The sequence below is a fragment of the Halolamina rubra genome, assembly GCF_000739555.1.
GTDB lineage: Archaea > Halobacteriota > Halobacteria > Halobacteriales > Haloferacaceae > Halolamina > Halolamina rubra.
In genome coordinates this window covers 55014-112105 of sequence record NZ_BBJN01000035.1, presented here as the reverse complement: position 1 = coordinate 112105, position 57092 = coordinate 55014, and the positions used below count along the sequence as shown (strand labels likewise).

The window sequence follows — 57092 nt, the reverse complement described above, 5'->3', positions numbered from 1 at the left end:
CCCGTACAGCGGCCCGGGCGGCATCTTGTCGCTGCCGAACGCCAGCGGCACGCCGGCGTCGAGCACGTCGCGGTAGCGGTTGTTCTCGGGGCGCACGTCGGCGCCGAGGCGGTTCTCGTACAGCCCGTCCTCGCCGTTCCACTGGAGGAAGTTCGGCTGCATCGACGCGACGATGCCCGCGTCGGCCATGCGCTCGATCGCCTCGTCGGTCGCGAGTTCGGCGTGCTCGACGCGCAGGCGCGGGTCGAACTCGTCGTCGTACTCCGAGAGTGCTCGCTCGTACTCGTCGATCACGATGTCGATCGCCTCGCCGCCGATGGCGTGGGTCGCGATCTGCTGGTTCGTGCGCGCGGCGTGGGCGAACCACTCCCGGAGCTGCTCGCGGTCGTTGACCATCTCGCCGAAGCCGCCGCCGGCGAACTCGCGGTGGGTTTTGGCGGTCTCGGAGCCGATCGAGCCGTCGGAGAACGTTTTGAGCCCGCCCAGCCGCAGCCAGTCGTCGCCGAACCCCGAGGCGAACTCAAGATCCGAGAGCGATTCTGCCTGCCACTGGGGGACGTAGAACGTCGTCCGGAGGTCGAGGTCGTCGTCGCGCCAGTGGGCGAACAGCGCCTCCTGCTGCACGTAGCCGTGGTCGCGGACGCGCGTCAGCCCCGCTACGGTCTGGATCGACGTGACGCCCAGCTCGTGGTAGCGGTCGATCGCGGCGTCCAGTGCCTCGCTTGCCTTCGGCACGTCGGGGTAGGAGGCCGCACGCACGCGGCCCGTCGCGTCCTCGACGACCCGGCCCGTCGGCTCCCCGTGCTCCTCCCGTACGTCGTGCTCGACGCCCGAGAAGTCGACGGCGTCGAGCCCTCGGCTGTTGAGCGTCGCCGAGTGGCCGTCGACGCGCACGGCGACGACGGGGTGGTCCTCGGAGACGGAGTCGAGTTCGGCCTTCGTGAGGTAGTCGCGCTCGCCCGCGGGCCAGCTGCTCTCGTCGTAGCTGAACCCGAGCACCCACTCGCCGGCGGGCGTCGACGCCGCGTTGTCGGCGAGCAGGGCGAGCGCTTCCTCGCGGTCGTCGGCCGCCGAGAGGTCGGTCTCGAGAAGGCCGATGCCGACGGAGAACACGTGGGTGTGGGCGTCGTTGAACCCCGGCAGGACCGTGCGGCCGTCGAGGTCGATCACCTCGGCGTCGGTCGATTCGGCTTCGACCGTCCCGGCGTCGCCGACGGCGGCGACGCGGCCCTCGCGGAACAGCACCGCCTCGGCGGTCGTTCGGTCGTCGTCGAGCGCGTGGACCGTCCCCCCGCGGAGCAGCAGTTCGGACATACGGGTTCGGCAGGCTGGCGCGGGGTTAAGCGTTCCCACGGCGGCGTTCGCTCAGGCGCCGGCGCTCGGATCGTCCTGCTCGGGCCGGATCTCGCGGCTGATCTCCTTCCACTTGCCGCTGTTGAACCGCCAGTAGTTCACCGCGGCCGGCACGGTCGTCTCCGCGAGGAAGGCGAGGTACACCCCCCAGATCCCCAGCGGCGTCACCGAGCCGAGGTAGATCAGCGGGATCGAGGCGCCGAACATCCCCAGGAGCTGACTCAGGAACGGGACGCGGGTGTCGCCGCTGGCGTCGAGCGGGCCGATCGAGGAGCCGGAGATCCCGCGGAACAGCATCGCCACACAGGCCGCGTAGATCAGGCTGACCGCGATCGGCTCGGTCGCCGGCGGGGAGTCGGGGTTGATGAACAGGCTCACCATCGGCCGCGCGAACACGGCCGCGATCAGCGCCGAGACGGCGTACGTCGCGACCGAGAACCGGATGATGTCGCGGCCGTACACCTCCGCGAGCGCCTCCTTCCCCTGGCCGAGCGCCTGCCCGGTGAGGCTGGAGGAGGCGAGGCCGAACCCCCAGCCGGGCGTGTTCATGATCCCCCAGATGCGCCGGGCGACGACGAACGCCGCGAGCGTGCCGTCGCGGTACGTCCCCAGGATGCCGAGCATCGGGAACTCCGCGGCCGTCCAGACGAGGTTCCGGGCGCCGACGGGTGTGCCGATCCGGACGAGATCCTTCAGCGTGTCGCCGTCGACGTACGTACCGACGGGGTCGATCTCGACCGGGAACTGGCCGAAGCCGGGCGCGCTGCCCCGCGAGAGCCCGACTGCGAACGCGCCGACCGCGAACACGTTCGAGAGCACCGTCCCCAGCGCCGCGCCGGCGACGCCCCAGCCGAGGAGGATGATGAACACCGCGTTCAGCGCGATGTTGACGACGGCCCCCCCGGCCCGGACCTGCATCGCGGTGTAGGCGTCGTCGCGCCGACGAGCACGCGGCTGCCGACCAGGTTCAGTCCGGCGAAGGGGATCCCCAGCCCCACGATCCGGAGGTAGCGCGCGCCGTAGTCGATCTGGGTCGGGTCGCTGTTGATCAGGCTTACCAACTGGTGGGGGAACAGCCAGAACACGACGACGACGGGCAGCGAGACCACGACGACGAGCACGGTGCTGGAGCGCACCGCGAGCCCGAGTGATTCGTACGCCTCGGCGCCGTAGCGCTGGGAGACCAGCGCGATCGTCCCGCCGGCGACGCCGCCGCCGATCGCGAACGCCAGCCCCCAGAACGGCCCGGCGACGCCGACGCCCGCGATCGCGTCGGCGCCGAGTACGGCCCCCACCATCGCCACGTCGGCGGCGTTTTTCGACATGCGGGCGACGCCGGTGACGATGCGGGGCCAGGCGAGATCCGCGGTCTCGACCGCGCGCTCGCGGTCGATCAGGCCGGCGCGGGCGAGCGCCAGCCCGATGTAGAGGATCGGGAGCCGGAGAACGGCGGCAGTACGGGACACCGTCCCGGCGTTCTAGCCCGACCGCGAAAGGGTTTACCCATCCTGCCGGCCTCGCCGGATCCCCCGTCGTCGCGGGCGTCGGCCCTCACTCGTCGACGGGCGTCGACACGAGCTGGAGGACGACGGTCCCGACCACCAGCAGCCCGCCGGTCGCCGCCAGCGCGATCCCGGGCGAGAGCGCGTCCGAGAGCAGGCCGCTGCCGAGCTGGAACGGGATCACGCTCAGCCCGCTGACCATCGACATCGCGCTGAGCGTCGTCGCCCGGCCGACGGCGTCGATGCGGTCGTTGACGTACTGGCTCGCGAACACCCGGGTCGCCTCCGACAGCCCGCGGATCAGCACGAACGCGAGGAACGCCGACACCGGCAGCACCCACTGGCCGACGAGCAGCAGGCCCACGGCGAGTGGGACGGCGACGAACCACCAGCGCAGCCCCACCGTCCGCCGGATCCACTCCGCGCGGTAGGTGAAGCCGGCGGCCGCAAGGGAGATGGCGGCGTAGTACCACCCTAGCAGCGTCTCCACGTCGCCCAGCGGGTAGCCCGCCGCGACGGTCTCGATCCGCGGCTGGAGGAAGATGAAGGCGAGGTACGTCGCCGCCGAGAACAGCACGTAGTACAGCACGAGGAACGCCCGGAGCCGCGGGTCCGAAAACGCCGCACGCACCGCCTCGAGGCTGGCCGACAGCGTCGTCCGGTCGCTCGGGTCGCCGGCGTCGGCGCGGTCGTCGTCCGCGGTGAGGAGGATCGCCGCGCCGACGCCCGTCACCGCGGCGGCGGCGAAGAACGGGTAGGCGAGTTCGACCGACGCGAGGTAGCCGCCGGCGACGGCGGCGACGACGCCCGCGGTGAGCGCGAACGACTCGCCGCGGCCGCGCAGGTCCGAGAACGACCGACCGTCGCCGACCAGCGAGTCGTACAGCCACGCGTCCTCGGTGCCCGAGCGGAACGTGTAGCCGAGCGACCAGCAGACGTACAGCGCGAGGAAGGCGGGGAACGGCCGGGCCAGCCGCCCGGCCAGCCCGAGCCCCAGCAGCGTGAACGTGATCACGAGCGTGCCGAGCACGAGCCCGTTGCGCCGGCCGAGTCGGTCGCCGAGGTAGCCCGTGGGGATCTCGCCGACGACCGTCGTCACGTTGTAGGCGGCTTCGAGCACCGTGATCTGGAAGAAGGAGAGCCCGGCGCCCGCGAAGTAGAGGTACATGATCGGCCGGTAGAGCTCCACGGCTTTCGTCGCCTTGTAGGCGTAGTAGCGCGCGACGGCGGTCGAGGCCATCGTCCGATCCGCCCCCGCCAGCGAGGAAAGCGTTCCGGGTCCCGCGGGCCACAAGAGCTACCCTCTGTCGAGCCCGATACGACCGTATGAGCAACAGCGACGAGTCGACGCCCGACGAGCCGGCCGCGGAGGAGGCTGGCCCGGGCGCCGGCGCCGACTCGACGGCGAGCGACGACGCCCCGACGCCAGGTGCGGGCGAGGTGTACTGCCGGGACTGCGGCGCGGTGATCAGCGAGAAGGCGGAGATCTGCCCGGAGTGTGGCGTGCGCCAGCGGTCGCCCGAGAGCTCGCTGGACGGGCTGGTCGAGGTGCTCACGAACGGCGAGAACCCGTTCGTCGCCGCGGTGTACTCCGCGATCCTCCCCGGACTGGGCCAGTTCTACAACCGCGAGCCCACCAAGGGCGCCGTGATCATCGTCGCCAGCTTCGTCGCGGTGCTCTCGATGCTGGCGCTGGTCGGGTTCGTGCTCTACCCCGCGATCTGGCTGTACGCCGTGTACGACGCCTACGTCGTCGCCGACGGCCGCGAGCCGCCGCTGGGGAGCTAATCGAACAGCACTGCCACCACGAGGAAGAGGCTGTGGTGGATCACGACCGCCCAGAGGAGGGCCGTCGCGATCGGGCCCGGGGGGCGTTGCACGCCGCCGCCGCTCAGGATCACCGCCACCGCGGGGGCGACGAAGAACGCCACCACGAGGTAGGCGCGGGCGTACCGCTCCGGGAGCCGGTCGAACACGTCGTGGTCGGTCGCCGACACAGTTCCGGCGTCGCCGCCGCGGGACATAACCCCTCCGGAGCCCTGCCGCGTGCCGAAGGCTGAAGCCACCCCGTACCCTCGATCGACCGTGTACAACGTCGCGATCGTCGGCTGCGGGGTCATCGGCCACCGCCTCGCCGACGCGTTCAGCGCACACGAGGCGACGACGGTCTGGGGCGCCTGCGACCTCGTCGACTCGAAAGTCGAATCGTTCGCCGACGAGTACGGCTGTGCTGCCTACACCGACTACGAGCGAATGGTCGCGGAGGACGCCGTCGACGTCGTCTACGTCGGCGTGCCGCCGACGGTTCACCACGAGGTCGTCGCGACCGCCCTCGACGCCGAGAAGGCGGTCATCTGCGAGAAGCCGATCGCCGAGGACGCCGCCGTCGGCGCCGAACTCGTCGCGCTCGAGGAGCGCACCGAGCAGCCGACGGCGATCAACCTGCCGTTCCGCTACACGCCCGGCGTGCGGGAGCTGATCGACCGGATCGACGCCGGCGAGATCGGCGAGCCCCGGCGGATCGAGCTCACGTTCCGCTTCCCCCAGTGGCCCCGCGAGTGGCAGGACGTGGACTGGCTCGCCGGCCGCGAGCAGGGCGGGCCGCTGCGCGAAGTGGGGACGCACTACCTGTTCGGCGTGCAGGAGGCGTTCGACACGGTCGACTGGGTGAGCGCGGAGATCGACTACACCGCGCCCGACCGCTACGAGGAGTCGATCACGGGCTACTTCGGCGTCGACGGGATCCCGGGGACGATCGACCTGCTGACCGACTGCGGCATCGACGAGCAGAACTCGATGACCGTCGTCGGGACCGAGGGGTCGCTGACGCTGCTCGACTGGTACCGCCTGGCCGAGAGTGCCGAGGGCGAGGAGCAGCGGGTCGTCGTGGACGACCCCGGCGAGACCACGCTACAGTTGGTCGACGAGTTCGTCGCAGAACTACAGGGTGACGGCGGCGATCTGGTGAGCTTCGCGGAGGCGAACCGGGTGCAGGAGGTCGTCGACGCGATCTTCGCCTCCGACGGCGAGCGCGTCGATGTCGCCGGGAACTGACCGCCGTCGCAGGCAGTATCGGCGACGCCTCGCCCGACCCGAACCGTTATTGAGGGACCCACGCACACTGCGGCCATGGTTCAGGGAGGCCCGGCCGTCCAGGTCGGCGTGATCGCCGTCTCGGTGGCGGGGCTCTGGGTCGGCGCGCGGCTGCTCGTCGACGCCGTCGTTCGGCTCGCCCAGCGGTTCGGGCTCTCCGACCTGACGATCGGGCTGACGGTCGTGGCGATGGGGACGTCGACGCCGGAGCTGGCGGTGTCGGTCGACGCCGCGCTCAAGGGGCTGGGCGACATCGCGGTCGCGAACGTCCTCGGCTCGAACGTGTACAACCTCGCGTTCGTCCTCGGCGTGATCTCGCTGCTGAAGGTGATTCCGATCGCGGAGTCGCTCGTCAAGCGCGACGGGCTGGCCCTGCTCGCGAGCACGCTCGTGGTCGGGATCGTCGTCTACGACCTCCGGATCACGCGGCTCGAGGGCGCCATCCTGACCGGATCGTTCGTCGCCTATACGGTGTACCTGCTGCGGGCGAACCAGTCTGCACCGGCGGAGACAGACCAGGAGGGCGAACCGATCACGGCCGGCGGCGTCGTTGGCGCGGTGGCGGAGCGGGCGGCGTTCCGCGGCCGTCACCTCGCCCTCCTCGTGGGTGGGCTGGCGTTGGTGCTCGTGAGCGGCGACTTCATGGTGGTCGCGGCCTCCCAGCTCGCCCGCGACGGGGGGATCTCCGAGTGGGTGATCGGCGGGACGATCGTCGCCGCGGGCACCTCGACCCCGGAGTTCGCGGTGTCGCTGGTCGCACTCCGGCGGGGGAGCCTCGGCGTCTCGGTCGGCAACGTCGTCGGCAGCAGCGTCTACAACGTCACGGCGATCCTGGGGGTGGCGGCGGTGGTTCGGCCCCTCGCGGTCAGCGCCACGGCGTTCGGGACGCTGGCGTGGCTGGCGGCGGTCTCCGTGCTGATGGTCGCCGCGCTCTGGACGGGGCGGGAGCTCTCCCGGTGGGAGGGTGGGCTGTTCGCCGGCTCGGAGGTCGTCCGGTGGGTTCTGGGAATTCTCGGGTAGGCGCCTGCGATCGGCGCGGACGGCTACTCCCGCCGGATCAGCAGCACGCCGATCACGCTGGCGATCGCGGCGATCAGCGCGAAGGCGAGGAACAGTACCGTCTGGTTCGAGTACGTCAGGATCGCGCCGGCCAGCCCCGCGCCGAGGGCGCCGACGCCGAAGTTGCCGAGGTAGGTGTAGCCGTAGGAGAGCCCGCGGGCCTCCTCGGGCGTGTACTCGGCGACGGCGGCCTGGTAGATCGGCTGGACGACGAACATCGCGAAGCCGAGCACCGCGCTCACCGCGAGCAGCGGCGCCGCGCCCATCGACGCCAGCGGGAGGAACACAACCGCCAGCACCGCGAGGCTGCCGAACGCGTAGGCGATCCCCTTCCCGGGCGTGAGGTAGTCGGTCAGCCGGCCGCCGACGTACTGGCCGGCGATGCCGACCGCGAGCAGCCCCGAGTAGACGTAGTTCGCGGGCTCCTGGGGCTCGCCGGCGATGTCGATCGGCTGGAACGTCTCCAGCCCGGCGAGCAGCTCCGGCAGGAACGTTAGGACGCCGCGGTAGTAGAGCCCGTTCATCATCACGACGACGAACACGAACGCGAACGCGCTCTTGACGACCATCGCCGACACGTCGAGGAACTCGCCGATCGTGTCGGGGGTGTCGTCCTCGTCGGTCTCGGACTCGGTGTGGCTCGACTCGTCCACGTCGACGAACAGCACCGCGGCGGCGACGACGAACGCGGGCACCGCGAGCACCGCCGCGACCGTCTCCCAGCCCATGAACGCCAGCATCACCGTCGTCGCCAGCGGGCCGGCGGCGATGCCGATGTTGCCGGCCATCCCGTGGAGCGCGAAGCCCCGGCCCTGCTCGGAGACGCCCTTGCTGATGAGCGCGAGCCCGGCCGGGTGGTAGACGCTGGCCGCGGCGCCCCACAGCACCAGCGCGACCGCGATCGCGACGACCGCGGGGGAGGTCGAGAGCACGGGGAGCCCGTCGAGGCGCCCGCGGCCGCCGAGGGGGCGACCGAGAGCACGAGGAACGAGCCGCCCATCCCCGCCAGACAGAGCGCGATGAGCTTCTTCGAGCCGTAGCGGTCCGCCAGCACTCCGCCCGGCAGCGCGCCGATGCCGAACAGCGCCATCCCCACGGCGACGACGATCCCGAGCTCGGCCGCCGTCGTCGCGAACTCGGCGAGCCAGATGCCGACGAGGATGGGCACCGAGAGTTCGTACGTGTGGACCAGCGCGTGGGCCGTGCCCGCGAGCCCGACGATCCGCCGGTCGTTTCCGTCCATGTGCCCCCTGCCGACGCGGATTGGCTTCAAAGGACGGATTCGCGGCGCCGCCCGGCGCCGGGGAGAACCAACAGTTATATTTAGAAGCTAGAATATTACTGGACATGGCGACACCCGACGACAGGATCCAGACGACCCACATCGGGAGCCTCCCGCGGCCCCCGGAACTGCTCGACCTCCTCCGGACCCGAGAGTCCGGCGGCGAGGTCGACCCCGAGGAGTGGGACCGCGTGAGCGCCGAGGCGACCGACGAGATCGTCGAACGGCAGCTCGCGACGGGCATCGACGAGATCAACAACGGCGAGCAGTCCCGCGTCTCCTTCAACTACTACGTCGGCGACCGGCTCACCAACATCGGCGGCAAGCGCGAGCAGGAGCTGTGGGCCGACCTGCAGGAGTACCCCGCCGTCGCCGAGGACACGTTCGAGACGGACGTGATCGACCTGGCGAAACAGCCCGCGGTCACCGGCGAGATCCGCTACGACGGCCACGAGCAGGCCGAGGCGGAGGTCGAGACGTTCCGCGACGCGCTGGCGGGCACCGGCGTCGACATCGAGGACACGTTCTTCACCACCGCGTCGCCGAGCGTCGTCGCCGCGACCCACGTCGACGAACACTACGACGACCACGAGGCGTACGTGTTCGACGTGGCCGAGGCGATGGCCGAGGAGTACCAGATCTTCGCCGACACCGGGGCGACGATCCAGATCGACGCGCCGGACCTGCTGGCGACCGGCCACACCCACCTGTTCGCCGACCACTCCGTCGAGGAGTTCCGCGACGTGGTCGAGCTCCACGTCGAGGCGCTGAACGAGGCGCTCTCGGGGATCCCGGAGGAGCAGGTCCGCCTCCACACCTGCTGGGGAAGCTACGAGGGCCCCCACCACCTCGACACCGACCTCGTCGACATGCTGCCGACGCTGTACGAGGCCGACATCTCCGGGCTCAGCGTCGAGCAGGCGAACCCGCGCCACCAGCACGAGTACCGCGCGTTCGCCGAGCATCCGCTGCCCGACGGCTGGACGCTCATCCCGGGCGTCGTCGACGTGAAGACGAACATCATCGACCACCCCGAGACGATCGCCGACCGCATCGAGCGCGTCGCGAACGTCGTCCCGGACGACACCGAGATCGTCGCCGCGCCGGACTGCGGCTTCGGCACGCAGGCCGGCCTCGGCATGGTCCACCCCGACATCGCGTGGCCGAAGCTCGAGGCGCTGGTCGAGGGCGCCGAGATCGCCTCCGAGCGCTTGCGGTAGGACCACAACGCTCTTCTTTAGGCTTACCAAAACCCGTGTAGATGCGGCTCACTCGACGGGACGCGCTCGCGGCGCTGTCGGCGGTCGGCGCCGGCGGCGTCGCCGGCTGTTCCGCGCCGGGCGCGGAGCGGGACGGCGAGACGGCGACGCCGAGCGACGGCGACGGTCCGGAACTGGGCGACGACGAGCTGGAGACGCTGGTCGCGCTCGCGACGGTGCTCTACCCCAGCGACGTGGAGAACGTCGCCGAGTTCGTCGAGACGTACGTCCGGCCACGGGTGCGCGACCGCCCCGACCACGGGCGCGGGATGCTGGACGCCGTCGGGACGCTGAACGAGTACGCCGAGAACCTCGAAGGCGCGCGCTACGCCGCGCTCGACGCCGGGACCCGGGAGGAGCTGCTCGCCTACATGGCCGTCGACACGGCCGACCCCGTCCCGGACGGCGACGACGACGAGCGCGTGCGCTACTACCTGGTGAACGACCTGCTGTTCGGCCTGTACGCGTCGCCAACCGGCGCGTCGCTGGCCGGGCTGGAGAACCCGCCGGGGTATCCCGGCGGGACTGCGAGTTACCAGAAGGGTCCCGCGGTGACGGACAACCGCGGGAATCAGCGGGGACCAGAATGAGTCAGATGGACCGAACCCCCTCCGAGAACGCCGACGTCTGCATCGTCGCGCCGGCCCCGCGGGCGCCATCGTCGCCGACCGCCTCGCCGCCGCGGGCCACGAGGTCGTCGTCCTCGAGGCCGGGCCCCGCTTCGACCCCGAGGAGCGCGAGCAGCGCATGGAGACCCACCTCCGCCCCGGCGACGACACGCCGATCTGGGAAATGGGCGGGCCACGGGACGCCTACAGCTCCAGCGGCGGGCGGTTCTACCCGCTCAACGCCGCCCGCGTGAAGGGCGTCGGCGGCTCGACGCTCCACTGGCAGGGGATGGTGATGCGGATGCACGAGCAGGACTTCCGGCTCGACTCCGAGTTGGGCGTCGCCGAGGACTGGCCAATCGAGTACGCGGACCTCCGGCCGTACTACGCCGCCGCCGAGGAGGCGTTCGCGGTCGCCGGCGCCTCGGACAACCCGTTCGCGCCGCCGCGCGAGCAGCCCCACCCGCTGCCAGCGTTCCCGCCCTCCTACAGCGATTCGCTGTTCGCAGAAGCGTGCGAGGAGCTGGGGATCGCCACCCACTCGGTGCCGAACGCGCGCAACTCCGAACCCACCGACGGCGGGAGCGCCTGCGTGGGCTACGGCACCTGTCGACCGGTCTGTCCTTCGGGGGCGAAGTACGACGCGACGCGGCACGTCGACAGCGCGCAGGAAGCGGGCGCCCGCGTGATCGACGAGGTGCCGGTCCAGCGCCTCGAACACGACGCGGCCGGCGAGGCGGTGACCGCCGCGGTGTACGTCACGCCCGAGGGCGAGGAGTACCGCCAGGAAGCCGACGAGTTCGTGCTGGCTGCGGGGGGCGTCGAGACGCCGCGGCTCCTGCTCCTCTCCGAGAGCGAGCAGTACCCCGACGGGCTGGCGAACAGCTCCGGCGCCGTGGGGCGGTACTTCATGGACCACCTGTTCGCCGGCGTCGGCGGCCGGCTCGACGGGCGCACCCGGCAGAAGCACGTCGGGTTCAACACGACCGAGAGCCACCAGTTCTACGACCGCGAGGACGCGAGCCGCGGGGCGATCAAGCTCGAGTGTCTCAACTACGCCGGCCCCGCGCCGGCGGACATCGCGATGGGCTCGGAGCAGTTCGGCGACGACCTGCTGGCGGAGATCCGCGAGGGCTACGGCGACCACGTCGCGATGGGCGCGCTCGTCGAGCAGTTCCCGCGCGCGGAGAACCGCATCACGCTCGACCGCTCGCGCACCGACGACCACGGCAACCCGGTTCCCGATGTGCAGTGGTCGCTCGACGAGCGCACGCGCCGGACGATCGAGCGCGCCAACGAGATCCAGCGTGCGGTGCTCGAAGAGATGGGCGCCGACGTGGAGTGGGTCGTCGGCCCGGACGCGACGGGCCCCGCGTACCACCACATGGGCACGACCCGGATGGGCACGGACCCCGACGCGAGCGTCGTCGACCCCGACCTCCGGACCCACGACCTCCGCAACCTCTCCATCGCCGGGAGCTCCGTGTTCGTCACGGGCGGCGCGATGAACCCCACGCTCACCATCGCCGCGCTGGCGCTGAAAGCGGCCGACGCGGTCGACGCGCGGCTCTGAGAGCCGGTACCGGTCAGCTGGCCGACCGATTTTTGGCCGCCCGAAAAATCGGTAGGGTTTTAGGACTCCCTAAACAATCCGGGCGTAATGAGTGAGCAGGACATCTGCGTGATCGTCCCGACGATCAGGGAGTGGGAGTGTATGGAGGAGTACGTCGCGAACGCCCGCGAGCACGGGTTCGACACCGACCGGCTGTTCGTCGTGCTCGTCACGGAGGAGTTCTGTGACACCGACGGGATGGCGGCGATGCTCGACGACCTCGGCGTCGACGGCGCCGTGTTCGATGGGCCCGCGCGCGAGGCGTGGTTCGCCGAGCAGGGCGTCAGCGAGTACAGCCACCTGATCCCCGAGGCCAGCCACGCCCAGACCTCGTTCGGCCTGCTGTACATGTGGGCGAACGAGCGCTTCGACTACGGCGTGTTCATCGACGACGACACGCTGCCCCACGACGAGGACTTCTTCGGCACCCACATGGAGAACCTCGCCTACGAGGGCGAGATCGAGGCCCGGAGCTCCGACGAGTCGTGGGTGAACGTGCTCGACGACGCCGACGCCGACCTCTACCCGCGTGGTTACCCGTACGCGGCGATGGACGAGGAGGTGGAGCGGGAGACGACGACCGTCGACGACGTCGTCGCTTCGCAGGGTCTTTGGACCAACGTCCCCGACCTCGACGCAGTGCGGATCCTGATGGACGGCGACCTGCAGGGGCAGGCCCAGAGCCGGACCGCTCGCGAGGACTTCGGCGAGGAGTTCGTCGCGGCCGAGGGCCAGTACCTGACGGTCTGCTCGATGAACCTCGCGTTCCGCCGCGAGGTGATCCCGGCGTTCTACCAGCTGCCGATGGACGACAACCGCTGGGACGTGGGGCGCTTCGACGACATCTGGTCGGGGCTGTTCCTCAAGCGCGCCTGCGACGTGCTGGGCAAGCAGGTGTACAACGGCGGCCCGCTGTGTGAGCACAACAAGGCGCCGCGCTCGACGTTCGACGACCTCCAGAACGAGGTCGCCGGGCTCGAGCTCAACGAGCACGTCTGGGAAGTGATCGACGACGCCGCCGCCGGCGCGGGCTCCTACCGCGAGGCGTTCGCGTCGATGGCCGACGCGCTGGCGACCGGCGAGTTCGAGGAGTGGAACAACGGCGAGTTCCTGAACTACTGTGGTGAACACATGAACGACTGGATCGACTGTCTCGACGCGATCGAATCGCCCGCCGCGGAAACCGTGGAGGTGGCCGCCGATGACTGACGAACCGACCTCCAAGCGCCGACGTCGCCTGCTCGCGAGCATCGCGAGCGCCGGCCTCGTCGGCGTCGCCGGCTGTGGCGGTGGCGGCGGCACTGAAACCGAGGGCCCCGGGGGCGACGGCACCGACACGCCGACCGGCGGCAACCAGAGTATCGGCGACCCCGACTTCTCGGAGTTCCGTGGCTCGGGCGCGCTCGCCGAGGGCCGCGACGAGATCGGCGGCACCCGGATCGAGGAGCTGCCGAACCTCGAGGGCGAGCTCACGATCTACCTCGGCGGCGGGGAGGGCGGCCTCTACCGCGACCTCATCAACAAGTTCGAGGAGCTCTACCCCGACTTCTCGGCGACGCCGCGGGCCTCCGGCACCGCCGACGCCGCGAACACCCTCATCAGCGAGGGGTCGGCGACGCCGGCCGACGTGTTCTGGTCGGTCGACGCCGGCTCGCTCGCGGCCGTCGCCGCCGAAGACCTGACGACCGAGCTGCCGGGCGACGTGACCGACCCCGTGCCCGAGGAGTTCCACCCCAACGGCGAGTGGGTCGGCACCGCGGGCCGCGCCCGGGCGATCCCGTACAACACCGAGGCGCTCGACGAGAGCGACGTGCCGGACGACGTGATGGACCTCCCCGGCTCGGGCGTCGCCGCGAACATGGGCTGGGCGCCGACGTACGGCGCGTTCCAGGCGTTCATCACCGCGATGCGGATCACCGAGGGCGAGGACGCCACCCGCCAGTGGCTCCAGGACATGGTCGACGCCGGCGTCACCGAGTACGCCAACGAGTTCTTCGTCTCCAACGCCGTCGCCGACGGCGAACTGCAGGCCGGCTTCGCGAACCACTACTACGCGCTCCCGTGCAGGCCGCGCGGCCGAACGCGCCGATCGACCTCGCCTTCACCAGCGGCGACGCGGGCGCGCTGATCAACGTCGCCGGCGCCGCCGTGCTCTCGGCGAGCCCCCAGCAGGAGCTGGCGCAGAACTTCGTGCGCCACCTGCTCTCGGCCGAGGCACAGGAGTACTTCGCCACCCGCGCGTACGCCTACCCGATGATCCCGGGCGTGCCGCCCGTCGGTGGCCTCCCCCGTATCGACGAGCTCAACCCGCCGGCGTTCGACCTGGCGAAGCTCTCGAACATCGGCCCCACGGTGGACCTCATGCGGGAGGTGGGCGTGCTCTGATGGGCGCCGTCGGCGACGCCGCGGACGGGATCGCCGGGGTCCGCCAGCGACTCCGCCGCTTCCTGGGGCTGGGCGACGACGGCGTCTCGACGCCGCTCGTCCTGCTCTCGGGGGCGATCGCCGCCGCCGTCCTGTCGCCGCTGGTCTGGCTGCTGCTGCGGGCGAGCGAGGTGCCGACCGCCGAGGCGCTCTCGCTGATCGGCTCCTCGGGCGACGTGTTCGCCAACAGCCTCGCGCTCGTCGGCGTCGTCACGACGGCCTCCGTCACGCTGGGCGTGCCGCTGGCGGTGCTGACCGTCCAGACCGACCTGCCGTTCCGCCGGTTCTGGACGGTCGTCATCGCGCTCCCGCTGGTGATCCCCAGCTACGTCGGCGCGTTCGCGTACATCTCGGCGTTCGGCCCCGAGGGGGCACTCGCCGACGCGCTCGCGCCGTGGGGGATCCAGATCCCCGAGGTGTACGGGCTCGGCGGCACCGCGCTGGTGCTGACGCTGTTCGTCTACCCGTACGTGTTCCTCACGACCCGCGCGGCGCTGCTCTCCTTCGACGAGACGCAGCTTGAGGCGGCCCGCACGCTCAACGTCGGCTACCTCTCGGCGTTCCGCCGAGTGATCCTACCGCAGATCCTCCCCGCCGTGACCGCGGGCGGGCTGCTGGTCGCGCTGTACGCCCTTTCGGACTTCGGGACGCCATCGATCATGCAGTACGACGTGTTCACGCGGATGATCTACGTCGAGCTCAACAGCTTCGGCGACGGGCGGAACAACGCGACGCTGCTGTCGCTCCAGCTGCTGACGGTGACCGCCGTCGTCGTCGCGCTCGAGTCACGGATCGGAAGCGGCGAGGACTCCGGCTACGGCGCGGCATCGTCGTCGACGGCGATGATCTCGCTGGGCCGGCTACGCTGGCCGGCGATGCTGCTGCCGGCGCTGGTGTCGACGTTCACGCTGGCGCTCCCGGTCGGCATCCTGGCGATGTGGTTCGTCCGCGCGGAGGCGCTCGAGTACGACGTGGGGGGCCGCGCGTTCGAGTGGGGGTTCGCGCTCAACTCCGTCTACGTCGCCGCGCTCGCGGCGGCGGCGACGCTCGCGCTGGCGATCCCGGTCGCGTACTACTCGGGGCGCTCGCGGGCCCGGTTCGCGTGGCTGACCGAGCGCGCGACGTACCTCGGCTACGCGATGCCGGGGGTCGTGCTCGCGCTCGCGCTCGTGTTCTTCAGCAGCAACCAGCTGGCGGAGTGGTTCGGCCCCGCGGCCGCCCGGGCGGTGTACCAGTCGCTGCCGCTGCTGGTGTTCGCCTACGTCGTCCGCTTCCTCCCGCAGGCCGTCGGCGCGTCGCGCTCGTCGGTGCTGGGCGTCGACCCCTCGCTGCTCGGCGCGGCGCGCGTGCTGGGCGAGCCGCCGCGGCGGGTGTTCCGCCGGGTGACGCTGCCGCTGATCGCGCCGGGCGTGCTCGCGGGCGCCGCGCTCGTCTTCCTCACGACGATGAAGGAGCTCGACACGACGTTGATCCTGCACCCGACAGGGTTTACAACGCTGGTGACGTACATCTGGCGAGTTCAGGAGGGCGGCTACTACGGCCGGGCGGCGCTGCCGGCGCTGGTGCTGGTGGTGGTGTCCGGACTCTCGATGATCCCCCTCCTCGTTCAGGGACGCGACAAATGAGCAAGCAACCGACATCCACGACCGACGGGCCGAGGGCGGAGCGAGCAGCGGATCGCACCGACTCGACGGTCGCCGACGACGCCGACGCGGTGCTCGAGCTGTCGAACGTCGTGAAGGAGTTCGCCGGCGAGACCGCCGTCGACGGCGTCGACCTCACCGTCCGCGAGGGCGAACTGCTCACCCTGTTGGGCCCCTCCGGCTGCGGGAAGACGACGACGCTGCGCACCATCGCCGGCCTCGAGTCGCCGACGACGGGCACCGTGCGCGTCGCCGACGAGATCGTCGCCGGCGACGGCCGGGAGGTCCCCCCGGAGGAGCGCGACGTGGGGATGGTGTTCCAGGAGTTCGCGCTGTTCCCCCACCTCTCCGTCGCGGAGAACGTCGCCTTCGGCCTCGACGACCCCGACAGCGAGGCCGCCGACCGCCGCGTCGCCGACCTGCTCGAGCTGGTCGGCCTCGACGGCTACGGCGACCGGTCGCGACCGACCTCTCGGGCGGCCAGCGCCAGCGCGTCGCGCTCGCGCGCTCGCTCGCCCCGGAGCCGGACGTGCTGCTGCTCGACGAGCCGTTCTCGAACCTCGACGTGGCGCTCAGAGTCGAAATGCGCGAGGAGGTCGCCCGCATCCTCAACGAGGCCGGCGTCACCGCGGTGTCGGTCACCCACGACCAGGAGGAGGCGCTGTCGATCTCCGACCGCGTCGCGGTGATGTCCGAGGGCCGGATTGAGCAGGTCGGCAGCCCGGCGTCACTGTTCGAACACCCCGAGTCCCGCTTCGTCGCCTCCTTCCTCGGCCAGGCGAGCTTCGTCCCCGGGAAGATCACCGACAGCTCCGTGGACACGGTGATCGGCTCCTACGGTCGCGACCTGCTGGAGGGCGTCACCGACGAGTACGTCGGCGCCGAGGTCGACGTGCTGGTGCGCCCGGACGACCTCCGACTCAGCCCCGTCGACGGCGAGGCCGGCCCGATCTCCGCCGAGACCCAGCCCGTCACCACGGCCGACGGCGGCACGGCCGCGTCCTCGGCCGACGGGAAGGTGGTCCAGCGACAGTACACCGGCCCCTCCTTCGTCTACCACGTCCAGCTCGACGACGGTCCCGTCGTTCGCTGTCTGCACAACCACGCCGAGGAGGTCGAGATCGGCGAGCGCGTCAGCGTCCGACTGGTCGCCGACCACACGCTCGCCTGGTACCCCGCCGCGTAGATGTCCGGTCGGACCTCGTTCTCGGGTGCGCTCCCCTCGTCACTCTCGACGGCCGTCGACGCCGCCCGTGATCGACTGGATCGGGGGCGAGTCGCGATCCTCCTCCTGGGGCTGGTCGCCGCGGTCGTCTCCGTCCTCGTCGCGACCCGGGTGTTCCCGTACCACTCGCTCAACCACGACGAGGGCGTCTACCTCCAGCAGGCCGAGATGCTGCTCTCGGGGCGGCTGTTCCTGCGCCCGCCGGTCGACGGGCCGTTCCACCCGTGGTTCTTCGTCGTGAGCGAGCAGGGGCTGTACTCGAAGTACCAGCCCGTGCCGGCCGCCGTGTTCGCGCTCGGCCGGGTGCTCGGCGGCTACCCCCTCGCGCTCGCGGGCATCTCCGCGGGCGTCGTCGCCGGCACGGCCGCGCTCGCTCGCGAGCTGTTCGACTGGCGCGTCGGCGCCGTCGCCGGCGTGCTCGTGCTGGCGTCGCCGCTGTTCCTGATCCACGCCGGGGTGTACCTCCCCTACGCGGCCACGGCGGCGTTCGAGCTCTGCTTCGCCGTCGCCTACCTCCGCGGGGAGCGAACGGGGAGCCGCCGGATGGCCGCGGTCGCCGGCGGCGCGATCGCGACCGCCTTCTTCGCCCGGCCGTACACCGCGGTGCTGTTCGCGACGCCGTTCATCCTCCACGCGCTCGTGACGCTGCTGCGCTCGGGCGCGTGGCGGACGCCGTTCGCGGACGTGACCGCCGAGCAGCGCGCGCTGTTCGGGCGCCGGCTCGCGACGGCCGGGCTCGGGATCGTCGGCGTGCTGGCCGCGCTGGCGTACAACCTCGCCCTCACGGGCGAGCCGCTCGTGTTCCCGTACCAGGCGTTCGCGCCCGAGGACGGGATCGGCTTCGGCCACCGCGAGATCCTGGGCCACGAGGAGAACTACACGCTCGAACTCGGGATCGAGTCGAACCGCCGCGTGCTCACCCAGCTGTTCACCGACTGGGTGGCGATGGGCGTCGTCGGCGTCGCACTCGCCGCCGCGGGCGTCGTCGCGGCCGCCGCCTCTGCGATCCGTGGACGCCTCCGGGACGCGGGCGACCGCGCGTCGACGGCGCTCGTGGGCCGGCGCGCGGTCGTCGCCGGCACGTTCGTCTCGATCGCGGCGGGCAACGTCGCGTTCTGGGGGAACTTCAACATCCTCGGCGCGCTCGGCGTGGAGGACGACGGGCTGATCCACAGCCTCGGCCCGTACTACCACTACGACATGCTCGTGCCGACGGCGGTGTTCGGCGCCGTCGCCGCGGTCTGGGCGGCCGACTGGCTGGGGAGCACCGCGGCGCCCCGACTCCCCGAACGGGCCACGGCCGAGCGTGTCGCCGCGGCCGCGATCGTCGTCGCGGCGGGCGTCGCCGCCCCCGTCGCGGCCGGGGCCGCCGAGCGACCGCTCGAACACAACGCCGAGATCAGCGGGGAGCTCGCGGCCGCCTACGAGCCGTTCGAGGACGAGGGCGGGCTCTCGATGGGCAACGCCGCGATCGGCGGGAACCAGACCGAGGAGAAGACGCTCACTTTCCTCCCGCCGGTGTACGGGCCGTGGCTGAACCACCCGTTCCAGGCGGTCCGGAACGATCCCGACTTCGACGGGCCGTCGCTGTACGCCATCGGTGACTACGACGAGCTCGACGTCGCCGCCGCGAACCCCGACCACGAGCTCCGGCGCTACGTGATCCGCGGCGCGTGGAACCCCGTCGACGGCGAGGACGTGACCGCCGAACTCCGCCCCGTCGAGCGCGTGTCGGGCGAGTCGGTCCGGCTCGACGCCGCCGTCGGCGTCCCCGAGACCGCGGAGTCCGTGTCGATCCGGGCGGGCGGCGACGGCGGGGAGACGTACGCCGCCGGGAACGCTAGCGGGGGGTCGCTCGAACTGACGCTCACCGTCGACGAGGCGACGGCGACGCTCGCGGGCGAGGGGATCCGCGAGCCCGGGACGTTCGACGTGGAGGACCGCGACGAGCTCCACGTCACCGTGTTCGTCTCCACCGGGCCGAGCACCGGGTTCAGCTACCAGCTCGTGTTCCCGGTCGACACGGGTGGCGAGGAAGTGCGCGCGCTCTCGGCGACCCGGGAGCGCTGTCCCGTGCCGGACCGCTGCGTGCCCGCGGGGCTGGGACCGTCGCCGCCCGGCCAGTTCGCGAACACGACCGTCGAAGCGGTTCCGGGGGAGTGACCGCTACTGCTGGTCCGGGTCGGGCCTGACGCGGTCCCGGATCGGCTCCCACCACCAGCGCCACTTCCAGACGAACAGCGCGCCGCCGATCCACAGCGAGGCCCACAGAACTGCGACATCTCCAGTGTAGAGCCCGTAAGCCGGCAGTACGACGAGGAGGGTGACGAAGAGGAGGAGTCGGGTGGGGAGGATTTCGTCGCGGGACACGTCGGGAGTCGGGCCGGACGTGACAAAAAAGCCGAGTTCCCGCCGACGCGCCTCAGAACAGGTTCGTCAGCTGCCGCTTGCGCTCCTGGGCACACACCCGGAGGATCGAGCCGCCGATCTCGGCGCCGCCGGAGAACGGGTCGAGCTTCGTCTCGCCGAGGCGCTCGTCGTAGGCGATCGGCTCCTCGCGAACGTCGTAGCCGCGCATGACGGGGCGGATCAGCAGCTCGGCGGAGAGCCCGGTGTTCTCGGTCCAGGTGATCTCCTCGATAACCTCCTCGCGGTAGGCGCGCATCCCCGTCGTCACGTCGTGGAGATACTCCCCCGAGAGCACGCTCGACAGCCCGGCGAACGCGTAGTTGCCGAACCGGTTCATCGTCGGCATCGTGTCCGCGCCGTGGTACAGCCGGTCGCCGCTGACCACGTCGTACCCCTCGTTGATCAGCTCGAGGAACTCCGGGATGCGCTCCATCGGGTAGGTGCCGTCGCAGTCGGTCGTGATCCGCACGGGGTTGGTCGCCGACAGCAGCGCCTCGCACACCGCGTAGCCGTACCCCTGGGGCTCCTGCTCGATCACGGTCGCGCCGTGGTCGCGGGCGATCTCGGCGGTGCCGTCGGAGGAGCCGTCGACGACGACCACTTCGGCCTGGCCGTCGGTCGCTTCCTCGATGTCCTCGAGGACTGGACCGATCGCCTCTGCCTCGTTGTAACTGCCCATCACGACGCTCACGTCGTCGAGCCCGTAGTCGCTCATGGGTAGCGCGACGGGCCGGACTGGTTTAGGCTTGCCGAAACCATCTGTAGAACCCCCCGGTGCTTACCGGAGCGAACCGGCTTTAAGGCCTCACGGAGCAACGTTCGGGTATGGATCTCGAACTCGACGGCACGAGTGCACTAGTGACGGCATCGAGCAGCGGCCTCGGGAAGGCGTCGGCGACGGCGCTGGCCCGCGAGGGCGCGAACGTGGTCGTCAACGGCCGGGACGAGGAGCGACTCGCCGACGCGGTGGCGGAGATCGACGCCGTCGGCGACGGCGAGGTCGTCGGCGTCCAGGGCGACCTCACCGAGAAAGACGACATCGAGCACCTCGTCGACCGCACCGTCGAGGAGTTCGGCGGCATCGACACGCTGGTCACCAGCGCCGGTGGCCCGCCCAGCGGGGCGTTCATGGACACCGACGACGAGGACTGGTACCAGGCGTTCGACCTGCTGGTGATGAGCGCGGTCCGCACCGTCCGCGCGGCCGCGCCGCACCTGAAGGAGTCCGACCAGGGGACGATGACGTTCGTCACCTCCCGCTCGGTGAAGGAGGCGATCGACTCGCTGGTGCTGTCGAACTCCGTCCGGATGGCCGTGATCGGCCTCGAGAAGACGCTCTCGAAGGAGCTCGCGCCCGAGGTGCGCTCGAACGCGGTGCTGCCGGGCCCCCACGAGACCTCCCGGATCGAGGACCTCGTCGAGCAGGCCGTCGAGCGCGGCGACTACGACGACTACGAGGAGGGGCTCGCCGACTGGGGCGACGGGATCCCGATCGAGCGCATCGGCGACCCGATGGAGCTCGGCGACGCCGTCGCGTTCCTCTCCTCGCCGAAGTCCTCGTACATCAACGGCGTCGCGCTGCCCATCGAGGGCGGCGCCGGCGCGAGCAACCTCTGAACCGGGCGACCGTCGCTCGGTAGTTCCGTTTTCGCCTTTCGGTCGTCGACGACGCGTAGCCAGGGCTCACGAGCCGAGAGTTACTGGGATCCCACGAATAGCCGTCGCTCAGCGTGTCGAGCAGACGGGGTAGGCCAGTCAGTCGACCCCGACGTGCGAAGCACGCGGGGCGAAAGGAACTGCTGACCGTGCCGTCCACCTCCAGTTCCCGGCTATCGCTACAAAACCCCTCCGGTACGCCGACCTCGGGCCGGTACCCCCGGGCGCGGCTCACTCGGTGGGTAGGGACGCCCCACATTCGGGGCACTCCTCGTCGACGACGGTCACCTGGAGGTCACACTCGGGGCAGTAGTCGCGGTAGCACGCGTCGTCGCCCATAGTCAACGGTTCGGGTTCCCACCGGAAATAGCCCGACGCTGGGTGACCTGCCCGCGACCCCCTGTCGGGCAGTCGAGCCCTGCGCGGTCGATCACCACCGCCAACAGCGCACGTTCGTCGTTCCTCGCGAGCGGACGTTCTTTTCCAGAGACGTTTGCTGCAGTACATTTATCTGGCAATCGGTAACATGGACCGTTTGGTGGTGTTCAGGAATGTCCGACGAGACAGAAGAAAACAGTGCGTTCGGCAGTACCGTGACCCGGCGGGCGTTCGGGAAGGCCGTCGGTGCGACGCTGTTCGCTGCAGCCGCGGAGCCGGCCGTCGCCGACGACCTGCGTGGGAACGAGCGCGTGACTGACGTGGCGTCGACGACCGACGCTATCGACGAGTCGTTCACGCCCGGGGAGTGGCTCACCGTCGCCCCGTTCCAGTACCAGCGCCGGGACACCGAAGTGGGCTGGCTGTTCCCGGACGGCGGTGCGGGGGCGACCGCGACCGGGTCGACGCCCCCTAGCGGCGGCGACGAGCTGCCGTCCGCGTACGCCGCCGGCAGCACCGTCGAGTGGCGCGAGCAGTTCGTCGACGGCACGACGATCGGGTTCCCGCAGGCCGCGAGCGAGATCGACCCGACCGGCGGCGACGTAATGTCGCTGTACGGCGAGCCCGGCCTGTTCGACGACTTCCAGGACTGGTACGGGGTCGGCGGCATCCTCTACGGCGTCGGCTACGCGTTCACCAGCTTCGAGATGGACGCACCAGCGCGGGCGATGCTCGAGACCGACGCGACCGTCTGGCTCAACGGTCAGAAGTACGAGGCGCCGCCGACCGGCGTCGTGTTACAGGAGGGGCGGAACTACTTGCTGGCCAAGCAGACGCTCACCCTCGGCCAGCTGGGTTCGATCAGCCTGACGTTCCGCCCGCCGGAAGCGCCGGTCGAGGTTGACGAACTCGACGCCTTCCGCGGGACGCCCCAGAACGTCGTCGTGCCGGATCTCCGGGTCGGTGAGGACGACACCGACCTCCCGGCCTCCGTCCGGGTCACGAACACGACCGCCGAGCCGATCGAGGGAGCGACGCTGTCGTTCGCACCCGACAGCGACGTGCTGGTCGAACAGACGGTCGAGATCGACCCGCCGCTGGCGCCGTTCGAGACCCGTCGCGTGAACACGCGCGTGCAGTTGCCCGGAGCGACCGACGGCGCCGGCGGCGACACGGGCGGTGAGAAGTCGCTGCCGGCCTCCGAACGCGCGGCCGAGCGGGCGTCCCGGAGCGCCGGCGAGTCGACGCTCCCCTCGCAGGCGATGGCCAATACCGAGGCCGCGGAGGCGATGCGCGCGTCCGACAGCGAGGGGGCGTACGCCGAGTCCACGGACGCCGAGACGGTGACGCTGTCGTTCGACGACAGCACGATCACGGTCTCGGCGCGGGTCACCGTCGGCGAGGCGATTCACGCTCGCGACGTGCCGATCCGCGTCCGCGGCGCCGACGAGCCCCGGCGGCAGTCGACGTTCAGCTCCCGACACGACGATAGCGTGCAGACGTTCGCGTTCCGGAAGCCGAGCAACTACGGGAACGGCTCGGGCCCGTGGGACCTGATCGTCTCGCTCCACGGGGCGAACGTCCCCGCGATCAACCAGGCCGGCGCGAACAACACGCGGGAGGACGCGTTCGTCGTCGCCCCCTCGGCACGCGGCCCGGTGAACTACGACCACGAGGACCTTGGCCGCCTCGACGACCTGGAGGCGATGGACGTGATGCGGGAACGCTACGAAATCGACGACGCGGGCGTCTACCTCAGCGGTCACTCGATGGGGGGCCACGGGGCGTGGCACGTCGGACTCACTCACTCCGGCGAGTTCGCCGGGATCGGCCCCTCGGCCGGCTGGACCGACCACGAGACGTACATCAACACCGTCTGGGGGCGCGACAAACTCCACACCTACCCGCGGCTGAAGGCGGTGAAGGAGACCTCGCTCCAGAAGAACCTCGCGATGCCGAAGGCCCACAACGCCGCCGACGGCAACACCGGCGTCTTCGCGCTCCACGGGGGTGAGGACCCGACGGTGCCGCCGATGATGCCGCGGAGCTACATCCGGACGCTGGCGAACGAGGGGCTGACCGTCGACGGCGAGGTCGGTCAGCGCCACTCGAAGCCGGACCCCGACGAGGTCGACGCCGCCTACCTCGAGGTCCCCGGTGCCGGCCACTGGTGGGACCAGGGGATCGGCCCCGGGAACGACGGCGTCAACCACCCCGACATGTGGTCGTACCTCCGGGCGAATCGGAACGAACCCTACCCCGAGCGGGTCAGCTTCTTCACGACGAACCTGCGGATCGAACACGAGAAACACTGGGTCCGCGTGCTCGAGCAGGAGACGGTCCACGCCCCCACCCGGGTCGACGCCCGCGTCACCGGGGACGGGATCGAGATGACGACCGAGAACGTCGCGAAACTCGAACTCGACACGCGGGTGCTGGAGGAGACCGACGGCCGGAGCGCGCGGCAGGTTCGGGTCGACGGCGAGGCGGCGTCGCTCCCGAACGCCGAGCGCACGGTCGTCGACGCCAGCGACGGCGTCCAGGCCGGTCGTCCCTCGGGGAAGGGCCGGGGCAGCAGGCGCAAGGGCCCCGATCAGTACGGGCCGCTCGCCGAGGTCCACTACGACCCGTACCTGCTGGTGTACGGCACGGGGGGCGACGACGAGGAGACGGCGGCGAACCGGAACCTCGCGAACGTGCGGTCCCAGCGGCTGGTCGACCGCGCCCGTGCGCCGGCCCCGGTGGTTCCGGACACGGCCGTCGATCGCGCCGACTACGAAGCGTACAACCTGGTGCTGTTCGGCCGCCCGAGCTCGAACTCGGTGTACGACGACCTCCGGAACGCGTTCCCGATCGACGTGGGCGAGGGCGAGGTCAGCCTCGGCGGCGAGACGTACACGGGCGATCTGGGCGTCGAGTTCGTCTACCCCAACCCGCGGAGCGACCGGCTGGTGCAGGTATCCACGGGGAGCACGCTCCGCGGCGCACGCCTGACTCGCGCCCGGAACTGGATCCCCACACAGACCGCGACCGCGGACTACCACGTGTTCGACGACACGGTGCGCTACCAGAAGTGGAACGCCTCCGTGGCCGCCGGGTTCTTCGACGAGAACTGGGAGCTGTCGGAGGAGCTTGGCGTGCTCAGAAACATCGAGCACGAGCACTGACCGCCGACGGCCCCCTCGCCGGTTCTTTCGACGGGGCTCCCCGCCGGGCGACCGAACTACGCCTCGTCGACCATGCCGCCGAACGTCGACTCGGCGTCGGCGGGCACGTCGAAGTCGTGGTAGTGCTCGCCCTTCTCCTTGCTCAGGATGTTCAACGCCGCGGCGGCGCCGTCGCCCGCGGAGATCACCGCCTGCCACTCCTCGGCACGGACCATCGCGCCCGTCGCGTAGGCGTTCTCGACGCTGGTCTCCATCGTCACGTCGGCGTCGACGACGCCCTCGTCGGTGAGTTCACAGCCCAGCGACTCGGCGAGGTCGCGGTTCGCGCCGGTCGCGAGCACGACGTACGGCGCCTCGTACTCGCCGGCCTCCGTGGTGACGGCGAACCCGTCGCCGGCCTCGGTCACGTCGGTCACCTCCTCGCCCTGCTTGCGGTCGACGCCGAAGCTGTCGACCTGCGTGTGCAGGGTGTCGAGGAACGCCGTCCCGTCCTGCGAGCCGACGCCGGGGTAGTTGAACAGGTGGGCCTTGTGCATCCACGTCTTGTCGGTGTCGAACACCGTGGTCTCGAGGCCGTTCTTCTCTGCGAACAGTGCCGCGCTCAGACCGGCGGGGCCGCCGCCGACGACGATAACGTGTGTCACACCGTTCGTTTCGGTCGCTCGTCCCCTAACTCTTTGCACGGTGCCAGTTCCGCCCCGTCGCCGTCCGACCACGCTTCGGCGTCGTGCGCGACGCCAGCGTCGGTAGCGACACGCCGCCGGCTGTTTTCAGCAGTGATACTCCCCATAAAAGGTTTAACAGTAGTACCGTCGTCGAAACGAGCGAATGCTGGAGCGCAGCTACTCGCGAACCGGCGCGTTCGGCGAGCTGCTGCTCGTCGCGTCGGTTCTCACCCTGGTGCCGTCGTGGGTCGGCGGCGCCGAGATGCTCGCGGCGGTCGGGATGGGCGACCTCCCCGCGATCGCCGTGGGCGGCGCGTTCGCGTGGGGTCGCGGCGCCCTCTCGGCGGCGATCCTGCTGCGACGCTGGCGCCGCGGCTCGCTGATCCTGAGCGAGCGCTGGTTCCGCGACGCCCTGGAGACGGCGGCCGGGCAGAGCCGGCTGGCGGCGTACCCGACGCCGGCGCCCGGCCGTTTCTCGCTCTCCGCCGGCGGCGCGGCCTCCGTCTGATTCTCCCCGCCGAGAACGAACGCTTTACCCGGCGGCGCGGCCCATCCCGACCATGGACGCGGCAGTCGTCGCCCGGAACGTGACGAAGCGGTACGGCGACACCGTCGCCGTCGACGACGTCTCGCTGTCGGTGCCCGCGGGGACGGTGTTCGGGCTCATCGGCCCCAACGGCGCCGGGAAAACCTCTCTCGTGCGCTGTCTCACCGGCACGACCGCCTACGACGGCGACGTGTCGCTGCTCGGGTCGGCGCCCGAACGGGTCGAGCGCGCCCGGATCGGCCTGCTCCCGCAGTCGTTCTCGCCGCCCGAGCGCCTGACCGTTCGGGAGCTGCTGGGCTACTACGCGAACCTCTACGACGAGTCCCGCGACGTCGATTCGGTGATCACGGAGGTCGGGCTGGCGGACGCGGCCGACACCTGGTACGAGGAGCTCTCCGGCGGCCAGCAACGGCGCGCCTGCGTCGGGATCACGCTGGTCAACGACCCGGACGTACTCTTTCTCGACGAGCCGACGACGGGGATCGACCCCACGGGGCGGCGCGACCTCTGGACGCTGATCGAGGAGCTCGCCGCGGCGGGGACGACGGTGTTTCTCACCAGCCACTCGATGGACGAGGTCGAGCGCCTCGCGGATCAGGTGGCGATGCTGGCCGACGGCCGGGTGATCGCCGAGGGGTCGCCGAGCGCGCTCGTCGCCGAGCACGGCGGCGACTCCCGACTGGTCGTCCGGACCGAGGCCGGCGCCGACCGCCTCGCCGACGCGCCGTTCCGGGTCGAGGCGTCGGCGGGCCGGCTCACCCTCCACGGCGTCGACGCGACGCGGATCGACGACGCCGTCGACGCGCTGGCGGCCGCGGGGATCGAGTACGAGTCGTTCACCTGGACCGAGCCGACGCTCGAGGACGTGTACCTCGAACTCACGGGGCGGGCGTTCGCCGGCGGCGCGTCGGTCGACGAGCCGGGGGGCTCGGCTGTCGAGCCTGCGGAGGTGGAGCGATGAGCCGAGCCGGGCGGATCGCCAGCGAGGCCCGGGCGGGCGCGAAGGCGTTCCTGCGCCGGCGGACGGCGGTGTTCTTCACCTTTTTCTTCCCTGTGATCATCGTCCTGATCTTCGGCGTGCTCGTCGGCACCCAGCCCACCGGCGGCGGCCTGTTCGCCGAGCCGCCGGGCTACTACCTGCCGGGCTACCTCGCCGTCGTCGTGCTGTTCACGCCGCTGTCGCGGGTGGGCAGCGAGTTCGCCCGCCACCGCGAGGGGAGCCGCTTCGAGAAGCTGGCGACGACGCCGCTGCGGCGCTGGGAGTGGCTGTTCGCCCACACGCTGGTGAACGTGCTCGTCATCGGCGCCGCCTCGCTGCTGATCTTCGGGCTCGTGGTCGCGCTGGTCGACGCCCAGATCGCCGTCGGCGCGCACCTGCTGCTGCTGATCCCGTTCGTCGCGCTCGGCGTGGCGCTGTTCTGCGGGCTCGGGGCGATCCTCGGCCGGCTCGCGGACTCCCAGGACGGCGTGATCGCCGCGAGCAACTCGGTGGCGCTCCCGCTGCTGTTCCTCTCGGAGACGTTCGTCACCCCCGAGCTGCTGCCGGCGTGGTTCCGCCCGATCACGAACCTCTCGCCGCTGACGTACTTCGCCCGCGGCGTGCGCTACCTGACGTACGAGCGCGTCTCGATCCCCGTCGTCGGCGCCACGGACCCGACGACGCTCGCGCTGTTCCAGCTCGCCGTGCTGGCGGTGCTCTCGCTCGCGTTCTTCGTCGCCGGGGCGTACGCGGTCCCGCGGACGGACTGACCTCCCGGACCGACTGACCCTGCGACCCCCTCTCGCCGCCGCGGTGGGCGGCTCGGAGCGACGAGATTTATGGACGTTCCGCGAGCAGCGGGCGTATGGCCGAACCTGAACGCCCGCACGAGGCGGCTGGCGGTATCGTCTTCTTCCGAACCGAGAACCGCGAGGGGGTCGTCGACTGGTACCGCGACGTGGTCGGCGCCGAGACGTGGCTCGAACAGCCGGGCTGTACGATCCTCGAGTTCGAGGGGTTCCGGTTCGGGCTCTGTGACGGCGAGGCGACGGAGACCGAGGGGATCCTGACGTTCGTCTACGACGACGCCGCGGCCGTCGACGCGATGCACGAGCGCGTCGGCGACGCCGCCGACGAGGCGCCACACGAGAACGAGACGTACGACATCTACCAGTTCTTCGCGACCGACCCCGACGGCCGGACCGCGGAGTTCCAGACGTTCCGCTAGTCGAGCGCCGCGAGCAGCTCGTCGACCTCCGCCTCGGTGTTGAACGCGTGCAGCGACGCCCGGACCGCCTCGGGGTCGGGCAGCGTCCGCACGTACACGTCCGACTCGGCGAGTCGCTCGACCGTCGCCTCGGGGTCGTCGACCGCGAACGTCACCAGTCCGGACTCGTACGCCTCGGGGGAGATGAGGCGATCGCCCAGCCCCGCCTTCAGTCGGTCGGTCAGGCGCTCGATCTCGGACTGGATCGTCTCGAAGCCGAGCTCCGCCACGATCTCGATCGCGGCCTCGGCGCCGACGTACGGCGCGGGGCTGGTCGTCCCCACCTCGAACCGCATCGCGCCGGCTTTGAACGCCGGGTCGTCGTCGCCGGGCGCCTCGACGGAGCGGTAGCCGACCTGCGCCGGGCGGAGGCGCTCGGCGACCTCGCGGTCGACGTACAGCACGCCCGCGCCCCACGGGCCGAGCAGCCACTTGTGGCAGGCGCCGACGACGAAGTCGGCGCCCCACTCGCGCACGTCGAGCGGCTTCTGTCCGAACGTCTGGACGGCGTCGACGAGCACGAGACAGTCGTGCTCGTGGGCGATCTCGACGATCTCCGCGATCGGGAGCTGGGTGCCGTAGTTCCAGGTGATCGAGCTCAGACAGAGCAGCCGCGCGTCGTCGACGGCCGCGGCCAGCGCGTCCAGGTCGACGCGCCCGTTCTCGGTCTCGAGCACCTCCACGTCCACGCCGCGGTCCCGCAGGTTCCACCACGGGAGGACGCCGGCGCTGTGTTCGAGATCCGTCCGGACGACCGTGTCGCCGCGCTCCCAGTCGATCGCCGCCGCGACCCGGGCGATCCCGTCGGAGGTGCTCTCGGTGAGCGCGACCTCCTCGGGGTCGGCGTTCAGGAAGCCGGCGAACGTCTCCCGGGCGCCGTCCAGCGCGTCGAACGCGGCGGGGTAGGCGCCCTCGTTCACCGGCGCCTCGGTCTCGTGGTAGGCGACGAACTCGGCGACGGCGTCGACTACTGACTGGCTCGCGGGGCCGGACGCGCCCGTGTTGAGGTACGTTCCTGACTCACACACCGGGATATCCGCTCGGAGCTCCTCGGGGGTCATGGGCTCGATCCGGACCGGAGCCACCTGAATCTGCCGTCACGGTCGGTCGACCCGCCGGACGCGGTCGGCGTCGACGGCGACGCCGGGGGAGTAGTGCGCCAGCGGCTCGGCGTCCGGGCGCTCGAACCCGTTGACCTCGAACAAATCCGTCGAGCGGAGGTCGAGCTCGGCCTCGTACACGCCCCACGGGAGGTGTTCCACGTCGCCGTAGAGCAGGTCCAGATCGGCGTCCGTCCCGTTTTTCGCGTCACCGCCGGCGAGGTAGAACCGGTAGTTCTCCACGAGGAACTGTTCGAGCGTCCCGGACTCGGGGACGAACCGCTCGCCCGCCGGGGCGTAGCTGGCGTCGAAGTGCGCGTCGGGGACGCCCGTGTGGGCCCGGTGGCTGACGAACTCCACGCGGCGCTCGTAGGGGGGTTTCTCGCCCGGGTAGGCGCCCTCGCGGTCGATCGCCATGTGGGCACGGTAGTACGGCAGCTGGTAGAACTGGCGGGCGATCCGGACGCTCAGTCGGTCGGCCGCGTCGAGGTTGAAGAAGTAGATCCCCTCGCCGCCGTCGGGGCCGTCGACGTACGTCCGGAGGTTCACCTCGCCGAAGCTGCGCCCCAGCGGTCGCGGCACCCCTCGCGGCCGGATGTCCTCCATCACGAACGCGACGATCCCGAGCCACGCGCTGCCGTCGTGGGTGCGGGCGGTCAGCCCCGGCGGCAGCCGGTCGTCGACGACCCCGGCGTCGACGGGCCAGTGGGCGAACAGCGCGTCCCGCCAGCCCATCGAGACGTAGTGGCGCTCCATGGCGGTGGTACGGCCGTCGCCCCTTTGCCGGTGTCGGTGGGATGAGTCAAACGGTTCTTTGTGGCTAGCCAACGTTTTACCGGGTCCCCGACGCAGGGGTCGGTATGCGACGAAACCGCACGCTGGCCGCGGTCGCGCTGGCCTGCCTGCTCGTGCTCGCGGGCTGTACGGGGGCGGGTAACGGCGACGGCGCCACCCAGGCGGCGCTCGACGGCGGCGAACCCACGTACGACCAGGCGACCGGGACGCCGGTCGAGGAGGACTCGGCGTCGTCGGCGAGCGACCGGATGCGGATCTACACCGCCAACCTCGCCGTCCGCGTCGACGCGTTCGAGCCGAGCCGGTCGAACCTCTCGGCGGCCGTCGAGGCCCACGGCGGCTACGTCGGGAACTCCCAGATCACGACGAACGAGCGGGACGAGGAGACCTACCGCGACGGGCGGTTCACCTACCGCGTCCCCGCCGAGAACTACTCCGCGTTCCTCGAGGCGGTCCGCGCGGAGGGGACGGTCGTCCGCGAGGAGGAGAACGTCCAGGACGTGACCGGCCAGCACGCCGACCTCGAGGCGCGGCTGGAGAACCTCCGCGCCGAGCGTGACCGACTGCGCGAACTGTACGAACAGGCGAACGACACCGAGGACGTGCTGGCGGTCCAGCGCGAGCTCTCCGACGTGCAGGGCGAGATCGAGCGCACCGAAGCCCGGCTCGAGACGCTGGAGAACCGCGTCGCCTACGCCACGGTGACGGTCGAGCTTCGGGAGGAGCGCCCCGACGACCCGGCCGTCGACGACCGCTGGTACGACACCGGCGTGATCGCCGCCTTCCTCGAGTCCGTCGACGGCGCGATCGTCGCGCTCCGGGCGCTGGTCGTCGGGATCGCGTACGCGCTCCCCTACCTGATCGCCTTCGGCGTCCCGCTGTTCGGGCTCGGGATCGTGTTCAAGCGGTTCGTCGTCGGCGAGCGCCCCTCGATCCGCGGCGGCGGTGGTGGCGGCGAGGGTGGGCCGGCGAGCGAGAGCGAACCCCCCGGCGAGGCCGAACCGCCGAGCGACGACGACTCCGAGTAGCGCGCCCGCTTCCGCTTGCCGAACCCTTTTCGCGGTGCCGGCTAACCTCGCGGGTGATGAGCGAACTCCCACTCGACGCGTACTACGACCTCACGCAGGTCGGCGAGGTCGCCGTCTCCCCGGACGGGGAGCGGGCGGCGTTCACGACCACCGAGTACGACCCCGACGCCGACGAGTCGGTCGAGTCGCTGTTCGTCGCGCCCACCGACGGCAGCCGCGACCCGCACCGACTCACCCGGGTCGCCGGCGCCGACAGCCCGAAGTGGTCGCCCGACGGCGACCGCCTCGCCTTCCTCGCGGCCCGCGACGAGGACAGCGACCTCCGGGTCGGCCGGGAGAGCGAGGACGAAGACGAGGAGGAGGACGAGGCGGACGAGAACGGCGGCAACGGCGGCGAGGGCGAGGAGGAACCGAAGTCGCAGGTCTGGGCGTTCGACCTCGCGCTAGGGGGCGACGCCGCCCAGCTCACCGACTTCGAGGAAGGGGTCCGGGAGTTCGACTGGGCGCCCGACGGCGAGCGACTCGTCGTCACCGCCCGCGACCCGACAGACGCCGAGTCGGCGTACCTCGAGGAGCGGCGCGACGGCGGCCCCGTCGAGACCGAGCGCGTCCAGCACAAGCTCGACGGCGTCGGCTACCTCGACACCGTCACCAGCTACCTGTTCGTGGTGGGCGAGGACGCCGTGCTCGGCGACGACGCGGCCGACGCCGAGTCGGCCCGCAAGCTCGAGGACGCCTACGGCCGCGGCGCGTTCGAGGGGCTGAGCGGCCTCCAGCCCAACTGGGGCGCCGGCGGCGAGATCGCCTTCGTCTCCTACCGCGGCGACGACCCCGACAGCACGCTCGTCACCGACGTGTTCACGGTCTCGCCCGAGGGCGGCGACGCGACGGCGATCACCGACGGCGACCTGACCTGCAACGCGCCGACGTGGTCGCCCGACGGCGAGCGGCTCGCGTTCTCCGCTGGCGACGACACGAACTGGTGTATCCCGACCGAAGCGCGGGTGTGGGACGGCGAGGAGCACGTCTCGGTGACGGGCGACCTCGATCGCACGCTCGCCCGGAGCTCGTCGTTCGAGTGGGTCGACGACGAGACGTTCTACACGCTCGTCGGCGACGAGGCCCGGACGCGGGTGCTCGAGTGCGACGCGGCCGCGGCGGACTGGGAGCGAACGTTCGAAGCGCAGGGCGACGACCGCGCGGTCACGGGGCTCGCCGTCGACGGCGACACGGCCGTACTGGGGCTCGCTCACCCCGGCGAGGGCCACGACCCCTACGCGCTGCCCGCCGACGATCTCGCGGCCGAGGAGGAGCCCGACTCGCTGACGCGGCTGGCCGAACTCAACGCCGACCTCACCGAGGAGTACGAGATGCCCGAGGTCCGACGGGTCACCTTCGAGAACGACGGCTGGGAGATCTCCGGCGTGCTGTACCACCCGCCCGACTACGAGCCCGGCGAGTCCGACCCGGCGCCGACGGTGTGTGCGATCCACGGCGGCCCCGTCTCCTACGACGAGCCCACGTTCGACTTCACCCACGCCGCCTTCACCTCGCGCGGCTACCTCGTCTTCCGCCCGAACTACCGCGGCGGCTCCTCGTTCGGCCGGAAGTTCTGCGAGACGCTCCACGGCCAGTGGGGCACCGTCGAGGCCAGCGACATCGCCGCCGGGGTCGAGGAGCTGGTCGACCGCGGCTGGACCGACCCCGACCGCGTGTTCGGCCACGGGTTCTCCTACGGCGGGATCGCGCAGGGGTTCCTGGTGACGCAGTACCCCGACCTGTTCACTGCCGCGGCGCCGGAGCACGGGATCTACGACCTGCGCTCGGCGTACGGCACCGACGACTCCCACATCTGGATGGAGAACGAGTACGGCTACCCCTGGGAGAACCCCGACGCGATCGACGCCTCCTCGGCGATCACCGACGTCGGGAACGTCGAGACGCCGCTTTTGGTCGCCGCCGGCGGCGAGGACTGGCGCTGCCCGCCCTCTCAGTCCGAACAGCTGTACGTCGCCGCCCAGCAGGCCGGCGCGGAGTGTCGGCTGGTCGTCTACGGCGACGAGCACCACAACGTCGGCGACCCCGACCGCGCGATCCACCGGCTCGAGGAGATCACCTCGTGGTACCGCCGGCACGATCCCGACGTGAGCGATCCGGACGCCGACGACCCCCACGGTCGGGCGTCCGAAGAGTAGTCGGTCCGCCTGCGACTCACTCCTCCTGCCACTCCCGGCGGGCGCGTTCGAGGTTCTCCGCCCCGCGATCTGCGTGGAGTGTGGGTGCGCTGAACCCCGCGACGACGGCGGCGAACGCCAGCGCGGCGAGCGCCGACAGCAGCGGCGTGGGCTGGCTGAGTAGCGCGGTGCCGACCCCCGACAGCCAGAGCAGGAAGCCGTAAACCGCAGCGAGAATCAGCGACAGAAGCACGCCGAGCCCGTCGAACGCCCTGACCGCGTAGCCGAGAGTCGCGGCCACGAACACGTACGGCAGCGGCGCGAACGAGCGCAGCGCGAACCCCTCGCCGACGGCGAAGAACACCGCGACGAACAGCGCCGCCAGCAGCGGCACCAGCCGCAGCAGCGCCGCCCAGAACGACCAGTACGTCACCGGCCGCTCGACGGTCAGCCAGCGGTTCAGGCGCTCCGGGAGCCACGACACGCTGGGCATGGCTCTCCCGATGGCGTGCGGAACCTAAAACGTGTTCGTCGAGTTACCCGTCGCCGTCCTCGTCGACGATCACGACCTCGCCGTCCTCGACGCGGACGTTGATGAGCGACTTGTAGTCGACCTCGCCGTCGAGCTCGTTCTCGCCGGCCTTCTTGATCACGGTGATCACGTCCGTCACGTCGGCGCCGATGCCGTCGAGCGCCTCGCAGATCGCCGAGAGCGTGCCGCCCGTCGAGAGCACGTCGTCGATCACCAGCACGGAGTCGCCCGCCTGCACGTCGTTGATGTACATCTCCGACTCGGAGTAGCCGGTCTGCTGGGAGAGCGACACCTCGCCCTCGAGCCCGTACTGGCGCTTCCGGATGACGACGATCGGCACGTCGCTCATCAGCGAGAGCGCGGTGGAGATGTGGATCCCCATCGCCGCCGGGGTGACGATCTTGTCCACGTCTTCCAGCTCGACCTTTCGGGCGATCTTGATGCTGATCTCGCGCAGGAGGCTCGGGTGGAGCGTCGGGATACCGTCGCTGATGGGGTGGACGAAGTACTGGTACTCGCCTTTCTCGATGATCGGCGCTTCGAGGAGCGACCGGCGGAGTTGATCCATGTCGCCCGTTCCGGAGGTGAGGGGTAAAACGTGGCGGTCTGCGACGGGGGTGTCAGGGCTCCTCTACCCGGCCCAGCTCGTCGTCGACGAGGCTCGGGTGGGTGCGCTGGCGCTGCTCGTGGGCGGCGTCGAAGTACTCCCGCATCGCCGCCCGGGACTCGGCCTGCCGGGCCGCCCGCTCGGTCGCGTCGATCTCCTCACAGCCCGGCGGCACCTCCCGCCCGCGGTCGGTGAAGTACCCGTCCGGGACGACCCAGTCGTGGTAGAACGGCGTCTCGGAGTCGTGGATCAGCGTGATCGCGGTCCGCGCGCCGTCGCCGGCGGCGACGACGCTCTGGTGGTAGCGCTCGGCCAGCCGGCCCGCCGCGTACAGCCCCTCGACGCTCGTGTGGCCATCCGGGTCGTCCGCGAGGAACGCCTTGCTCCCGGCCGAGCGGATCTCGGGCTCGACGGGGTCGAGGTACGCGGTGTCCGCCCACGAGGCGGCGATCACGCGGTCGGCACGGACGCGGCTGCCGTCGTCGGCGACCGCGAGAAAGCCCGCCGGCTCGTCGGGTCTGTCTCCATCGCTCCCGTCCCCGTCGACGCGCCGGAGTTCAGCGATCCGCCCCTCGACGAGATCCGCCCCGCTCCGGGTCGCCTGCGCGTGGAGCATCTCCGCGAACAGCCGCGGGTTGACGCCGGCGGGGAAGCCGGGGAAGTTCTCCAGGTGGGCGTTGCGGCGCAGGATCGACTCGTCGCCGTCGCAGACCAGCGTGTCGAGGCCGGCGCGGGCGGTGTAGATCGCCGCGGTGAGGCCGGCGACGCCGCCGCCGACGATCAGCACGTCGTGGTGTGGTGGGTCGTCGCTCCGGTCGCGCTCCGTCGTCCGTTCGCTCATGGCGGCCCGGAGGCGGCAGGGCGAGTTAGGGACTTCGGTGTCGTCGACGGACGACGCCGACACCGGTGCTGTCGGTCGATCTCCGGCCACGATGCAAAGAGTGATACGGGCCGAACCGAACCGCGAGGTATGGTACCACCCGAACCCACCGGAGGGGGAGCGTCGTGACGTTCTCGATCACCGCCGCCGACCCGGCGACGGGCGCGACGGGCGTCGCCATCGCGTCGGTGTTCCCGTCGGTCGGCGCCGTCTGCCCGTGGGCGAGCGAGCACGTCGCGCTGTCGACGCAGGCGTGGGACTCCGGCGCCGACTACGGCGAGCCGCTGTTGGAGATGGCGGCCCGCGATATCGCCCTCGAGAGCGCCGCGGAAGCCGTGCTCGACAACCGCGCCGGCAGCGCGGGCACCCAGCTCCACGGCACCGAAGCCGACGGCGAGACGTACGCCTACACCGGCGAGAAGGCGACCGACTGGGCCGGCCACGTCGTGGGCGACGCCCACACCGCGGCGGGCAACACGCTCGCGGGCGAGGCGGTCGTGACGGAGATGCACGAGGCGTTCGTCGACGCCGACGGGCCGCTGGCCGAGCGGCTCCTGACCGCACTGAGCGCCGGCGAGGCGGCCGGCGGCGACAAGCGCGGCGACAACCTCAGCGCGGCCGTTCTGGTCCACGCGCCGGAGCCGAACCTCACCCACAACATGCGCGTCGACCAGCCGGGCGACCCCATCGACGGGCTCTGGGACGCCTACGAGGTCGCCCGCGAGCACACCGAGGCCGTCGACGACCCCGAGGAGATGGCCGCCGAGTGGGGCGAGGGGTTCGACGAGTCGATCGTCGACTTCGAGATGAAGTACTGAGCGTCAGTCGCCCGCGAGCGGTTTGACGTAGATCGCGCAGGGGTTGCCCGGCTCCCACTCGGGGTAGGGGTCGATCGTCTCGACGTGGCGGAACCCGGCCCGCTCGTAGAACGACCGGACGCGGGCGTAGTGATCGTCGTCGACCGTCGCCGCGAGCGTCTTCACGGTGAGCAGTTCGACGCCGTCGGCGGCGAGTCGGTCGGCGACGGCGTCTTTCGCGTCTACGCTCCCAATAATCTCTCCTGGCATCTCTCCCTCAGTCGTCGTCGGCGTCGGCGTCGGCGTCCTCCAGCATGTCCGTCCGTTCGGCCGCCCGCTCGCGGGCCCGCTGGACGAACTCCTCCGGGAGGTCGTCGATCTCGCCGGCCTGGACGCCCCAGAGCTTGGCGTACAGCCCGTCGGCGTCGATGAGCTCGTCGTGGTCGCCGCGCTCGACGATCTCGCCGTCCTCGAGCACGAGGATCTGGTCGGCGTCCCGCACCGTCGAGAGCCGGTGGGCGATCACGAACGTCGTGCGGTCCTCGCTCAGTCTGTCGAGGCTGCGCTGGATCAGCATCTCCGTCTCGGTGTCGACCGCGCTGGTCGCCTCGTCGAGCACGAGGATCTCGGGATCCTCCAGGATCGTCCGCGCGATCGAGAGCCGCTGCTGCTGGCCGCCCGAGAGCTTCACGCCGCGCTCGCCGATCCGGGTGTCGTACCCCTGAGGGAGCGACTCGATGAACTCGTGGGCCTCGGCGGCTTTCGCGGCCTCGACGACCGCCTCGCGGTCGGCGTCGAACCGGCCGTAGCGGACGTTCTCGGCGACGGTGCCGTCGAACAGGAACGTCGACTGGGAGACGTAGCCGATCGTCGAGCGCAGGCTCTCGAGGGAGAGCTCCCGCACGTCGTGGCCGTCGATGCGGACCGCGCCGTCGACGGGGTCGTACAGCCGCATCAGCAGTTTGAGCAGCGTCGACTTCCCCGCCCCCGTGGGCCCGACGAAGGCGACCGTCTCGCCGGGAGCGGTCTCGAAGCTCACGTCCTCGAGCACCGTCTCCTCGGGCGCGTCGTCCTCGACGCCCATGTAGCCGAAGTCGACGTGGTCGTACTCGACGCGGCCCTCGGGGTCGTCGAGGTCGACTGGCTCCTCGGCCTCGGTGATCATCGACGGGATATCCATCAGCCCGAAGATGCGCTCGCTCGAGGCCTTCGCGTTCTCGTACTGGTCGACGATGTTCGACACCTGTGACAGCGGCGTGACGAACCGCTGGGTCATGAACAGGAACGTGACGAACTCCCCCGTGTCGAGGTCGCCGGTGAGCATCCACGGCGCCTCGCCCTGGAAGATCCACAGGCCGCCGACGATGAACGTCACTGCGAAGGAGAGCCCGGCGAGCATCTCCATCCCCGGGCGGTAGACGTAGTTGAGCCGCAGCACTGCCATCGTGTCCCGGAAGTAGCGCCAGGAGGCGCCCTCGACGCGCTCGGTCTCGTAGGACTCGGTGCCGCTGGTTTTCACCAGTTCGACGCCGGAGAGCGCGTTCTCCAGCCGCGTGTTGAGGTTGCCGACGCTCGCCCGCCGATCGACGTACCGCGGCTCGACCGCCTTCATGAACCAGATCGTCAGCCCGAACAGCGCGGGGACGGCGACGAGCGTCACGACCGCGAGCTGCCAGTTGAGCGAGAACAGGATGAACGCGATCCCGAGGATCATCACCGAGAGCCGCACCGAGTTCTGGAGGCCGTTGTCGAGGAAGTTCTCCAGGTTGTTGGCGTCGTTGTTCAGCACGGACATGACCTCGCCGGTCTGCTTGTCGTCGAAAAAGGTCATGTCCAGCCGCTGCATCGTCGAGAAGCTGTCCGTCCGGACGGCGTGCATCACGCGGTGGGCGAAGTTGTTGGCGGCGACGCCGTAGATCCACGTGAACACGCCGGTGACGACGAACGCGGCGACGATCACCTGCACCGAGAACCAGAACTGGGCGGCGTCGGCGGTCGGCAGCCACGCGTTCGGCACCAGCGGCAGCGTGTACGGCGAGTCGCCGTCGATCACGCTGTCGATCGCGACCCCCAGCACGAGCGGCGGGAGCAGGCTCGCCCCCCGGCCGATCACGTTCGCGATCATCCCGACGACCATCCACTTCAGTCGCCCGGGGCCGTACTCCACGAACAGACGATAGAGCGGGCGCTCGACGCGTTCCCGGTACACGTCGAACACGCTCCCCTCCTCCGCACTCATTACGAAGCGAAACCCCGGCGGCTCGGAAGAACCCATCGAAGCCGGGTGACATATCGCGCTGCCGGGACTGCCAGAACCCACGACGCTAAGAGCCTCCGGGCGCGTGGCTGGGGCATGGAGCGCCTCGTCGTGGACACGGTCGTCTATCGCCCCGCCGATGAGGTGTACGAGTTCCTCAGGGAGTTCCCGGGGTACGCGAACTACTCCGAGTACCTGGCGCGCGTCGACGTGCTCGACGCCGGGTCGGGCGAGCACGCGCGCTACGCGCTGCGGTTCGCGTGGTGGAAGCTCGAGTACACCGCGCGGTCGGCGGTGACCGAACTCGACGAGAACGAGCGGATCGAGTGGACGCTGCTGGGGGATTTCGACGCCGGCGGCCGCTGGCTGGTCGCCGAGGTCGACACGCCGGACGACGCCCCCGACTGGGCGGAGACGGCGACGGCGGTGCGGTTCGAGGTCGAGTACGCCCCCGAGACCGCCCACTCGGGGCTCGTCGACCTGCCGCGGCTGGTGTCGCTCGACTGGGTGGTCGAGAAGGTGAAGCCGCTGATCGAGCGGGAGGCCCGGACGGTCGTCGAGCGGGCGGCCGCCGACCTCGAGGGGCGGCACAGATCGGTCGAGCTGACCGTCGAGACGGGCGCCGACGCCGCGGCGGCGCCGTTCCCGCCCGAAGAGAAAGGGTGATACGGTGTCGGTTTGTGGTTTCGGGCGAGTGAGTAATCCGTGCGCGTGATCATCGTCGGCGCCGGGCAGGTCGGTGAGAGCATCGCTGCCGACCTGAGCGACGCCCACGACGTGGTGATCGTCGAGCAGGACCCCGACCGCGTCGAGGAGCTCAACTACAGCCTCGACGTGCTCGCGGTGGAGGGTGACGGGACGAACGTCTCGACGCTCGACGAGGTCGACGTCGCCGACGCGGACATGGTGATCGCCTCGACCGACGACGACGAGACGAACATCGTCATCTGTTCGACGGTGAAAGCCGTCTCGGACGCGTTCACCATCGCCCGCGTGAAGAACACCGAGTACCTCGAGACCTGGCGGCGGTCGACGACCGCCTTCGGCATCGACTTCATGGTCTGTACGTACCTGCAGGCCGCGGAGTCGATCGTGCGCGTCGTCGGCCTGCCGGCGGCGCGGGACGCCGACCTGTTCGCCGACGGGCGCGTCGAGATGGCGGAGTTCGACGTTGGCCCGGGGTCGCCGCTCTCCGGGCAGACGGTCGCCGAGGCCGACACGTACGACTCGCTGACGTTCGCGGCGCTGGTGCGCGACGAGGAGATGCTGATCCCCACCGGCGGCACCGACATCCAGGCGGGCGACCGCCTGGTCGTCATCGGCACCCCGCGGAGCGTCCGGTCGTTCGCCGGGGATGTGGCGCCGGAGGAGGGCGTGCTCTCCGGCGAGGTGGTGATCATCGGCGGCAGCGAGATCGGCTACCACGTCGCGCGGATGCTCTCCGAGCGGGGGATCTCCGCGCGCCTGATCGAGCAGGACCCCGACCGGGCGCGCTGGCTGGCCGAGAAGCTCCCCGACACGATGGTGATGGAGACCGACGCCACCGACATCGAGTTCCTCGAGCGCGAACACGTCGGCGACGCCGAGGTCGTCGTCGCGGCGCTCGACTCCGACGAGAAGAACCTGCTCGCGTCGCTGCTGGCCGAGCGCGTCGGCGCCGAGCGCAGCGTCGCGGTGATCGACCAGGCCGACTACGTCGACCTGTTCGAGGCGGTCGGGATCGACGTGGGGGTCAACCCCCGCGAGGTCGTCGCCGAGGAGATCACCCGGTTCACCCGCGACGGCGGCGCCGAGAACGTCGCGCTGATCGAGAACGGGCGCGCTGAGGTGCTCGAGATCGAGATCACCGCCGACAGCCCGCTCGTGGGCGAGCCGATCCGCGAGTCGATCCAGTCGCTCCCGAGCGACGTGGTGATCGGCGCGATCACCCGCGGCGGGGAGTACGTCGTCCCGCGCGGGGAGACGGTGATCCAGTCCGGCGACCACGTCGTGCTGTTCGTCGACGCCGAGCACGCCGACGACGTGTCCGCCCGGCTGTAGCCGTCGCCGAAACAGTAGCTTGAAGCCGCGTACGGGTTTTCCTTCGTCCAACCGTGTCGGTACGCGTCGACTACCGTGCAAGCCTGAGCCTCGTCGGGACGGTGCTGAAGTATCTCTCGGTGCCGCTCCTGCTCCCGGTCGTCGTCGCGCTCGCGTACGGCGAGACGCTCGCGCCGTTCCTGCCGACGATCGCGGTCACGTTCCTGGTCGGGACCGCCCTGGAACGGCTCACCCCCGAGCCGGACATCCGGGCCCGCGAGGGGTTCCTGATGGTCGCGACGACGTGGCTCGCCGTCGCACTGGTCGGGACGATCCCGTACCTGATCGAGGCCCACGGGATCCCGCTGCTCGTGGAGCCGATCCACCCCGAGTCGACGCTGGGCAACCCCGCGAACGCGCTGTTCGAGTCGATGTCCGGGTTCACCACCACGGGCGCGACCGTGCTCGGGAACATCAACGTCGTCGACCACACGCGCGGCGTGATGATCTGGCGCCAGCTCACCCAGTGGCTGGGCGGGATGGGGATCGTCGTGCTCGCGGTCGCGATCCTCCCGGAGCTCTCCGTCGGTGGCGCGCAGTTGATGGACGCCGAGGCGCCGGGGCCCGGGATCGAGAAGCTGACGCCGAAGATCGCCGAGACCGCCCGCGTGCTCTGGGGCGCGTACTTCGTGATCACCGTCGTCGAGATCCTGCTGCTGTACGGGCTCGCCCTCGCGGGGATGGCCGGCCCCAACATGGACGCGTACAACGCCGTCGCCCACGGGCTGACGACGATGCCCACCGGCGGGTTCTCCCCGCAGGCGCGCTCGATCGAGGCGTTCTCGGCCGCCGTCCAGTGGGTGATCATCCCGTTCATGGTGATCGCGGGCACCAACTTCGCGCTGGTCTGGCAGGCCGTCGCTGGCTCCCCCCGCGAACTGCTGCGGGACACGGAGTTCCGCGGCTACCTCGGCGCGATGGCGGTGCTGACGGCGATCCTCACCGGCCTGCTGTTCACCGGCGGCTTCGCCGCGGGCGTCCCGCAGGGGGCGACGTTCGACGCCGACTACCTCCAGCAGTACGCGACGACGCTCGCGGGCAGTCTGGAACCGTCGCTGCGCCACGCGCTGTTCCAGGCGGTGTCGATCGTGACGACGACGGGGTACGCCAGCATGGACTTCGACACCTGGAGCGCGCCGGCGCAGTACGCGCTGCTGTTCGCGATGTTCGTCGGCGGCTCGGCGGGCTCGACCGGCGGGAGCGTGAAGGTGATCAGGTGGATCGTCGTCGCGAAAGTGATCCGCCGGGAGCTGTTCACCAGCGCACACCCCGAGGCGGTCCGCCCCGTCCGGCTGGGCGGGAACAGCCTCGACGACCGCGCGATCCGCGGGATCCTCTCGTTCACCCTGTTCTACGTCACGATCTTCTTCCTCGCGTCGTTCGTGCTGTTCCTCGACGCGGCGCGGGCTGGCGTCGACTTCACCGTGCTGGAGGTGATCTCCGGCGCCGCGTCGACGCTGGGCAACGTCGGGCCGGCGTTCTACCGCCTCGGGCCGATGGGGAGCTACCTCCGGTTCCCCGACAGCTCGAAGCTGTTCATGGTGGGGCTGATGTGGGCCGGCCGGCTGGAGATCCTGCCGCTGCTGGTCTGTCTCACGCCGGAGTACTGGCGCCGTTGAGTGAGCAGCGGTGCGTTCGCGGTGTGGTCCCCGCCGCGTTACCGGTCGGAAACGGCGTTACGCGGAGGTAAGCGCGAGCTTTTGCGGTACGGTACCGTACGACACGTATGGACCGCCGAGCGGCGCTCGGTGCGATCGGGACGGCGGTGCTGGCGGGCTGTCTCGGTCGTGACGGCGAGAGCGCCTCACCGAACGGAACGCGCGCGACCGACACGGGATCGACCGCGACCCCGGCCTCGGGGCCGCCGACCGCCGACGGGACGCTCCCCCTCCCGATGGCGCCGGAGAAGATCCGCCAGTCCGCCGTCTCGGGCGGGCCGCCGAAGGACGGGATCCCGTCGATCGACGACCCGAACTTCGTCACCCCGGAGGAGGCACCCGCGGGCCTGTCGCCGGGCGACCCCGTCTTCGGCGTCGCGATGGACGGGGCGGCGAAGGCGTACCCGCAGGCGATTCTGGCCCACCACGAGATCTGTAACGACATGGTCGGCGACACCCCCGTGAGCGTGACCTACTGCCCGCTGACCGGCACCGCGATGGGGTTCCACCGCGGCGGGACGACGTTCGGCGTCTCGGGCAGACTGTTCAACAACAACCTCATCATGTACGACCGGGCGACGGAGGCGTGGTGGCCGCAGGTGCTCGCCACCTCGGTTCCCGGGCCGTGGAACGCCGCGCCCGGGCAGCAGTCGCTCCGGCAGTTCCCCGTGGTCTGGACGACGTGGGAACGCTGGCGGCGCGCCTACCCCGAGACGGAACTGCTCTCCCGCGACACCGGCTACGCGCGGAACTACGACGCCGACCCGTACGGCTCCTACAACCCCCGGTCGGGCTACTACGTTCCGGACTCATCGCCGATGTTTCCCGCGCTCTCCGCGGACGACCGACTGGCGACGAAAGCCGTGGTGATCGGCGCCCGAACCGAGGCCGGCGCGGTCGCGTTCGCCAAGACCCGGCTGCGGGAGGACGGACTGATCGCGGGGGCGATCGGCGGGACGCCGGTAGTCGCGGCCTACGACCCGGATCTCGACACGGCGTGGCTATACTGGAATCCCGAGGAGCGGTCCTTCGAGCACCGCGGCGGCGAGGTCGTCGACGAGGACGGGGACGCCGTCACCCCGGACTCGCTCCCGCTCGAACCGATCGTCGCGTTCGACGCGATGTGGTTCGCCTGGATCGGCTTCTACCCAGACACCGAACTCCATGCCTGAGACGACCGCCGCCGGCGACGGAGCCGGCACGGACCCGCTGTCGTCGGCGCTCTCGGGGACGGCGACCGCCCTCTGTGCCGCGAGGGGCCGACGCGATGCGACCGCCGTCGGCGCGCTCGTGACGGTCGGCTACCTGCTCGCCTACCTGACCACCGTCGGCGACCTCTCGCTTGCGGGAGCCGGCGGCCCGCTGTCGGTGGTCGTCGTCGACGAGCTCTCGGTGGCGCTCCGGACGACCGGGTTCTTCCGGTTCGAGGCGATCGCGCTCGTCGAACTGGGCCGGCTCACCGTGCTCGTCTCGCCGCTGAACCTCGTCGTCGGCGGGGGGCTCGCGGCGCTCGTGGGCGCCAACGGCGCGCTGAGCTACCTCGCGGTCGTCCAACCCCGAGCGTGCGGGCTGGAGACCTCCTCGGGCGCGCTCGCGAGCGTCCCGGCGCTGCTCTCCGGCGCCGCCTGCTGCGGCCCGACGGTGCTGCTCGTGATCGGCGTGCAGGCCAGCGCGACGATCGTCACGGGGTTCCAGCTCCTCGTGCCGCTGGCGTTCGTTCTGCTCGTCGCGAGCCTCCTCCTCGTCGGGCGGACGGTCGAGCCGTCGCTGCTCGACGCCGACTGACCGGAAAAGCGAACTCGCGGGTTCGCGGCCGCTACGGCGATTCGTCGTCCGTCTCCCCGTCGGCGTCCGGTTCCTCGATCTCGGAGCCGGGCGCGTTCAGCTTGAACCGGTCGACGGCGTCCTCGGCCTTCGACTTCTCCGTGTACCCCTCGCTCCCCGTGGCGACGATCTGGCCGTTGCGGTGGCGGAGCCGCCAGCGGAACTCGCCACCCTCGTCCTCGTACACCTCGAACGCGGCACGGCCGATGTCGAGCACGTCGGCTTCCGGCGCGTAGCTGCGAACACGCTCGACGGCGTCGTCGACGCTCGCACGCCGGCTGTACCCCTCGCCGCTGTCGGCGACGATCTGTCCGTTCGGGGACTTCAGCCGCCAGCGGTGTTCGTCCGCGGCGTCCTCGTAGGTCTCGAACGTCATGTCGTCGAGCCCCTCGCGGAGCCGGTCGACCGCGCGGCGGGCGTTGCGGCGACGGCTGTAGCCCTCGCCGCCGTCGGCGAGCACGTTCCCGTTGCGGTGGACGAGCCGCCAGCGCCACTCCGCCGCGGCGTCGCGGTAGATCTCGAACCCGGTCGGGTCGAGCCGGAGGTACTCCGCGGGGCCCGCGTGGGCCTGCACGCGCTCGATCGCGTCGCGGGCGTCGCGCCGGCGGCTGTACCCCTCGCCGCCGTCGCCGACGATCTCGCCGTTGTCGTGGCGGAGCCGCCAGCGGAACTCCCCGCCGCGGTCCTCGTACAGCTCGAACGTCGTCCGGCGCTCGGTCTCGACGGGGGGGTCGAACGGCTCCCCCGCCTCGGCGAGGTCGGACTCGGACTCGATGCGGAGCACCGTCGCACCCAGCGCGTTCTGGCGGACGCTCGCGATCCCGTTCTGGGCGTTGTGGCGCTGGGTGTACCCCTCGCCGCTCGTCGCGACGATCTGCCCGTTCCGGTGGCGGAGCCGCCAGCGGTGTTCGCCCGACGCGTCCTCGTACAGTTCGAACCGCGCCTGACTCGTCCGGTGTGCCCAGAGCCGTTCGACGAGCTCGTCCTTCTCCGTCTCGGCGTCGGCGAGATCGCCCGAGAGCGCGCTGACGGCGCCGCCCAGCGTGGCGACGGCGTCGTCGGACGCCGCGAGCGTCCGGCGGAGCTCGGCGACCTCCGCGGCGAGGTCCGCCTCGTCGGCGGCCGCGTCCTCGAGCACGTCGTCCAGCGCTGCGAGCTCCCGCCGGAGCGCGCCGAGTTCGGTGGTCGAGTCGGGCTCCGCCAGGAGCGGCACCAGCACGCCGCCGGAGCCGGCGACGAGCAGGCCGAGCCCGTAGATCCCGATGACTGCCGCGTTACCGTTCCGTATCGACCAGCCGCCCGGGAACACCGCGACGAAGTAGACGACGCCGATCGCCGCGATCGTCGCGCCGACGTAGACGAGCGTCGTCGCCCGCGGCCGCAACGGGAGCCGGATGACCGGTCCGATAACCAGTAGGATCAGCCCCACCCCGACGGCGACGATCGACAGCTGTCTGACCCCGCCCCGTGGCTCGCTCGCCAGGAACAGCAGGACGCCGGCGACCCCGAGGACGACGCCGACGACGAACAGCCAGTAGCCGCGCACTTCGTCGTCGGTCTCGGGGTCGCCGACGCGAGTTCGGTACAGCGCCTGGAACGTGCTCTCGTCGGATTTGTGGGTCGACATCGTGTCTCACGGATCTGTTAGTTCTCTGAGGGCTTATAGTTCGCCCCGTTTTCGGACGGGTTCGTTTAACACTAGAGTATCACGATTGATCATAATGGTTTCAGCCGGTTCAGACCGACGAATCCCGAACTTGGGTTCCGGTTCGAAACACGAATCGCCCAGCGAAACCTTCATACGGTACGGACACCGCCACTCTACCACACATGCGATCAGATGACACGGAACGGCACTTTAGTCTCAACCGACGTAGTTTGGTGAAGTCCCTCGGGGTCGCTGGCGTCGCGGGGCTCGCCGGCTGTATGGGTGGCAACGGTACGGAGACGGAGGGGACGCCCGCCCGTCCCGGCGGCACGACCACCCCGGCCGACCCGGACAACTCCCAGGAGGGCGGCGAGCTGATCGCGTCCTTCGGCGCCGACGTGGCGCAGTTCGACCCGGCGAAGGCCGCCGACACCACCTCGGTGAAGGCGTTCGGCCTCACGTACGAGACGCTGCTCACCGTCGGCTTCGACGGCAGCATCAACAACGCGCTCGCTCATACCTTCGAACAGGTAGAGGAGGGCGTCTGGCGGGCCGAGCTCCGTGAGGGCGTCAACTTCCACAACGGCAAGGAGATGACCGCGGAGGACGTGCAGGTCACCTTCGAGCGCTACGAGGGGAAGGTCAACGCCACCGACGTGTTCTCGTGGTACGAGTCCTCGGAGATCGTCGACGACTACACGATCGAGTTCACGCTCAAGGGCGACTACGCCCCGCTGAAGTTCGACATCTCCGCCATCCCGATCATTCCGGCGGAGGTCGAGACCGGCGACCTCGACATCACGGAGGACCCGATCGGGACCGGCCCCTACGAGTTCGTCGAGCACCAGCCCGACAGCCTGTTCCGCATCACGCGGAACGACGACTACTGGTTCGAGGGCGACGACAGCGTGCCGGCGACGCCGCCGATCGAGGACATCACCTACCGCGTGATCACCGAGCAGTCCGCACAGCAGGCGGCGCTCGAGGGCGGCGACATCCACCTCGCCAACGCCGCGCCGGCGGCGAGCCTGAGCGACTTCGCGGAGAACGAGGACTACACGGTCAACCGCCGACTCGCCGCGGCTACGACCTGATGTACTTCCCGACGGAAGTTGAGCCCTACGGGAACGCGAAAGTCCGCCGCGGTATCTCCCGGCTGGTGCCGCGTGAGGAGATCGTCGACGCGGTGTACGAGGGGCTCGGCGTCCCGGCGTACATGGCGATCTCCCAGATCTCCGCGGTGTTCGAGACCGAGGAGTGGCAGGACCTCAACGACCGACTGGGCGAGGAGTACATGGGCTACAACCAGGAGCAGGCGAACACGCTCCTCGAGGAGGGGTTCAACGAGGTCGGCATCGAGCCGCCGTTCGAGACGACGATCATCACGAACCAGAACCCCCAGCGTGTCCAGTGGGTGCAGCTGATCGCCGAGAGCCTGAACAACACCGACTACTTCGACGTGTCCGTCGACCAGTACGAGTGGAACACGTACGTCGGCAAGATCGCCGGCGAGTCCTCGGCCAGTACGAACGAGATCATCGCCGTCGGCTGGTCCGGCGGCTGGGACCCCGACGCGTACGTCGGCGACCTCGTCGACAGCGAGCAGCACACCCCGAACGGGTTCAACATGGGCCACTACACCAACGAGGAAGTGGACCAGCTGCTCGAGGAAGGGACGAGCACCTACGACCTGGACGAGCGCAACGAGATCTACAAGGACCTCGTCGAGATCCTGGCGGAGGACGCGCCGATGACGTACATCCGGTTCGGTGAGGAGACCGACGTGTACGACAACAGCGTCGTGAAGGGCTTCCGTACCTACCCGATCAACGGCGGCGAGTTCAAGGGGATCTACTCGCCGGCCGACGGGGCGTTCACCTACCTCTCGCAGGAATAGCGACCTCTCCCCTCCATGTCTCTTCAACGATACCTAATCAAGCGGCTGCTGGTGATGATACCAGTACTGTTTGGTGTAACTTTACTGACGTTTTCGCTCACGAAGATGCTGCCCGGGTCGCCGGTCGACTACATCCTCCAGTTCCAGGAGACGACCCCCGGGCTGCGTGAACAGCTGCGCGCACAGTACAACCTGGACGAGCCGATATACATCCAGTACTGGCTCTGGCTGCGGGACGCGATGGTGCTCGACTTCGGCGACTCGCTGATCTCGGACCGCAGCGTCTCCGGGGCGATCCTCAACCGCCTCCCGAACACGCTGCTGCTGGGCGTGATGGGGTTCGGGATCGCGATCTCGATCGGGATCCCGCTGGGCGTGGTCGCGGCCGTCAACAACGGCAACACGATCGACGAGGCCAGCCGCGTCGCCGCCCTCATCGGGATCGCGACGCCGAACTTCTGGCTCGGCCTGATGCTGCTGCTGATCTTCAGCGTCCAGCTCGGGCTGTTCCGGGTCATCCCGCCGGACCAACCGGTGCTGAGCCCGTCGATGCTGAAGTTCGTGATACTGCCGGCGATCACGTTGGGGACGGCGTCGTCGGCGCTGATCATGCGACTGACCCGCTCCTCGATGGTCGAGGAGCTGAACAAGGACTACGTCCGCACGGCGAAGGCCAAGGGGCTCTCCGAGCGCACCGTGATCGTCAAGCACGTGCTGCGCAACTCGATGGTGTCGGTCGTGACGGTGGCGGCGATCCAGGTCGCGTTCATCGTCAACGGCTCGGTCGTCGTCGAGCAGGTGTTCTCCTGGCCCGGCGTGGGTCGACTGCTCATCGACGCCATCACCCAGCGCGACCTGCCGGTACTGCAGGCGATCGTCCTGATGATCGCCGTCACTATCGTGTTCGTCAACCTGGTTGCGGACCTGCTCTACTCGTGGCTCGATCCACGTATCCGATACTGATACATGTCTCACGAATCACAGCGAACGACGACGACTGAACGCGGGCGGATCCGGGTGACCGGGTTCGACACCTCCGTGTTCGAGGACCGCGACGACCGGTTCGACTGGCAACAGGACGAGAGCACGGTGTCCCGCGACCGCATGACGCGAGCGTGGGAGCGGTTCAAGCGTAACCGAACGGCGCTGGTGGGGCTCGGGATCATCGCCGTGATGCTGTTCACGACCATCTTCGCGCGCCCGATCGTGATCGAGGGGATCACGATCCAGCCGTTCTCGCTGGCGCCGTTCGACCCGACGAACTCGAACTTCGCCGCGCTCAACGAAGCGCCGACGGCGGCCCACCCCTTCGGGACCGACTGGTCCGGGAAGGACATCCTCTCCCGCGTGATGTTCGGCGGCCGCTACAGCCTCACGATCGGCGTGATCACCGTCGGCATCGCGCTGTCGGTCGGCGTCCCGCTGGGCGCCTCGCGGGCTACTACGGCGGCTGGATCGACGAGATCATCATGCGCCTTGTCGACATCCTCTACGCGTTCCCGTTCCTCGTGCTCGCCATCGCGCTGATCGCGGTGCTGGGCCAGGGGTTCTGGAACATGATCACGGCGCTGGTGCTCGTGGTCTGGATCAGCTACGCCCGCCTGTTGCGCGGTGAGGTGCTCTCGGTCAAGGAGAACGAGTACGTCACCGCCGCGAAGGCGCTGGGCGCACGCGACCGCTCGATCATCTTCCGGCACGTCGTGCCCAACGCGATGGCACCGGTGATCGTGCAGGCGACCCTCGGTATCGGGACCGTCGTGCTCAACGCCGCGGCGCTGGGCTTCCTCGGGCTGGGGCTCGAACCGGGCTCCCCCGAGTGGGGCAGCATGCTCGCCCGCGGCCGGAGCAGCCTGATCCAGGGCCAGTGGTGGATCACCGTGTTCCCCGGCCTGGCGATCTTCCTGTTCGTGCTCTCGATCAACCTCGTGGGCGACGGCGTGCGTGACGCCGTGGACCCGCAGGGTGACACCAGCGGCGGTGCGGGGGTGCGAGAATGAGCGTCGACGACGAACCGCTGCTGTCGGTCGACAGCCTCGAGACCTCCTTCTACACGGAGGAGGGCGAGGTGAAGGCGGTCAACGACGTCTCCTACCAGATCGACAGCGGCGAGCGGTTCGCCGTCGTCGGCGAGTCCGGCGCGGGGAAGTCGGTCACCAGCCTCTCGCTGATGCGGCTGATCGACGAGCCCGGCCGGATCAAGGGCGGCGACGTGACGTTCCGCTCGACCAGCGCCGTCGCGTCGCTCGCCCGGAAGTTCCCGGAGGCGTCGCGACGGAGAACCGCTCGGGCTACATCCACGTCGACGAGCTCCGTGCGGAGTCCGGCAGCGTGGGCAGCGACCCGGGCGCGACCGTCCGCGACCAGCCGACGGAGGTCGCGACCGACCTCCACGACGGCAGCCTCCACGTGGAGGCGGGCCACGTCGACGTGCTCGACGCGCCCGACGAGGCGATGCAGGAGCTCCGCGGGGCCGAGATCGCGATGATCTTCCAGGACCCGCACACGGCGCTCAACCCCGTCTACACCGTCGGCGAGCAGATCGCCGAGGCGATCCGGAAACACCTCGACATGGGTGACGAGGCCGCCCGCGAGCGGGCGATCGAGATGCTCGACCGCGTCGGCATCCCCGACGCCGAGGAGCGGTACTCGGACTACCCCCACGAGTTCTCCGGCGGGATGCAGCAGCGCGCGGTGATCGCCATCGCGCTCTCCTGTGACCCGTCGCTCATCGTGGCGGACGAGCCGACGACGGCGCTGGACGTGACGATCGAGGCGCAGATCCTCGACCTGCTGAAGGAGCTCTCCGCGGAGGAGGACGTGGCGATCCAGCTGATCACCCACGACCTCGGCGTCGTCGCCGAGCTGTGTGACAGCGTGATGGTGATGTACGCCGGCAAGCCCGTCGAGCGGAGCTCCGTCGAGGAGCTGTACTACGACCCGAAACACCCCTACACGGTGGGGCTGATGAGCTCGATCCCGCGGATCGGCGACGACCGCGACCGGCTCGAGACCGTCCCGGGGACGATGCCGGACCTCGTCCAGCTCCCCTCGGGCTGTAGCTTCCACCCGCGCTGTCCGTACGCGGAGGACGCCTGCATCCAGCACAAGCCGCCCCTGGTCGACACGGAGACCGGCGAGCCGATCGAGGAGCCCGACGCCGACATCCACACCGCCGCGTGTCTCGAGTACACCGGCGACCTGCAGGACGGCGTCGAGTTCGACGTGCAGATCCGTGAGGACGCCGCGGCCGACGGAGGTGAGTCAGTATGAGCGCCGACGAGGAGCCACTGATCGAGATCGACGGACTGACGAAGCACTACTCGACCGACGAGGGGCTGCTCGACCGCATCCTCGGCGACGCCCAGTCGGTGAAAGCCGTCGACGGCGTCGACCTCGAGATCGCCGAGGGGGAGACCCTCGGCCTGGTCGGCGAGTCCGGCTGCGGGAAGTCCTCGCTCGGCCGCACGATGCTCGGGCTGGAGGAGCCGACCGACGGCTCCGTCTACTACGACGGCGAGGACCTGACGGAGCTCTCCTCGGCCGAACTCCGGGACTACCGGAAGGATCTCCAGTTCGTGTTCCAGAACCCGTTCGCGTCGCTGAACCCCCGCCTGACGGTGAGCGACATCGTCGGCGAGGCGCTCGACGTGCACGGGCTCGCCTCCGGCGAGGAGCGCGAGGAGCGCGTCGAGGAGCTGCTCGAGACCGTCGGCCTGCAGGCAAGCCACGCGTCGCGCTACCCCCACGAGTTCTCCGGGGGCCAGCGCCAGCGTATCGGGATCGCCCGCGCGCTCGCGGTCGACCCCGAGTTCATCGTCTGCGACGAGCCGGTGTCGGCGCTCGACGTGAGCGTCCAGGCGCAGATCCTCAACCTGCTCGAGGACCTGCAGGAGGAGTTCGGCCTCTCCTACCTGTTCATCGCCCACGACCTGAGCGTCGTCGAGCACATCGCCGACCGCATCGCCGTGATGTACCTCGGCGAGATCGTGGAGGTCGGGACGACGGAGGAGATCTTCTCCCCGCCGTACCACCCCTACACGCGCTCGCTGCTGTCGGCGATCCCGGAGCCCGACCCGCTGTGGGAGGGCGACCGGATCATCCTCGAGGGGACCGTCCCCTCGCCGATCAACCCGCCGTCGGGCTGTAAGTTCCACACCCGCTGTCCGATCGCGCACGACGAGTGTTCGGAGTGGGACGAACACCCCGATCTGGAGGAAGTGAGCGCGACTCACGGCATCGGCTGTCCGTTCCACGAGGAGATCGAGGACGAGGTCGGCTCCTCCGCCGACTCGACCGGCGCCGAGTCGACGGCCGACTGACGGCTCCGGTCACGGGACCTTTTTCCGCGTCGACCGCGTTCGAGAGCGTATGCGTCGGGTCTACGACTCGGAGGCGCTGCGCCGGGACGACGAGGACCCGTTCTCGCCCGTCGAGAACGACGACGGGGCCAGCCGGAACCACGTCAACTGGACCAACGTCAGCCACGCGCTCGTCCCGCAGTTCCTGCGCTCCCGGGCGATCGCCGTCGACGTGCAGACCAGCAAGGAGCGCTACGAGCCCGGCGAGGAGATCCACTTCGGCGTCACCTTCTACAACCGGCTCCCGCTCCCGGTCACGATCGTCACCGCGACCCCGAAGCCGTGGGAGTGGGCCGTCGACGGCAACCCCGAGGGCTCGGAGCTCCCCGCCGACCACCCCGACGAGCGGAGCCTGTTCCGGTTCGACCGCAGCGAGCGCAAGCGGTTCCGCCGCTCGTGGTCCGGCCGCGTCCGCGTCGACGAGCGCGAGTGGCAGGCGGCCGAGCGGGGCGAGCACACGCTCAGCGTCGGCATCGACGCCGTCCACGGCGCCGAGAACCTCCACGATGAGACGACGTTCCGGATCGAGTAGCCCGCCGCCGGGGCTGCCGGTTGCCGGTCTTTTAAGCCGTCAGCGCGGGCCGTTCCGGTATGCGCGACAGTCCCCCTGACACCGAGCGACGGCCCGTCACCGAGGAGCTTCACGGCGAGGCGATCGTCGACCCGTACCGCTGGCTGGAGGACGACGACGAGGCGGTCGAGGCGTGGGTCGCCGCCCAGAACGAGTACGCCGACGGCGTGCTCGACACCGACACCCGCGACGCGCTCCGCCCCGCGTTCGAGCGCGTCGCCCGCGTCACCGACTACGGCGCGGTGACGGCCGCCGGCGGGCGCTACTTCCAGACGATCGAGGAGCCCGAGGAGGACCACGGCGTGCTGTACGTCCGGGACTCCTTCGACGAGGAGCCGCGGACGCTGGTCGACCCCAACGCGTTCGACGGCGAGGCGGCGTCGATGAACTGGTTCACCGTCGGCCCGGACGGCGAGCGCGTCGCCTACGGCTACGACGAGGGCGGCCAGGAGCAGTACGACGTCCGCGTCGTCGACGCGGCGACGGGCGAGCTGATCGACGAGGTGCCCGACGCCGGCCGCGTCAACCCCGGCGGGTTCGCGTGGACCGACGACGGGTTCTACTCGATCCGCACGGGCGGCCCCGGCGACGGCGAACAGCTCCAGAAGGCGCTGTACAGCCACGAGCACGCCGAGGAGGCGGACGCGGACGAACTGCTCACCGACGCCTTCAGCGAGCACGCCTGGCCCGAGCTGGCGTACGACGAGGAGACCGACACGCTGCTCGCCGCGGTCCACGAGGGGACGACCCACACGGATCTCTACCGGGTCGACCCCGACGCCGAGGAGTCGCTCACGCCGCTTCTCACCGACTACGACGCCACGTTCGCCCCGCACGTCGCCTCTGACGCGGGCGAGGTCCACCTCCTCACGAACCACGAGGCCGACTTCTCGCGGGTGCTCACGGCCGACGTGGGGACGTTCGCGACGGGCGAGGATCTCGACCCGGACGAGTTCACCGAGACGATCCCCGAGACAGACGCAGTGCTGCAGGACGTCACCGTCGCGGGGGACTCGCTGGTCGCGAACCACCTCCGGGACGCCTCCTCGGAGCTCTCCGTCTGGGAGGACGGCGAGCAGGCCGAGACGCTGCCGGCGCCGGAGTTCTGCACCGTCGACGGCGTCGACAGCGACGACGACGGCGAACAGCTGTTCTACGTCGTCCACGACTTCGAGGCGCCGGACCGACTGATCCGCTACCGACTCGACGGCGGCGACGCCGCCCCCGAAACGGTCGGGCAGGCCGACGTGGAACTCGGCGTCGACGTCGCGGTCGGTCAGGAGTTCTTCGAGTCCGCCGACGGCACCGAGGTGCCCGCGTTCGTCGTCCACCGCGAGGGGCTCGACCCCGCGGGCGCGGCGCCGACGGTGCTGTACGGCTACGGCGGGTTCCGCATCCCGCAGACGCCGAGCTTCTGGCGCTTCGCGGGCCCGTTCCTCGACGCCGGCGGGGTGTTCGTCGTCGCCAACCTCCGCGGCGGCACGGAGTACGGCGAGCCGTGGCACGAGGCCGGGATGCGCGAGGACAAACAGAACGTGTTCGACGACTTCTACGCCGTCGCCGAGGGGCTGATCGACGCGGGCTACACCGACACCGACCACCTCGGCGCCTACGGCGGCTCGAACGGCGGCCTGCTCACGGGCGCGGCGCTGACCCAGCGCCCGGATCTCTGGGCCGGGATCCTGTGTACGGTGCCGCTGCTCGACATGCTGCGGTTCCACCGCTTCCTGCTCGGGGAGTCCTGGACCGTCGAGTACGGCTCGCCGGACGACGAGGACGCCTTCGAGTACATCCGCGAGTACTCGCCGTACCACAACGTCGAGGAGCGAGAGTACCCGGCGACGATGTTCAAAACCGCCGCGGGCGACACGCGGGTCCACCCGAGCCACGCCCGGAAGATGACCGCGCTGGTGCAGGACCACCAGACCAGCGACGAGCCGATCGTGCTCCGGACCGAGACCGACACTGGCCACGGCGTCGGCAAGTCGACGGAGATGATCGTCGAGGAGCAGGTCGACCAGTGGACGTGGCTCTGCGACCGGCTGGGCGCGGACGTGAGCGAGTGAGAGATCGGGGCGACCGCCGGGTTACGGGCTCGGCGCCTGCGCCGTCGAGAGGTACGCGGTGAGGTCGGAGGTGGTGATCATCCCGATGACCTCGTCGTCGTCGACGACGGGCATGTGGTGGATCCCGGCGTCGACCATCCGGTCGGCGACCTCGCGGATCGAGTCGCCGCCTTTCGCCGTCAGCACGTCGGTCGTCATGTACTCCGACACCGGCGTCTGGTCCTTCGGCTTCTGCCCGGAGACGATGGCGACGAAGTCCGTCCGGGTGAGGATCCCGCGGAGCTCGCCGTCGTCGTCGACGACCACGACCGAGCCGATCTCGTGTTCGAGCATCAGGTCGGCGGCCGCCTCGACCAGCGTCCCCGGGGTTACCGTTTTCACGTCGGTGCTCATCAGGCTCGCCACGAAGAGGTCGTCGATGTCGTCCATGTGAACATAGAGCACGACGCCGGCCATAACCCTTCCCCTCCGAGGCCGATCCACGCGAGGAGGTCCCGGGACGGAGTGGGCACGCTTTTGAGCGGGCCGAGACAGGCCCGGGGTATGGAGACGGAGAGCGACGTGTCCGATTCCGTGGCGATCTCGCTGTTCATCGCGGTGGTCGCGACCGCGCTGATCTACCTCGAACTCTGGGGCGGCTCGGTGCCGGCGTTCGAAACGACCGAGATCGCGCTCGGCGTCGGCGTCGGCCTCCTCGCCGGCGCGGCGTTCTACTACCGCGGGACGCGATCGACGCGGCTCGACGACATCCCGCCGCTGGCGGTGTTCCTTGCGCTTGCGGTGACCGTCTACGTGTTGTTCCCGGAGGGGCTGCCGCCGGTCGCGGAGCTGGCGATCGTCGTCGGTGTCTGGAGCGACACCGCGCTCCGGGCGGCCGCGAGAGCGACCTGAACGGGGGACCCGCTATCAGGACTCGTCTACCAGCGGGAACTGCGCCAGCCGGATCGCGGCCATGTCCGTCAGCCCCTTCCCGGTGTCGGAGTCCTGGTGGCGCTCGTAGTGGCCGAGCATCATCCCCTCGTGGTCGGCGACGGGGTGGAGCCGGATCTCGGTGCCGTCGGGCCCCACGTCGAAGACGAGGTACGACTGCGGGAACGAGCACGTCGTCGGCGACATGATCTCGCGGACGCCCCGCTCTCTCGTCGCCGAGGGGAGGTGGAGGTGGCCCGTGACCAGCAGGGGGGCGTCGTGGGCTTCGAGCACGTCGAGGAACGCCTCCGGCTCGCGCATCGTCGGCGGGATCGCCATCTCCGGCTCGTTGTTGTCGCGGTGCTGGACCAGCTGATCCGACATCGTCGGCAGGTTGTGGTGGACCGCGATCAGGGGGTTGTCGAGTTCGGGCAGGGTGTCGTCGAGCCACTCGAGCTGCGCGTCGGTGACGAGCCCGTCGTGGGAGTCGGTGAGCCAGTCGTCGCCGCCGGAGCTGTTGAGCCCGACCACGTCGACGCCGCCGACGCGCTCGTGGAACGGGAGCCGTCGGGGGTGTAGCGGTCCTCGAACTCGGCGAGGGGGAGGTTCTCGTGGTCGTACCCCTCCTTCTGTACGTCGTGGTTGCCCGGGACCGCCCGGAACGGCGTCTCGAGGTCGTTCAGGATCTCGTCGGCGGCGTCGTAGTTCCAGCGCTCGCCGTCCTTCGTGATGTCGCCGACACAGAGCGTGTAGTCGACTTCGCGGTCGTTGATGTCCGCCACGGCGTTCTCGAGGTGGGTCTCGGTGTGCTCGAACAGCTTCGAGGTGCCCTCCTCGCGCGTCGAGACGTGCGGGTCCGCGACGACGGCGATGCGGGTCCGCTCGTCGCTGCGGGGGCGGTCGAGCCGCGCCATCACGTTCCCGGGTGCGCTACCGCTGTGGTCGACGGGTCCGTCAGCCATACCGGGGTTGGGCCGACGCCGTTCATAAACCTGTGGAGCTTCGTTCGTTCGGTCGATCGTTATATATGCATATGGAGCGATACTGAAACCCCCGTTCCACTCGGAATATGCAGCTATGGCCACCGCAGAGGGCAAACTATTTTTATCGCCGGTAATCCTGTTCAGGTGATGCCCGAGGAGAAAACTCGGCGGTCGTTCTTGGCGGCGGCAGGTACCGGCGTTGCGGCGGCACTCGCCGGCTGTGGCGGTAACGCACCCGACGAAACAGCGACGGAATCGCCCACGGACGAGCCGGAGGGCGGCTCCGGCGACACCGACACGGAGCCGGGGACGCCGATGGCCGGCGGCACCCTCCAGATGATGGCGACCGGCGCGATCCAGACGCTCGACCCGATCAACGCGAAGGGGTCCGGCGCGGGCTACAACCAGTACAACCAGCAGCTGATGGAGTTCCCGGACGGGGAGTACCCGCCGGAGGCCGCGCTGGCGAAGGACTACGAGCTGTCCGAGGACGGCCTCACGTACACGTTCACGCTGCGTGAGGACGCCACGTTCCACAACGGCGACGACGTGACCGCACAGGACGTCGTCTACTCCTACCGGCGGCTCGCGGAGTCCGAGAACTCCCGGAACAAGGACGACATCATCGGCGAGACGATGACGATCGCCCACGAGAAGGACCAGACCATCGCACCCCCCGAGGACGAGACGACCCTCGAGGACGTGGTCCCGGGCTCGCTGCAGGTCGAGGCCGTCGACGACTACACGTTCGAGATGACGCTGCAGAGCGCGTTCTCGTGGACGCTGTTCCAGATCGCGGGC

Annotated in this window: 49 protein-coding genes and 6 pseudogenes (2 of these 55 cut by a window edge); 36 read left to right on the top strand and 19 right to left on the bottom strand. The window is 70.3% G+C overall.

Annotated elements, in window-relative coordinates:
• From ACP95_RS10310 to ACP95_RS10300, 3 genes and pseudogenes are all read right to left on the bottom strand, one after another.
• On the bottom strand, positions 1–1314 hold the 5' portion of the coding sequence (locus ACP95_RS10310) for an amidohydrolase (RefSeq protein WP_049981121.1). Its footprint begins 246 nt before the window's first position; 1314 of the gene's 1560 nt are visible here — the first part of the coding sequence; it begins with the start codon at positions 1312–1314; the stop codon falls past the left edge of the window.
• A 51-nt stretch (positions 1315–1365) separates the two neighbouring features.
• Positions 1366–2819 (bottom strand): annotated as a pseudogene (locus ACP95_RS10305) (MATE family efflux transporter).
• 85 nt (positions 2820–2904) lie between these two features.
• Entirely contained in the window at positions 2905–4095 is a 1191-nt protein-coding gene (locus tag ACP95_RS10300) for an MFS transporter (protein ID WP_049981120.1), read from the bottom strand.
• An 86-nt stretch (positions 4096–4181) separates the two neighbouring features.
• Between ACP95_RS10300 and ACP95_RS10295 the strand changes: the two genes are divergently transcribed.
• Positions 4182–4643: a DUF5683 domain-containing protein gene (locus ACP95_RS10295; RefSeq protein WP_049981119.1), complete on the top strand. Its 462-nt coding sequence runs from the start codon at positions 4182–4184 to the stop codon at positions 4641–4643.
• Here the strand turns inward: ACP95_RS10295 and ACP95_RS10290 are convergent.
• A complete protein-coding gene (locus ACP95_RS10290) occupies positions 4640–4852 on the bottom strand; it encodes a hypothetical protein (RefSeq protein ID WP_154018518.1) in 213 nt (70 codons plus the stop codon). The genes ACP95_RS10295 and ACP95_RS10290 overlap by 4 nt on opposite strands.
• Before the next feature lie 88 nt (positions 4853–4940).
• Here ACP95_RS10290 and ACP95_RS10285 point away from each other — a divergent pair, with 88 nt between their 5' ends.
• Positions 4941–5909, top strand: a complete 969-nt coding sequence (locus ACP95_RS10285) for a Gfo/Idh/MocA family protein (protein WP_082224650.1) — start codon at positions 4941–4943, stop codon at positions 5907–5909.
• A gap of 75 nt (positions 5910–5984) precedes the next feature.
• Complete coding sequence (locus ACP95_RS10280) at positions 5985–6968, top strand: calcium/sodium antiporter (protein WP_049981116.1); 984 nt, start codon at positions 5985–5987, stop codon at positions 6966–6968.
• A 23-nt stretch (positions 6969–6991) separates the two neighbouring features.
• Here the strand turns inward: ACP95_RS10280 and ACP95_RS10275 are convergent, their stop codons facing one another.
• A complete protein-coding gene (locus ACP95_RS10275) occupies positions 6992–7939 on the bottom strand; it encodes an MFS transporter (RefSeq protein WP_394324977.1) in 948 nt (315 codons plus the stop codon).
• 415 nt (positions 7940–8354) lie between these two features.
• Between ACP95_RS10275 and ACP95_RS10270 the strand changes: the two genes are divergently transcribed.
• The 9 genes and pseudogenes from ACP95_RS10270 to ACP95_RS10235 all read left to right on the top strand — a co-directional run bounded on the left by ACP95_RS10270 (position 8355) and on the right by ACP95_RS10235 (position 19223).
• Positions 8355–9509, top strand: a complete 1155-nt coding sequence (locus ACP95_RS10270; protein WP_049981115.1) for a cobalamin-independent methionine synthase II family protein — start codon at positions 8355–8357, stop codon at positions 9507–9509.
• Between the two features lie 41 nt (positions 9510–9550).
• The gene (locus tag ACP95_RS10265) at positions 9551–10138 is read left to right on the top strand and encodes a gluconate 2-dehydrogenase subunit 3 family protein (protein ID WP_049981114.1); all 588 of its coding nucleotides are present in this window, start codon (positions 9551–9553) and stop codon (positions 10136–10138) included.
• Positions 10139–10143: 5 nt separating this feature from the next.
• A pseudogene (locus ACP95_RS10260) lies at positions 10144–11729 on the top strand (GMC family oxidoreductase).
• Between the two features lie 87 nt (positions 11730–11816).
• Positions 11817–12977, top strand: coding sequence for an alpha-1 4-glucan-protein synthase (locus ACP95_RS10255; protein WP_049981113.1), 1161 nt, complete (start codon positions 11817–11819; stop codon positions 12975–12977).
• The gene (locus ACP95_RS10250; RefSeq protein ID WP_394324976.1) at positions 12970–13896 is read left to right on the top strand and encodes an iron ABC transporter substrate-binding protein; all 927 of its coding nucleotides are present in this window, start codon (positions 12970–12972) and stop codon (positions 13894–13896) included. Before ACP95_RS10255 ends, ACP95_RS10250 begins: the two co-directional genes overlap by 8 nt.
• Positions 13830–14153: a hypothetical protein gene (locus ACP95_RS16635; RefSeq protein ID WP_394324975.1), complete on the top strand. Its 324-nt coding sequence runs from the start codon at positions 13830–13832 to the stop codon at positions 14151–14153. The genes ACP95_RS10250 and ACP95_RS16635 overlap by 67 nt, the downstream gene beginning before the upstream one ends.
• On the top strand, positions 14153–15817 hold the full coding sequence (locus ACP95_RS10245; RefSeq protein ID WP_082224649.1) for an ABC transporter permease: 1665 nt from the start codon (positions 14153–14155) through the stop codon (positions 15815–15817). The genes ACP95_RS16635 and ACP95_RS10245 overlap by 1 nt, the downstream gene beginning before the upstream one ends.
• Positions 15814–17021 (top strand): annotated as a pseudogene (locus tag ACP95_RS10240) (ABC transporter ATP-binding protein). Before ACP95_RS10245 ends, ACP95_RS10240 begins: the two are co-directional and overlap by 4 nt.
• The gene (locus tag ACP95_RS10235; protein ID WP_049981112.1) at positions 17022–19223 is read left to right on the top strand and encodes an ArnT family glycosyltransferase; all 2202 of its coding nucleotides are present in this window, start codon (positions 17022–17024) and stop codon (positions 19221–19223) included.
• 3 nt (positions 19224–19226) lie between these two features.
• On the opposite strand, the gene ACP95_RS10230 is transcribed toward ACP95_RS10235, so the two are convergent.
• Entirely contained in the window at positions 19227–19430 is a 204-nt protein-coding gene (locus ACP95_RS10230; protein WP_049981111.1) for a hypothetical protein, read from the bottom strand.
• Between the two features lie 52 nt (positions 19431–19482).
• Positions 19483–20184 carry a dolichyl-phosphate hexose transferase gene (locus ACP95_RS10225; RefSeq protein ID WP_049981110.1) on the bottom strand — a complete coding sequence of 234 codons (702 nt, stop codon included), beginning with the start codon at positions 20182–20184 and terminating at the stop codon, positions 19483–19485.
• Positions 20185–20294: 110 nt separating this feature from the next.
• Between ACP95_RS10225 and ACP95_RS10220 the strand changes: the two genes are divergently transcribed.
• Together ACP95_RS10220 and ACP95_RS10215 are read left to right on the top strand one after the other, a co-directional pair.
• Positions 20295–21086 (top strand): SDR family oxidoreductase, encoded by a 792-nt coding sequence (locus ACP95_RS10220; protein ID WP_049981109.1) that lies wholly within the window; start codon positions 20295–20297, stop codon positions 21084–21086.
• A gap of 590 nt (positions 21087–21676) precedes the next feature.
• A complete protein-coding gene (locus tag ACP95_RS10215; RefSeq protein WP_049981108.1) occupies positions 21677–24670 on the top strand; it encodes a prolyl oligopeptidase family serine peptidase in 2994 nt (997 codons plus the stop codon).
• Between the two features lie 56 nt (positions 24671–24726).
• On the opposite strand, the gene ACP95_RS10210 is transcribed toward ACP95_RS10215, so the two are convergent.
• Entirely contained in the window at positions 24727–25314 is a 588-nt protein-coding gene (locus ACP95_RS10210; RefSeq protein ID WP_049981107.1) for an FAD-dependent oxidoreductase, read from the bottom strand.
• Positions 25315–25498: 184 nt separating this feature from the next.
• Here ACP95_RS10210 and ACP95_RS10205 point away from each other — a divergent pair, with 184 nt between their 5' ends.
• From ACP95_RS10205 to ACP95_RS10190, 4 genes are all read left to right on the top strand, one after another.
• A complete protein-coding gene (locus tag ACP95_RS10205; RefSeq protein WP_049981106.1) occupies positions 25499–25843 on the top strand; it encodes a hypothetical protein in 345 nt (114 codons plus the stop codon).
• A gap of 52 nt (positions 25844–25895) precedes the next feature.
• Complete coding sequence (locus ACP95_RS10200) at positions 25896–26843, top strand: ABC transporter ATP-binding protein (protein ID WP_049981105.1); 948 nt, start codon at positions 25896–25898, stop codon at positions 26841–26843.
• Positions 26840–27631 (top strand): ABC transporter permease, encoded by a 792-nt coding sequence (locus ACP95_RS10195; protein WP_049981104.1) that lies wholly within the window; start codon positions 26840–26842, stop codon positions 27629–27631. The genes ACP95_RS10200 and ACP95_RS10195 overlap by 4 nt, the downstream gene beginning before the upstream one ends.
• 95 nt (positions 27632–27726) lie before the next feature.
• On the top strand, positions 27727–28089 hold the full coding sequence (locus ACP95_RS10190) for a glyoxalase/bleomycin resistance/dioxygenase family protein (protein ID WP_049981103.1): 363 nt from the start codon (positions 27727–27729) through the stop codon (positions 28087–28089).
• Here the strand turns inward: ACP95_RS10190 and ACP95_RS10185 are convergent.
• Positions 28086–29189: an aminotransferase class V-fold PLP-dependent enzyme gene (locus ACP95_RS10185; RefSeq protein ID WP_049981102.1), complete on the bottom strand. Its 1104-nt coding sequence runs from the start codon at positions 29187–29189 to the stop codon at positions 28086–28088. The two genes, ACP95_RS10190 and ACP95_RS10185, sit on opposite strands and share 4 nt — an antisense overlap.
• A gap of 36 nt (positions 29190–29225) precedes the next feature.
• Positions 29226–29984 (bottom strand): YqjF family protein, encoded by a 759-nt coding sequence (locus ACP95_RS10180; protein ID WP_049981101.1) that lies wholly within the window; start codon positions 29982–29984, stop codon positions 29226–29228.
• Positions 29985–30088: 104 nt separating this feature from the next.
• Here ACP95_RS10180 and ACP95_RS10175 point away from each other — a divergent pair, with 104 nt between their 5' ends.
• Together ACP95_RS10175 and ACP95_RS10170 are read left to right on the top strand one after the other, a co-directional pair.
• A complete protein-coding gene (locus ACP95_RS10175; protein WP_082224648.1) occupies positions 30089–31051 on the top strand; it encodes a DUF4349 domain-containing protein in 963 nt (320 codons plus the stop codon).
• A gap of 56 nt (positions 31052–31107) precedes the next feature.
• Positions 31108–33246, top strand: a complete 2139-nt coding sequence (locus ACP95_RS10170; protein ID WP_049981100.1) for a S9 family peptidase — start codon at positions 31108–31110, stop codon at positions 33244–33246.
• 16 nt (positions 33247–33262) lie between these two features.
• Here ACP95_RS10170 and ACP95_RS10165 read toward each other — a convergent pair whose 3' ends face one another.
• Genes ACP95_RS10165 through ACP95_RS10155 form a run of 3 tightly spaced genes read right to left on the bottom strand, consistent with a single transcriptional unit; the run spans position 33263 to position 35205 of the window.
• Positions 33263–33718, bottom strand: coding sequence for a hypothetical protein (locus tag ACP95_RS10165; RefSeq protein WP_049981099.1), 456 nt, complete (start codon positions 33716–33718; stop codon positions 33263–33265).
• 43 nt (positions 33719–33761) lie between these two features.
• Positions 33762–34325 carry a hypoxanthine/guanine phosphoribosyltransferase gene (gene hpt / locus ACP95_RS10160; RefSeq protein WP_049981098.1) on the bottom strand — a complete coding sequence of 188 codons (564 nt, stop codon included), beginning with the start codon at positions 34323–34325 and terminating at the stop codon, positions 33762–33764.
• 52 nt (positions 34326–34377) lie between these two features.
• Entirely contained in the window at positions 34378–35205 is an 828-nt protein-coding gene (locus ACP95_RS10155; protein WP_049981097.1) for an NAD(P)/FAD-dependent oxidoreductase, read from the bottom strand.
• A gap of 164 nt (positions 35206–35369) precedes the next feature.
• Between ACP95_RS10155 and ACP95_RS10150 the strand changes: the two genes are divergently transcribed.
• On the top strand, positions 35370–36062 hold the full coding sequence (locus ACP95_RS10150; protein ID WP_049981096.1) for a DUF1028 domain-containing protein: 693 nt from the start codon (positions 35370–35372) through the stop codon (positions 36060–36062).
• Positions 36063–36065: 3 nt separating this feature from the next.
• Here the strand turns inward: ACP95_RS10150 and ACP95_RS10145 are convergent, their stop codons facing one another.
• Together ACP95_RS10145 and ACP95_RS10140 are read right to left on the bottom strand one after the other, a co-directional pair.
• Complete coding sequence (locus ACP95_RS10145; RefSeq protein WP_049981095.1) at positions 36066–36311, bottom strand: hypothetical protein; 246 nt, start codon at positions 36309–36311, stop codon at positions 36066–36068.
• Positions 36312–36318: 7 nt separating this feature from the next.
• Positions 36319–38280, bottom strand: coding sequence for an ABC transporter ATP-binding protein (locus ACP95_RS10140; protein WP_049981094.1), 1962 nt, complete (start codon positions 38278–38280; stop codon positions 36319–36321).
• A 114-nt stretch (positions 38281–38394) separates the two neighbouring features.
• Here ACP95_RS10140 and ACP95_RS10135 point away from each other — a divergent pair, with 114 nt between their 5' ends.
• The 5 genes from ACP95_RS10135 to ACP95_RS10115 all read left to right on the top strand — a co-directional run bounded on the left by ACP95_RS10135 (position 38395) and on the right by ACP95_RS10115 (position 43820).
• A complete protein-coding gene (locus tag ACP95_RS10135) occupies positions 38395–38964 on the top strand; it encodes an SRPBCC family protein (RefSeq protein WP_049981093.1) in 570 nt (189 codons plus the stop codon).
• Between the two features lie 39 nt (positions 38965–39003).
• Entirely contained in the window at positions 39004–40338 is a 1335-nt protein-coding gene (trkA, locus tag ACP95_RS10130; RefSeq protein WP_049981092.1) for a Trk system potassium transporter TrkA, read from the top strand.
• Positions 40339–40391: 53 nt separating this feature from the next.
• Positions 40392–41996 (top strand): TrkH family potassium uptake protein, encoded by a 1605-nt coding sequence (locus tag ACP95_RS10125; protein WP_049981091.1) that lies wholly within the window; start codon positions 40392–40394, stop codon positions 41994–41996.
• 107 nt (positions 41997–42103) lie between these two features.
• Positions 42104–43207 carry a DUF3179 domain-containing protein gene (locus tag ACP95_RS10120; RefSeq protein ID WP_049981090.1) on the top strand — a complete coding sequence of 368 codons (1104 nt, stop codon included), beginning with the start codon at positions 42104–42106 and terminating at the stop codon, positions 43205–43207.
• Positions 43200–43820, top strand: a complete 621-nt coding sequence (locus ACP95_RS10115; RefSeq protein ID WP_049981089.1) for a hypothetical protein — start codon at positions 43200–43202, stop codon at positions 43818–43820. Before ACP95_RS10120 ends, ACP95_RS10115 begins: the two co-directional genes overlap by 8 nt.
• Positions 43821–43851: 31 nt before the next feature.
• Here ACP95_RS10115 and ACP95_RS10110 read toward each other — a convergent pair whose 3' ends face one another.
• Positions 43852–45486, bottom strand: coding sequence for a YegP family protein (locus tag ACP95_RS10110; protein ID WP_049981088.1), 1635 nt, complete (start codon positions 45484–45486; stop codon positions 43852–43854).
• 203 nt (positions 45487–45689) lie between these two features.
• Between ACP95_RS10110 and ACP95_RS16630 the strand changes: the two are divergent.
• The 8 genes and pseudogenes from ACP95_RS16630 to ACP95_RS10065 all read left to right on the top strand — a co-directional run bounded on the left by ACP95_RS16630 (position 45690) and on the right by ACP95_RS10065 (position 54399).
• Positions 45690–47404 (top strand): annotated as a pseudogene (locus tag ACP95_RS16630) (ABC transporter substrate-binding protein).
• A gap of 15 nt (positions 47405–47419) precedes the next feature.
• Positions 47420–48367 (top strand): ABC transporter permease, encoded by a 948-nt coding sequence (locus ACP95_RS10095; RefSeq protein ID WP_049981085.1) that lies wholly within the window; start codon positions 47420–47422, stop codon positions 48365–48367.
• Between the two features lie 3 nt (positions 48368–48370).
• Positions 48371–49401, top strand: a pseudogene (locus ACP95_RS16625) (ABC transporter permease).
• Positions 49398–49625 (top strand): annotated as a pseudogene (locus ACP95_RS15345) (ATP-binding cassette domain-containing protein); the annotation flags it as partial. The pseudogenes ACP95_RS16625 and ACP95_RS15345, both read left to right, overlap by 4 nt.
• Positions 49626–49732: 107 nt before the next feature.
• Positions 49733–50674 (top strand): ABC transporter ATP-binding protein, encoded by a 942-nt coding sequence (locus tag ACP95_RS10080; RefSeq protein WP_237560430.1) that lies wholly within the window; start codon positions 49733–49735, stop codon positions 50672–50674.
• Positions 50671–51723: an ABC transporter ATP-binding protein gene (locus ACP95_RS10075; protein WP_082224646.1), complete on the top strand. Its 1053-nt coding sequence runs from the start codon at positions 50671–50673 to the stop codon at positions 51721–51723. Before ACP95_RS10080 ends, ACP95_RS10075 begins: the two co-directional genes overlap by 4 nt.
• Before the next feature lie 49 nt (positions 51724–51772).
• Positions 51773–52294 (top strand): hypothetical protein, encoded by a 522-nt coding sequence (locus tag ACP95_RS10070; RefSeq protein ID WP_049981083.1) that lies wholly within the window; start codon positions 51773–51775, stop codon positions 52292–52294.
• Positions 52295–52353: 59 nt separating this feature from the next.
• Positions 52354–54399, top strand: a complete 2046-nt coding sequence (locus tag ACP95_RS10065) for a prolyl oligopeptidase family serine peptidase (protein WP_049981082.1) — start codon at positions 52354–52356, stop codon at positions 54397–54399.
• A 21-nt stretch (positions 54400–54420) separates the two neighbouring features.
• Here ACP95_RS10065 and ACP95_RS10060 read toward each other — a convergent pair whose 3' ends face one another.
• Positions 54421–54819, bottom strand: a complete 399-nt coding sequence (locus ACP95_RS10060; protein WP_049981131.1) for a CBS domain-containing protein — start codon at positions 54817–54819, stop codon at positions 54421–54423.
• A gap of 123 nt (positions 54820–54942) precedes the next feature.
• On the opposite strand from ACP95_RS10060, the gene ACP95_RS10055 reads away from it, so the two are divergent.
• A complete protein-coding gene (locus ACP95_RS10055) occupies positions 54943–55290 on the top strand; it encodes a hypothetical protein (RefSeq protein ID WP_049981081.1) in 348 nt (115 codons plus the stop codon).
• Positions 55291–55305: 15 nt separating this feature from the next.
• On the opposite strand, the gene ACP95_RS16135 is transcribed toward ACP95_RS10055, so the two are convergent.
• Entirely contained in the window at positions 55306–55692 is a 387-nt protein-coding gene (locus tag ACP95_RS16135) for a metallophosphoesterase family protein (RefSeq protein ID WP_202593816.1), read from the bottom strand.
• Positions 55693–55718: 26 nt separating this feature from the next.
• The gene (locus ACP95_RS16130; RefSeq protein WP_202593815.1) at positions 55719–56270 is read right to left on the bottom strand and encodes a metallophosphoesterase family protein; all 552 of its coding nucleotides are present in this window, start codon (positions 56268–56270) and stop codon (positions 55719–55721) included.
• A gap of 168 nt (positions 56271–56438) precedes the next feature.
• Here ACP95_RS16130 and ACP95_RS10045 point away from each other — a divergent pair, with 168 nt between their 5' ends.
• Positions 56439–57092: the beginning of an ABC transporter substrate-binding protein gene (locus tag ACP95_RS10045; RefSeq protein ID WP_049981080.1), read on the top strand. It continues 1245 nt past the right edge of the window; the window shows 654 of its 1899 coding nt (coding positions 1–654); its start codon is at positions 56439–56441; the stop codon falls past the right edge of the window.

Excerpts from the sequence above, each read along its gene's own strand:
- ACP95_RS10300 (WP_049981120.1), bottom strand. The coding sequence starts at position 4,095 with ATGGCCTCGACCGCCGTCGCGCGCTACTACGCCTACAAGGCGACGAAA.
- ACP95_RS10295 (WP_049981119.1), top strand. The coding sequence starts at position 4,182 with ATGAGCAACAGCGACGAGTCGACGCCCGACGAGCCGGCCGCGGAGGAG.
- ACP95_RS10280 (WP_049981116.1), top strand. The coding sequence starts at position 5,985 with ATGGTTCAGGGAGGCCCGGCCGTCCAGGTCGGCGTGATCGCCGTCTCG.
- ACP95_RS10270 (WP_049981115.1), top strand. The coding sequence starts at position 8,355 with ATGGCGACACCCGACGACAGGATCCAGACGACCCACATCGGGAGCCTC.
- ACP95_RS10265 (WP_049981114.1), top strand. The coding sequence starts at position 9,551 with ATGCGGCTCACTCGACGGGACGCGCTCGCGGCGCTGTCGGCGGTCGGC.
- ACP95_RS10255 (WP_049981113.1), top strand. The coding sequence starts at position 11,817 with ATGAGTGAGCAGGACATCTGCGTGATCGTCCCGACGATCAGGGAGTGG.
- ACP95_RS10250 (WP_394324976.1), top strand. The coding sequence starts at position 12,970 with ATGACTGACGAACCGACCTCCAAGCGCCGACGTCGCCTGCTCGCGAGC.
- ACP95_RS10245 (WP_082224649.1), top strand. The coding sequence starts at position 14,153 with ATGGGCGCCGTCGGCGACGCCGCGGACGGGATCGCCGGGGTCCGCCAG.
- ACP95_RS10235 (WP_049981112.1), top strand. The coding sequence starts at position 17,022 with ATGTCCGGTCGGACCTCGTTCTCGGGTGCGCTCCCCTCGTCACTCTCG.
- ACP95_RS10225 (WP_049981110.1), bottom strand. The coding sequence starts at position 20,184 with ATGAGCGACTACGGGCTCGACGACGTGAGCGTCGTGATGGGCAGTTAC.
- ACP95_RS10220 (WP_049981109.1), top strand. The coding sequence starts at position 20,295 with ATGGATCTCGAACTCGACGGCACGAGTGCACTAGTGACGGCATCGAGC.
- ACP95_RS10215 (WP_049981108.1), top strand. The coding sequence starts at position 21,677 with ATGTCCGACGAGACAGAAGAAAACAGTGCGTTCGGCAGTACCGTGACC.
- ACP95_RS10205 (WP_049981106.1), top strand. The coding sequence starts at position 25,499 with ATGCTGGAGCGCAGCTACTCGCGAACCGGCGCGTTCGGCGAGCTGCTG.
- ACP95_RS10200 (WP_049981105.1), top strand. The coding sequence starts at position 25,896 with ATGGACGCGGCAGTCGTCGCCCGGAACGTGACGAAGCGGTACGGCGAC.
- ACP95_RS10195 (WP_049981104.1), top strand. The coding sequence starts at position 26,840 with ATGAGCCGAGCCGGGCGGATCGCCAGCGAGGCCCGGGCGGGCGCGAAG.
- ACP95_RS10190 (WP_049981103.1), top strand. The coding sequence starts at position 27,727 with ATGGCCGAACCTGAACGCCCGCACGAGGCGGCTGGCGGTATCGTCTTC.
- ACP95_RS10185 (WP_049981102.1), bottom strand. The coding sequence starts at position 29,189 with ATGACCCCCGAGGAGCTCCGAGCGGATATCCCGGTGTGTGAGTCAGGA.
- ACP95_RS10180 (WP_049981101.1), bottom strand. The coding sequence starts at position 29,984 with ATGGAGCGCCACTACGTCTCGATGGGCTGGCGGGACGCGCTGTTCGCC.
- ACP95_RS10175 (WP_082224648.1), top strand. The coding sequence starts at position 30,089 with ATGCGACGAAACCGCACGCTGGCCGCGGTCGCGCTGGCCTGCCTGCTC.
- ACP95_RS10170 (WP_049981100.1), top strand. The coding sequence starts at position 31,108 with ATGAGCGAACTCCCACTCGACGCGTACTACGACCTCACGCAGGTCGGC.
- ACP95_RS10165 (WP_049981099.1), bottom strand. The coding sequence starts at position 33,718 with ATGCCCAGCGTGTCGTGGCTCCCGGAGCGCCTGAACCGCTGGCTGACC.
- hpt (WP_049981098.1), bottom strand. The coding sequence starts at position 34,325 with ATGGATCAACTCCGCCGGTCGCTCCTCGAAGCGCCGATCATCGAGAAA.
- ACP95_RS10155 (WP_049981097.1), bottom strand. The coding sequence starts at position 35,205 with ATGAGCGAACGGACGACGGAGCGCGACCGGAGCGACGACCCACCACAC.
- ACP95_RS10145 (WP_049981095.1), bottom strand. The coding sequence starts at position 36,311 with ATGCCAGGAGAGATTATTGGGAGCGTAGACGCGAAAGACGCCGTCGCC.
- ACP95_RS10140 (WP_049981094.1), bottom strand. The coding sequence starts at position 38,280 with ATGAGTGCGGAGGAGGGGAGCGTGTTCGACGTGTACCGGGAACGCGTC.
- ACP95_RS10135 (WP_049981093.1), top strand. The coding sequence starts at position 38,395 with ATGGAGCGCCTCGTCGTGGACACGGTCGTCTATCGCCCCGCCGATGAG.
- ACP95_RS10120 (WP_049981090.1), top strand. The coding sequence starts at position 42,104 with ATGGACCGCCGAGCGGCGCTCGGTGCGATCGGGACGGCGGTGCTGGCG.
- ACP95_RS10115 (WP_049981089.1), top strand. The coding sequence starts at position 43,200 with ATGCCTGAGACGACCGCCGCCGGCGACGGAGCCGGCACGGACCCGCTG.
- ACP95_RS10110 (WP_049981088.1), bottom strand. The coding sequence starts at position 45,486 with ATGTCGACCCACAAATCCGACGAGAGCACGTTCCAGGCGCTGTACCGA.
- ACP95_RS10095 (WP_049981085.1), top strand. The coding sequence starts at position 47,420 with ATGTCTCTTCAACGATACCTAATCAAGCGGCTGCTGGTGATGATACCA.
- ACP95_RS10075 (WP_082224646.1), top strand. The coding sequence starts at position 50,671 with ATGAGCGCCGACGAGGAGCCACTGATCGAGATCGACGGACTGACGAAG.
- ACP95_RS10070 (WP_049981083.1), top strand. The coding sequence starts at position 51,773 with ATGCGTCGGGTCTACGACTCGGAGGCGCTGCGCCGGGACGACGAGGAC.
- ACP95_RS10065 (WP_049981082.1), top strand. The coding sequence starts at position 52,354 with ATGCGCGACAGTCCCCCTGACACCGAGCGACGGCCCGTCACCGAGGAG.
- ACP95_RS10055 (WP_049981081.1), top strand. The coding sequence starts at position 54,943 with ATGGAGACGGAGAGCGACGTGTCCGATTCCGTGGCGATCTCGCTGTTC.
- ACP95_RS16135 (WP_202593816.1), bottom strand. The coding sequence starts at position 55,692 with ATGTCGGATCAGCTGGTCCAGCACCGCGACAACAACGAGCCGGAGATG.
- ACP95_RS16130 (WP_202593815.1), bottom strand. The coding sequence starts at position 56,270 with ATGGCTGACGGACCCGTCGACCACAGCGGTAGCGCACCCGGGAACGTG.